51 protein-coding genes (2 of these 51 running past the window's edge) are annotated in these 57,227 nt (G+C 73.6%); 31 read left to right on the forward strand and 20 right to left on the reverse strand.

The annotated features are described in order from the left end of the window. Positions 1-1,292: the 3' portion of an allantoinase AllB gene (allB, locus tag V2S66_RS11985; protein ID WP_330794606.1), read on the forward strand. It extends 121 nt beyond the left edge of the window; 1,292 of the gene's 1,413 nt are visible here — the last part of the coding sequence; its start codon lies off the left edge, out of view; its stop codon occupies positions 1,290-1,292. 19 nt (positions 1,293-1,311) lie between these two features. Here the strand turns inward: allB and V2S66_RS11990 are convergent, their stop codons facing one another. The 4 genes from V2S66_RS11990 to V2S66_RS12005 are packed head-to-tail and all read right to left on the reverse strand — an operon-like array spanning position 1,312 to position 5,914. Beyond that, positions 1,312-2,667: a GH1 family beta-glucosidase gene (locus V2S66_RS11990; protein ID WP_330794607.1), complete on the reverse strand. Its 1,356-nt coding sequence runs from the start codon at positions 2,665-2,667 to the stop codon at positions 1,312-1,314. A gap of 20 nt (positions 2,668-2,687) precedes the next feature. Next, the gene (locus V2S66_RS11995; RefSeq protein ID WP_330794687.1) at positions 2,688-3,527 is read right to left on the reverse strand and encodes a carbohydrate ABC transporter permease; all 840 of its coding nucleotides are present in this window, start codon (positions 3,525-3,527) and stop codon (positions 2,688-2,690) included. A gap of 22 nt (positions 3,528-3,549) precedes the next feature. Beyond that, a complete protein-coding gene (locus tag V2S66_RS12000; protein WP_330794608.1) occupies positions 3,550-4,554 on the reverse strand; it encodes a carbohydrate ABC transporter permease in 1,005 nt (334 codons plus the stop codon). Between the two features lie 16 nt (positions 4,555-4,570). Next, positions 4,571-5,914, reverse strand: a complete 1,344-nt coding sequence (locus V2S66_RS12005; protein WP_330794609.1) for an ABC transporter substrate-binding protein — start codon at positions 5,912-5,914, stop codon at positions 4,571-4,573. A 148-nt stretch (positions 5,915-6,062) separates the two neighbouring features. Here V2S66_RS12005 and V2S66_RS12010 point away from each other — a divergent pair, with 148 nt between their 5' ends. The 4 genes from V2S66_RS12010 to aroA all read left to right on the forward strand — a co-directional run bounded on the left by V2S66_RS12010 (position 6,063) and on the right by aroA (position 10,601). Further along, positions 6,063-7,373: an ROK family transcriptional regulator gene (locus V2S66_RS12010; protein WP_330794610.1), complete on the forward strand. Its 1,311-nt coding sequence runs from the start codon at positions 6,063-6,065 to the stop codon at positions 7,371-7,373. Positions 7,374-7,430: 57 nt separating this feature from the next. Continuing rightward, positions 7,431-8,249, forward strand: coding sequence for an AIM24 family protein (locus V2S66_RS12015; RefSeq protein ID WP_330794611.1), 819 nt, complete (start codon positions 7,431-7,433; stop codon positions 8,247-8,249). A gap of 207 nt (positions 8,250-8,456) precedes the next feature. After that, on the forward strand, positions 8,457-9,080 hold the full coding sequence (locus V2S66_RS12020; RefSeq protein WP_330794612.1) for a bifunctional 4-hydroxy-2-oxoglutarate aldolase/2-dehydro-3-deoxy-phosphogluconate aldolase: 624 nt from the start codon (positions 8,457-8,459) through the stop codon (positions 9,078-9,080). Between the two features lie 285 nt (positions 9,081-9,365). Further along, a complete protein-coding gene (gene aroA, locus V2S66_RS12025; protein WP_330794613.1) occupies positions 9,366-10,601 on the forward strand; it encodes a 3-phosphoshikimate 1-carboxyvinyltransferase in 1,236 nt (411 codons plus the stop codon). Between the two features lie 27 nt (positions 10,602-10,628). Here the strand turns inward: aroA and V2S66_RS12030 are convergent, their stop codons facing one another. Beyond that, a complete protein-coding gene (locus tag V2S66_RS12030) occupies positions 10,629-11,438 on the reverse strand; it encodes an arylamine N-acetyltransferase family protein (protein WP_413966372.1) in 810 nt (269 codons plus the stop codon). A gap of 201 nt (positions 11,439-11,639) precedes the next feature. Between V2S66_RS12030 and V2S66_RS12035 the strand changes: the two genes are divergently transcribed. Then, a complete protein-coding gene (locus tag V2S66_RS12035) occupies positions 11,640-12,101 on the forward strand; it encodes a hypothetical protein (RefSeq protein ID WP_330794615.1) in 462 nt (153 codons plus the stop codon). Positions 12,102-12,128: 27 nt separating this feature from the next. Here the strand turns inward: V2S66_RS12035 and V2S66_RS12040 are convergent, their stop codons facing one another. Then, positions 12,129-13,829, reverse strand: a complete 1,701-nt coding sequence (locus tag V2S66_RS12040) for a hypothetical protein (protein WP_330794616.1) — start codon at positions 13,827-13,829, stop codon at positions 12,129-12,131. 467 nt (positions 13,830-14,296) lie between these two features. On the opposite strand from V2S66_RS12040, the gene V2S66_RS12045 reads away from it, so the two are divergent. The 11 genes from V2S66_RS12045 (at position 14,297) to V2S66_RS12095 (ending at position 24,826) form a co-directional block, all read left to right on the forward strand. Continuing rightward, on the forward strand, positions 14,297-15,283 hold the full coding sequence (locus V2S66_RS12045) for a sugar ABC transporter substrate-binding protein (RefSeq protein WP_413966373.1): 987 nt from the start codon (positions 14,297-14,299) through the stop codon (positions 15,281-15,283). Continuing rightward, positions 15,280-16,323, forward strand: a complete 1,044-nt coding sequence (locus V2S66_RS12050; protein ID WP_330794617.1) for an ABC transporter permease — start codon at positions 15,280-15,282, stop codon at positions 16,321-16,323. Before V2S66_RS12045 ends, V2S66_RS12050 begins: the two co-directional genes overlap by 4 nt. Then, complete coding sequence (locus V2S66_RS12055; RefSeq protein WP_330794618.1) at positions 16,320-17,123, forward strand: ATP-binding cassette domain-containing protein; 804 nt, start codon at positions 16,320-16,322, stop codon at positions 17,121-17,123. The genes V2S66_RS12050 and V2S66_RS12055 overlap by 4 nt, the downstream gene beginning before the upstream one ends. Positions 17,124-17,141: 18 nt before the next feature. Further along, positions 17,142-18,281 carry an ROK family glucokinase gene (locus V2S66_RS12060; RefSeq protein WP_330794619.1) on the forward strand — a complete coding sequence of 380 codons (1,140 nt, stop codon included), beginning with the start codon at positions 17,142-17,144 and terminating at the stop codon, positions 18,279-18,281. Beyond that, complete coding sequence (locus V2S66_RS12065) at positions 18,278-19,021, forward strand: hypothetical protein (protein WP_330794620.1); 744 nt, start codon at positions 18,278-18,280, stop codon at positions 19,019-19,021. The genes V2S66_RS12060 and V2S66_RS12065 overlap by 4 nt, the downstream gene beginning before the upstream one ends. 36 nt (positions 19,022-19,057) lie before the next feature. Further along, entirely contained in the window at positions 19,058-20,389 is a 1,332-nt protein-coding gene (gene pcaDC, locus V2S66_RS12070; protein ID WP_330794621.1) for a bifunctional 3-oxoadipate enol-lactonase/4-carboxymuconolactone decarboxylase PcaDC, read from the forward strand. Positions 20,390-20,441: 52 nt separating this feature from the next. Then, a complete protein-coding gene (locus V2S66_RS12075) occupies positions 20,442-21,068 on the forward strand; it encodes an MBL fold metallo-hydrolase (protein WP_330794689.1) in 627 nt (208 codons plus the stop codon). Positions 21,069-21,104: 36 nt separating this feature from the next. Beyond that, positions 21,105-21,884 carry an exodeoxyribonuclease III gene (locus tag V2S66_RS12080; RefSeq protein ID WP_330794622.1) on the forward strand — a complete coding sequence of 260 codons (780 nt, stop codon included), beginning with the start codon at positions 21,105-21,107 and terminating at the stop codon, positions 21,882-21,884. A 68-nt stretch (positions 21,885-21,952) separates the two neighbouring features. Further along, complete coding sequence (locus V2S66_RS12085; RefSeq protein WP_330794623.1) at positions 21,953-22,396, forward strand: DUF6278 family protein; 444 nt, start codon at positions 21,953-21,955, stop codon at positions 22,394-22,396. A gap of 157 nt (positions 22,397-22,553) precedes the next feature. Then, a complete protein-coding gene (locus V2S66_RS12090; RefSeq protein ID WP_330794624.1) occupies positions 22,554-22,805 on the forward strand; it encodes a TfoX/Sxy family DNA transformation protein in 252 nt (83 codons plus the stop codon). 152 nt (positions 22,806-22,957) lie between these two features. Continuing rightward, on the forward strand, positions 22,958-24,826 hold the full coding sequence (locus tag V2S66_RS12095; RefSeq protein WP_330794625.1) for a transketolase: 1,869 nt from the start codon (positions 22,958-22,960) through the stop codon (positions 24,824-24,826). A 169-nt stretch (positions 24,827-24,995) separates the two neighbouring features. On the opposite strand, the gene V2S66_RS12100 is transcribed toward V2S66_RS12095, so the two are convergent. Continuing rightward, the gene (locus V2S66_RS12100) at positions 24,996-25,394 is read right to left on the reverse strand and encodes a DUF6479 family protein (protein WP_330794626.1); all 399 of its coding nucleotides are present in this window, start codon (positions 25,392-25,394) and stop codon (positions 24,996-24,998) included. A 307-nt stretch (positions 25,395-25,701) separates the two neighbouring features. Between V2S66_RS12100 and V2S66_RS12105 the strand changes: the two genes are divergently transcribed. Both V2S66_RS12105 and V2S66_RS12110 read left to right on the forward strand, forming a co-directional pair. Beyond that, positions 25,702-26,679 carry an SGNH/GDSL hydrolase family protein gene (locus tag V2S66_RS12105; RefSeq protein ID WP_330794627.1) on the forward strand — a complete coding sequence of 326 codons (978 nt, stop codon included), beginning with the start codon at positions 25,702-25,704 and terminating at the stop codon, positions 26,677-26,679. Between the two features lie 61 nt (positions 26,680-26,740). Next, positions 26,741-27,496, forward strand: coding sequence for a ZIP family metal transporter (locus V2S66_RS12110; protein ID WP_330794628.1), 756 nt, complete (start codon positions 26,741-26,743; stop codon positions 27,494-27,496). Here the strand turns inward: V2S66_RS12110 and V2S66_RS12115 are convergent. Next, positions 27,462-28,223 (reverse strand): hypothetical protein, encoded by a 762-nt coding sequence (locus V2S66_RS12115; RefSeq protein WP_330794629.1) that lies wholly within the window; start codon positions 28,221-28,223, stop codon positions 27,462-27,464. The two genes, V2S66_RS12110 and V2S66_RS12115, sit on opposite strands and share 35 nt — an antisense overlap. A 110-nt stretch (positions 28,224-28,333) precedes the next feature. On the opposite strand from V2S66_RS12115, the gene ggt reads away from it, so the two are divergent. Beyond that, entirely contained in the window at positions 28,334-30,169 is a 1,836-nt protein-coding gene (gene ggt, locus V2S66_RS12120) for a gamma-glutamyltransferase (protein ID WP_330794630.1), read from the forward strand. A gap of 39 nt (positions 30,170-30,208) precedes the next feature. Here the strand turns inward: ggt and V2S66_RS12125 are convergent, their stop codons facing one another. Both V2S66_RS12125 and V2S66_RS12130 read right to left on the reverse strand, forming a co-directional pair. After that, a complete protein-coding gene (locus tag V2S66_RS12125) occupies positions 30,209-30,781 on the reverse strand; it encodes an isochorismatase family protein (protein WP_330794631.1) in 573 nt (190 codons plus the stop codon). A gap of 175 nt (positions 30,782-30,956) precedes the next feature. Continuing rightward, on the reverse strand, positions 30,957-31,388 hold the full coding sequence (locus V2S66_RS12130; RefSeq protein WP_330794632.1) for a MarR family winged helix-turn-helix transcriptional regulator: 432 nt from the start codon (positions 31,386-31,388) through the stop codon (positions 30,957-30,959). A 126-nt stretch (positions 31,389-31,514) separates the two neighbouring features. Here V2S66_RS12130 and V2S66_RS12135 point away from each other — a divergent pair, with 126 nt between their 5' ends. The 8 genes from V2S66_RS12135 to V2S66_RS12170 all read left to right on the forward strand — a co-directional run bounded on the left by V2S66_RS12135 (position 31,515) and on the right by V2S66_RS12170 (position 42,679). Next, complete coding sequence (locus tag V2S66_RS12135) at positions 31,515-33,803, forward strand: hypothetical protein (RefSeq protein ID WP_330794633.1); 2,289 nt, start codon at positions 31,515-31,517, stop codon at positions 33,801-33,803. Between the two features lie 172 nt (positions 33,804-33,975). Continuing rightward, the gene (locus tag V2S66_RS12140; protein WP_330794634.1) at positions 33,976-34,818 is read left to right on the forward strand and encodes a nitrilase-related carbon-nitrogen hydrolase; all 843 of its coding nucleotides are present in this window, start codon (positions 33,976-33,978) and stop codon (positions 34,816-34,818) included. Between the two features lie 4 nt (positions 34,819-34,822). Then, a complete protein-coding gene (locus V2S66_RS12145; protein ID WP_330794635.1) occupies positions 34,823-36,178 on the forward strand; it encodes an aspartate aminotransferase family protein in 1,356 nt (451 codons plus the stop codon). Next, on the forward strand, positions 36,175-37,596 hold the full coding sequence (hydA, locus tag V2S66_RS12150) for a dihydropyrimidinase (protein ID WP_330794636.1): 1,422 nt from the start codon (positions 36,175-36,177) through the stop codon (positions 37,594-37,596). The genes V2S66_RS12145 and hydA overlap by 4 nt, the downstream gene beginning before the upstream one ends. A 46-nt stretch (positions 37,597-37,642) precedes the next feature. After that, entirely contained in the window at positions 37,643-38,656 is a 1,014-nt protein-coding gene (locus V2S66_RS12155; protein WP_330794637.1) for a TIGR03842 family LLM class F420-dependent oxidoreductase, read from the forward strand. Between the two features lie 19 nt (positions 38,657-38,675). Then, a complete protein-coding gene (locus V2S66_RS12160) occupies positions 38,676-40,232 on the forward strand; it encodes an NCS1 family nucleobase:cation symporter-1 (RefSeq protein WP_330794638.1) in 1,557 nt (518 codons plus the stop codon). A 12-nt stretch (positions 40,233-40,244) separates the two neighbouring features. Further along, positions 40,245-41,246 (forward strand): inositol monophosphatase family protein, encoded by a 1,002-nt coding sequence (locus V2S66_RS12165; protein ID WP_330794639.1) that lies wholly within the window; start codon positions 40,245-40,247, stop codon positions 41,244-41,246. Positions 41,247-41,257: 11 nt separating this feature from the next. Then, positions 41,258-42,679: a phytoene desaturase family protein gene (locus V2S66_RS12170; protein ID WP_330794690.1), complete on the forward strand. Its 1,422-nt coding sequence runs from the start codon at positions 41,258-41,260 to the stop codon at positions 42,677-42,679. A 136-nt stretch (positions 42,680-42,815) separates the two neighbouring features. On the opposite strand, the gene V2S66_RS12175 is transcribed toward V2S66_RS12170, so the two are convergent. Continuing rightward, on the reverse strand, positions 42,816-43,643 hold the full coding sequence (locus tag V2S66_RS12175; RefSeq protein ID WP_330794691.1) for a nucleotidyltransferase domain-containing protein: 828 nt from the start codon (positions 43,641-43,643) through the stop codon (positions 42,816-42,818). 113 nt (positions 43,644-43,756) lie between these two features. Here V2S66_RS12175 and V2S66_RS12180 point away from each other — a divergent pair, with 113 nt between their 5' ends. From V2S66_RS12180 to V2S66_RS12190, 3 genes are all read left to right on the forward strand, one after another. Next, complete coding sequence (locus tag V2S66_RS12180) at positions 43,757-44,224, forward strand: SCP2 sterol-binding domain-containing protein (RefSeq protein WP_330794640.1); 468 nt, start codon at positions 43,757-43,759, stop codon at positions 44,222-44,224. 10 nt (positions 44,225-44,234) lie between these two features. Continuing rightward, positions 44,235-44,726 carry an NUDIX hydrolase gene (locus V2S66_RS12185; protein ID WP_330794641.1) on the forward strand — a complete coding sequence of 164 codons (492 nt, stop codon included), beginning with the start codon at positions 44,235-44,237 and terminating at the stop codon, positions 44,724-44,726. A gap of 92 nt (positions 44,727-44,818) precedes the next feature. Beyond that, a complete protein-coding gene (locus V2S66_RS12190) occupies positions 44,819-45,964 on the forward strand; it encodes a glycerate kinase (RefSeq protein WP_413966364.1) in 1,146 nt (381 codons plus the stop codon). A gap of 112 nt (positions 45,965-46,076) precedes the next feature. Here V2S66_RS12190 and pssA read toward each other — a convergent pair whose 3' ends face one another. From pssA to V2S66_RS12235, 9 genes are all read right to left on the reverse strand, one after another. Then, entirely contained in the window at positions 46,077-46,961 is an 885-nt protein-coding gene (gene pssA, locus V2S66_RS12195) for a CDP-diacylglycerol--serine O-phosphatidyltransferase (protein ID WP_413966365.1), read from the reverse strand. Next, entirely contained in the window at positions 46,948-47,604 is a 657-nt protein-coding gene (locus V2S66_RS12200; RefSeq protein ID WP_330794642.1) for a phosphatidylserine decarboxylase, read from the reverse strand. The genes pssA and V2S66_RS12200 overlap by 14 nt, the downstream gene beginning before the upstream one ends. Before the next feature lie 195 nt (positions 47,605-47,799). Further along, the gene (locus V2S66_RS12205) at positions 47,800-49,014 is read right to left on the reverse strand and encodes an acyl-CoA dehydrogenase family protein (protein WP_330794643.1); all 1,215 of its coding nucleotides are present in this window, start codon (positions 49,012-49,014) and stop codon (positions 47,800-47,802) included. Position 49,015: 1 nt separating this feature from the next. Beyond that, complete coding sequence (locus tag V2S66_RS12210) at positions 49,016-49,537, reverse strand: MaoC family dehydratase (RefSeq protein ID WP_330794644.1); 522 nt, start codon at positions 49,535-49,537, stop codon at positions 49,016-49,018. A 1-nt stretch (position 49,538) separates the two neighbouring features. Continuing rightward, complete coding sequence (locus V2S66_RS12215; RefSeq protein ID WP_330794645.1) at positions 49,539-51,557, reverse strand: protein meaA; 2,019 nt, start codon at positions 51,555-51,557, stop codon at positions 49,539-49,541. Continuing rightward, the gene (gene ccrA / locus V2S66_RS12220) at positions 51,557-52,894 is read right to left on the reverse strand and encodes a crotonyl-CoA carboxylase/reductase (protein WP_330794646.1); all 1,338 of its coding nucleotides are present in this window, start codon (positions 52,892-52,894) and stop codon (positions 51,557-51,559) included. Before ccrA ends, V2S66_RS12215 begins: the two co-directional genes overlap by 1 nt. A gap of 460 nt (positions 52,895-53,354) precedes the next feature. Next, positions 53,355-54,143 (reverse strand): TetR family transcriptional regulator, encoded by a 789-nt coding sequence (locus tag V2S66_RS12225; protein ID WP_330794647.1) that lies wholly within the window; start codon positions 54,141-54,143, stop codon positions 53,355-53,357. Positions 54,144-54,237: 94 nt separating this feature from the next. Then, positions 54,238-56,112, reverse strand: a complete 1,875-nt coding sequence (locus tag V2S66_RS12230; protein WP_330794648.1) for a 3-hydroxyacyl-CoA dehydrogenase family protein — start codon at positions 56,110-56,112, stop codon at positions 54,238-54,240. A 268-nt stretch (positions 56,113-56,380) separates the two neighbouring features. Next, positions 56,381-57,227: the 3' portion of a phosphotransferase gene (locus V2S66_RS12235; RefSeq protein ID WP_330794649.1), read on the reverse strand. 257 nt of this gene lie beyond the right edge of the window; the window shows 847 of its 1,104 coding nt (coding positions 258-1,104); its start codon lies beyond the right edge, outside the window; its stop codon occupies positions 56,381-56,383.

The raw sequence follows: 57,227 nt of genomic DNA on the forward strand, positions 1-57,227 counted from the left end.
CCATCACCGCCGTGCTGCCGTACGACGCGCCCGTCCCGGACGGCGCCCTGCTGACCGACCTGGGCGACGACGTGCTGCTGCCGGGCCTGGTCGACACGCACGTGCACGTCAACGACCCCGGGCGCACCGAGTGGGAGGGCTTCGCCACCGCCACCGCCGCGGCGGTCGCCGGCGGCATCACCACCCTGGTCGACATGCCGCTGAACAGCATCCCGCCGACCACCAGCGCCGCGCACCTGGAGGTGAAGCGCGCCGCCGCGCGCGGCCGGGTGCACACCGACACCGGGTTCTGGGGCGGCGCCGTCCCCGGCAACGCCGGGGACCTGCGGCCGCTGCACGACGCCGGCGTCTTCGGCTTCAAGTGCTTCCTGCTGCCCTCGGGGGTGGACGAGTTCCCGCAGCTGGACGCCGAGGAACTCGCCGCGGCGCTCGCCGAGCTGACCCGCTTCGACGGCCTGCTCATCGTGCACGCGGAGGACCCGGGGCTGATCGGGGACGCCCCGCAGCAGGCTGGACCGAAGTACGCCGACTTCCTGGCGTCGCGGCCGGCCGCGGCCGAGGACGCCGCCGTCGCCGGACTGATCGCACTGGCCAGGCGGTTCGGCGCACGCGTGCACATCCTGCACCTGTCCTCCGCGAGCGCGCTGCCGATGATCGCCGCTGCCCGCGCCGAGGGGGTGCGGCTGACCGTCGAGACCTGCCCGCACTTCCTGACCCTGACCGCCGAGGAAGTCCCCGACGGCGCCACCGAGTTCAAGTGCTGCCCGCCGATCCGCGAGGCCGCCAACCAGGACGCGCTGTGGCAGGCGCTGGCCGACGGGGTCGTCGACTGCGTGGTCTCCGACCACTCGCCCTCCACGATCGCGCTGAAGGCGAAGGACACCGGGGACTTCGCGGCCGCCTGGGGCGGCATCTCCTCGCTGCAGCTGGGCCTGTCCGCGGTGTGGACCGAGGCCCGCAGGCGTGGCCACGGCCTCGCCGACGTGGCCCGCTGGATGTCCGCGGGCCCGGCGCGGCTGGCCGGGCTCGACGGCGTCAAGGGCGCCATCGCCGCCGGCCACGACGCCGACTTCGCGGTGCTGGCGCCCGAGCGGACCTTCACCGTCGACCCGGCCAGGCTGCACCACCGCAACCCGGTCACCGCCTACGCGGGGCGCACCCTGCACGGCGTCGTCCGGGCCGCGTACCTGCGCGGCGCGCTCGTCGCGCGGGACGGCGAACTCACCGCGCAGGCCGCGAAGAAACCCGCCGGCAGGCTCATCGAACGGCCGGCCGGCGGGAGTTCCCGGTGACATCGCGCGCCGCGGTCGGTCAGGCCGCCCGGCGCACCCGGCGGCGGTGCGCGCCCACGATGTCCGCGTAGCGGCGGCCGCTGCCCTTGATGGTGCGCTTCTGGGTGGCGTAGTCGACGTGCACCAGGCCGAAGCGCTTGTCGTAGCCGTACGCCCACTCGAAGTTGTCCAGCAGCGACCAGGCGTAGTAACCGGCCAGCGGCACACCGCGCTTGACGGCGCGGGCGCAGGCGGCCAGGTGCTCCTCCAGGTACTGGGAGCGCTCCGGGTCGTCCACCTCGCCGTCGTTGCCGACGGTGTCGCGGTACGCGGAGCCGTTCTCGGTGACGAAGATGCGGCTCGCGCCGTACTCCTCGGAGAGCCGGACCAGCAGCTGCTCCAGGCCGTCCGCGTTGACCTCCCAGTCCATCGCGGTGCGCCGCACGCCCGGCAGGTACACCGACTTGGCGTAGGGCGCCGGCCCGGTCGGGTCGTCCGTGATGACCTGGCGGAAGTAGTAGTTCAGGCCCAGCCAGTCCAGCGGCGCGGAGATCAGCTCCATGTCGCCGTCCCTGACCGGCAGGTCGACGCCGTACAGCTCCACCATGTCCTGCGGGTAGCCGCGCCCGTGGATCGGGTCCAGCCACCAGCGGTTGGTGTGGCCGTCGGCGCGCCGGGCGGCCGCGATGTCCGCGTCGCGGTCGGTGGCCGGCTCGCACGGGCTGAGGTTGTTGACGATGCCGACCCGGGCGTCGGCGTGTGCGGCCCGCAGCGCCTGCACCGCCAGGCCGTGGCCGAGGTGCAGGTGGTACGAGGCGCGGACGGCCGCGTTCAGGTCCGTCCAGCCGGGCGCCATGGTGCCTTCGAGGTGGCCGATCCAGGCGGAGCACAGCGGCTCGTTGAGGGTCGCCCAGTCCTTGACCCGGTCGCCCAGCGCGTTCGCCACCACGGAGGCGTACTCGCCGAACCGCTCGGCGGTCTCCCGCTCGGGCCAGCCGCCGCGGTCCTGCTGGGCCTGCGGCAGGTCCCAGTGGTACAGCGTGGCGTTGGGGGTGATGCCCGCCTCGAGCAGCGAGTCCACCAGCCGGTCGTAGAAGGCCAGACCGGCCGCGTTGACCTCGCCCGAGCCCTGCGGGAGGACCCGGGGCCACGCGATGGAGAAGCGGTAGGAGTCCAGGTCCAGAGCCTTCATCAGCTCCAGGTCCTCGGGCACGCGGTGGTAGTGGTCGCAGGCGACGTCGCCGGTGTCGCCGTCCGCAACCTTGCCGGGGGTGTGGGAGAAGGTGTCCCAGATGGACGGGGCCCGGCCGTCCTCGTCCACCGCGCCCTCGATCTGGTAGGCGGCGGTGGCCGCACCCCAGACGAAATCCGCGGGAAGAGCGCTCAGGTCGTTCACGAGTTACCTTTCGGTGGGGGTCACTTGACGGCGCCGGCGGTCAGCCCGGCCACCAAGTAACGCTGCAGGAGCAGGAATCCGGCGACCACAGGCACGCTCACCACGAGCGAGGCGGCCATGACCTGGTTCCAGTAGACGTCGTTCTGGGTTGCGTACTCGCGTAGGCCGACGGCGAGCGTGCGGGTGTCGGAGTTGGTCATGACGGAGGCGAAGAGGACTTCGCCCCACGCCGTCATGAACGCGTACACGCACACCGCGACGATGCCGGGGATGGCGGCCGGCACGACGACCCGGAAGAGCGCGCCGAACGGGCCGCAGCCGTCCACCTTCGCGGCCTCGTCCAGGTCCCTCGGGATCGAGTCGAAGTAGCCGACCAGCATCCAGATGGAGAAGGGCAGCGAGAAGGTGAGATAGGTGATGATCAGTCCGAGCCGGCTGCCGTTGAGCGTGACGCCGGTGCTGTTGCCGATGTTGACGAAGATCAGGTACAGCGGCAGCAGGAAGAGGATGCCGGGGAACATCTGGGTCGACAGCACCGTCACGGTGAAGACCTTGCGGCCCGCGAAGCGGTAGCGGCTGACGGCATAGGCGGCGAAGATGGCCACCGCGACCGAGAAGAGCGTCGCGCTCACCGACACGATCAGCGAGTTCATGAAGTAGTGCGCGAGCGGGACGGTCTTCCAGATGTCGAGGTACGGCCGGAAGGTCAGGCCGTGCGGGATCCACTGGAACGAGCCCTGCACGTCCTGGAGGTTCTTCAGGGACGAACTGAGCATCACGTAGACCGGCGTGAGCACGAACAGCAGCAGCAGGGTGAGGACGACCCGCCGGGTCCACGTGAAGGACTTCGGCTGCGCCATCGGGGACGGCTGCGAGGGGATCCTAGGCATCGGCGTCGCCTCGCTTCCGTGACGTGAGCGCCAGGTAGATCGCCGTCACCAGCAGCAGGAACAGCAGCAGCAGCACGGACATCGCCGAGCCCGAGCCGAAGTTCCAGGTGATGAAGGACGACTGGTAGATGTGGATGGAGATCAGGTCCGCCTGATGGGGCGCGGACTGGCCGAACATCACGTACGGCGTGTTGAAGTCGTTGAACGTCCACAGGAACAGGACGAGCACGAGCACCTGGTTCACCGGCCGCAGCGACGGCATGGTGATCTTCCTGATCTGCTGCCAGACGCCGGCGCCGTCCATCGCCGCGGCCTCGTACAGCTCGCGCGGGATGTTCTGCAGACCGGCCATCAGGGCCAGGAACGCGAACGGCCAGGACTTCCAGACCGAGACGATGACCATGGCCCAGAAGCTGTTGTCGCCGATCAGCCAGAAGGGCTTGTTCGACGTCACGTGCAACTGGTCGTGCAGCACGTGGTTCACCAGGCCGGTGTCCTGCTGGAACATGAACGTCCAGGTGATCAGCGCCGCGTAGGCAGGCAGCGCGTAGGGCACCAGGAAGATCGCGCGCATGATCGCGCGGCCGCGGAAGGTGTCCTGCATGAGGATCGCCGCGGCCGTGCCGAGCAGCCAGGAGAAGCCGACCGACAGGAGGGTGTAGGCCAGCGTCACCCAGAACGAGTGCAGCAGGGCCTCGCCGATCGGCTGGTGGATCTTGACCGCGGCCTTGTAGTTGTCGAACGCCGACCAGGGCGCGCTCTTCCAGTTGTGGATGTAGAAGAGCGTCAGATTCTTGAAGCTGATGACGATGCCGAAGAACATCGGCACGATGTGGATCAGCAGCTCGGCCAGCAGGGCGGGGAGCAGGAGAAGATACGGCAGGCCGATCCGGCGCAGCCGTTCCACGGCACGCGGCCGGAGCCGGCGCCCGGCAGCGGACTTGCCGCTGTCGGGGCCGGCTTCGGGTGCACGCCTGGGAGGGGCGGTGGCAGTCATGGAGGAGAGCCGATCCTTACGATGCGGGCATCTGCTGCTGCGCCTTGGTCAGCGCGGCCTTGACGGAGTCGTCCGTGACGGGCTTGCCGGCCGCGGCGTCCGCGAACAGGTCCTTGACCGCGGTGCCGACCAGCGTCTCGAACTGGCTCTCGTTGGGCACCTGCGGGAGCGGGGCGGCGGAGCTGCCGAGCACGCCGGCCAGCGTCTTCAGGTCGGGCGTCTGGAAGGCCGCGTCGCTCTGCGCCTCCTTGACCGGCGGCAGCGAGCCGTAGGTCCCGTTGAGGACCTTCTGCTCGGGCGTGCTGGTCATGAACTTCACCAGCGCCTCGGCGGCGGCCTTGTGCTTGGTGTTCTGGAACACCGCCAGGTTGATGCCGGCCACCATCGAGGTGATGCCGGCGTCACCGGTCGCACCCGCGGTCTGGGTGGGCACGGGCACCACGCCGTACTGGTCGGCCGTCATGCCGTGCGCCTTGATCGAGGTCGCGGCGGACTGCCACATCATCATCGCGGCCTTGCCGGTGGCGAAGTCGGTGATGGTCTGGTTCTGCGAGTACTCCGCGTCGCCCTTGGCGGCGATCTTGTCGCTGGCTATGAAGTCGACGTACTGCTTGACCGCCGCGACGTTCGCCGGGGTGTCGAAGGTCGCCTTGCCCGAGTCGTCGAACCAGCTGGAGCCGCGCTGCTTGGCGAGCACGAACGCGTGGTGGATGTTCTCGGAGCCGTTGCTGCCCTCGACGGCCAGGCCGTAGTGGCCGTCCTTGGTCAGCTTCTTGCCGTCGGTGACGAGCTCGTCCCACGTCTTCGGCGGCGTCAGGCCCGCGTCGGAGAACATCTTCTTGTTGTAGTACAGGCCGTACGCCATCGAGTACAGCGGCACCGCGGCGGGGTCCTTGCCGGCCGCGCCGGCCGAGGCGATCGCGGCGGAGGCGAACCGGTCCTTGCCGCCGATGGCGGTGAACGCGGTGGCGTCCCACGGCATCAGCGCGCCCGTCGCCTGCAGCGAGGCCGACCAGGTGTTGCCGATGTTCAGGACGTCCGGGCCCTGGCCCGAGGTGGTCGCCGCCAAGATGCGGTTGAGCAGGTCGGCCCAGCCGATGACCTCCAGCTTGACCTTGATCCCGGTCTGCTGGGTGAACTTGTTCAGCTCGGGGGTCAGCACCTGCTTGTCGTTGTCCAGGCTGGTGCCCTGGTTGCTCGCCCAGTAGGTGATGGTCTGGCCCTTGAGGCTGGCGGGGTCGTTCTTGTCGCCGCCGCTGCCGTTGTCCGAACTGCCGCCGCACGCGGTGACGGTGAGACCGAGCGCGGCCACGAGGGCGGTGGCCGCGAGGAGTCTGCTGGAGGTGCTGGAGGTGCGCATACCGGTTCCCTCTCAGGGGTGGGATCGCTTCAGGAAGTGAACAGCGCCTGTGCCTTAATTCAGGCCGTGATTTAACTTGTGAGAAAAGGTGGCGTCAAGACCTTGTGCAGCGATAGATTCACGCCGGACGGGCTGAGAGGGAGAACCGATGGCTGAGCGGGGCAGGCGGACCGTGCGTGACCTGCGGCGCGGCAACCGTGCATCGCTTCTGCGTCATTTGTATTTCGAAGGCCCCCTCAGCCGGCAGGAGCTGGGCCGCGACACCGGCCTGAGCGCGGGGTCGATCAGCAACGTCGTCGGCGAGCTGATCGCCGACGGGATGGTCGAGGAGGCGGGCGCCGTCGAGTCCGACGGCGGACGGCCGCGCATCCTGCTCCAAGTGGCCGCGGGCTACGGCCACGTGGTCGGCGTGGACGTCGGCGAGACCCGGGTGCGGGTCGAGCTGTTCGACCTCGCGCTGACCGAACGCGCCTCCGCCGACCTGCCGCTGTCCGACAGCGGCCACGACGTCGACCACGTGGTGCGGCTCGCCCTGGAGGGCATCGCCTCGGTGGTCCGCGAGGCCGGCATCGACGACAGCGAGGTGCTCGGCGTCGGCATCGGCGTGCCCGGCATCGTCGAGCAGGGCGACCCCAAGGTGAGCCCGCCCGGCGCCGGCGACGGCATCGTGGTGCACGGCCAGACCATCGGCTGGGACGCGGTGCCGCTCGGCCGGCTGCTGCGCGCCGGCACCGGCCTGCCCCTCTACATCGACAACGGCGCCAAGACCCTCGGCCAGGCCGAGATGTGGTTCGGCGGCGGCCGCGGCTCGGGCAACGTGGTGATCGCGCTGATCGGCTCCGGCGTCGGCGCCTGCGTGGTGGCCGACGGCACGCCCTACCACGGCGCGTCCAGCAGCGCGGGGGAGTGGGGCCACACCACCCTGCGGGTCGGCGGACGCACCTGCCGCTGCGGATCGCGCGGCTGCCTGGAGGCGTACGTCGGCGCCGAGGCGCTGCTCGGCCGCTGGTCCTCCGCACCCGAGGACGTCAGCGAGGAGACCGGGCTCGCCGCGCTGATCGCCGCCGCCGACCACGACCCCGAGGCCGGGGCGCTGCTCGCGGAGGCCGCCGAGTACCTGGGCGCCGGCATCGCCGACCTGATCAACCTCTTCAACCCGCAGCGGATCGTCATCGGCGGCTGGGCCGGACTGCTGCTCGGCCCCCGGCTGCTGCCCACCGTCCGCGAGGTCGCCGCCGCCTACGCGCTGCACCACCCGTGCGCGCAGACCTCCATCGAGCTGGGCAGGCTCGGCGCCGACGCGGTCACCGTGGGCGCCGCCACCCTCCCGCTCGCCCGCTTCCTCGACACCGGCGGGGAGCGCACCGTACGGCTGCCCGCCCAGCCGGCGGACGGGACGGCGGCGGACCAGGGCCCCGCCGAGGGGTTGCGGAACCGAATCGCCCGGGCGGTACGTTGACCGGGCGGTGCGCACCGCCCGCGCCCCGTACCGCCAGCTCGTCCTGAGGAGCCCGCTGTGACCCTGCAGCAGCAGATCGTCGGCAACGCCATGCAGATGGCCGTCTGCACCCTGAACCCCGGCCAGACGGTGTACTGCGAGGCGGGCAAGTTCCTGTTCAAGACCGCGAACGTGTCCATGGAGACCCGGCTCGGCGGCCCCGGCACCCGGAACGCGGGCGGCGCGGGCGGCCAGCAGGGCGGCGGCATGGGCGGCCTGCTGCGGCAGGCCATGGGCACCGCCATGCAGGTCGGCCAGCGGGCGCTGGCCGGCGAGTCGCTGGCGTTCCAGTACTTCACCGCGTCCGGCGGCGAGGGCACCGTCGGCTTCGCCGGAGTGCTGCCCGGCGAGATGCGCGCCCTGGAGCTGGACGGCTCGCGCGCCTGGTTCGCCGAGAAGGACGCCTTCGTCGCGGCCGAGGAGACCGTGCAGTTCGGCATCGCCTTCGCCGGCGGCCGGCAGGGCATGAGCGGCGGCGAGGGCTTCATCCTGGAGAAGTTCACCGGCCACGGCACCGTGGTCATCGCCGGTGCGGGCAACTTCATCGACCTCAACCCAGCCGACTTCGGCGGCCGCATCGAGGTCGACACCGGCTGCATCGTCGCCTTCGAGGAGGGCATCCAGTACGGCGTGCAGCGCATCGGCGGCCTCAACCGCCAGGGCATCATGAACGCCGTCTTCGGCGGCGAGGGCCTCTCGCTCGCCACCCTGGAGGGCAACGGCCGGGTCATCCTGCAGTCCATGACCATCGAGGGCCTGGCCAACGCGCTGAAGAAGGCCCAGGGCGGCGACAAGCAGGGCCCGACCGGCGGCCTCTTCTCCCCGCACGTCGGCTGAGCGCACCGGCTGACGGGCGTCTTTGCCGCCCGTCCCGGCTCGTACGTCCACAGCCGCCGCACAGTCCTCTGAGGGCACATGCTCCACCCAGGTCACGGTACGGACACGGGTGCGGCGGACCGGGGCATGGCGGCCCCCGCCGTGCAGGTAGCGTGCTGATCTCGTGCACCACCCGCGCAGGATGCACCAGGAAGGGGGCCGACCGCCGTGTACCGCTGGGAGATCACCCGGGCCGCGCTGGCCCAGCGGGTCTTCGCCACCATCCGCGGTGAGAGCTACGACCAGGCCGCCGCCACCGCCGACACCCTGCTCTCGGCCGGGCTCACCACCCTGGAGATCTCCCTCACCACGCCGTTCGCCCTCGAAGCGGTCACCACGCTGGTCCGCGAGGTCGGCGACGACGCGGTCATCGGCGCCGGCACGGTGCTCGACCAGGTCTCCGCCCGGATGGCGATCGACGCCGGCGCCCGCTTCCTGCTCTCCCCCAACCTCGACGAGCAGGTGCTGCGCACCGGCCACCGCTACGGCGTCCCGGTCTTCCCCGGCATCGCCACCCCCTCCGAGGCGGTCCGCGCGATGGAGCTGGGCGCCGACGCGCTCACCCTCTACCCGGCGATCGCCTACAGCCCGGACTGGATCACCGACGTCCGCGCGATCATCCCGCAGGCCGCGGTCCTGCCCATCGGCGGCATCACCGTCAGCGCCGCCCCCGACTGGGTCGCCGCGGGCGCCGTCGCGGTCGGCATGGGCTCCGCGCTCACCGACGGCGACCGGGAGACGGTCACCAAGCGCCTCACCGACCTGCTCGACCGGCTCGCCGACTCACCGTGACGCGGCCGCCGCGCAGCCGCGAGCGCGACGCGAGCCGCAGGCGGAACCGCAACCGTGGGCGCGGCTGAGAACGATCCCCCGCGGAGGCGGCCGCCGGCGCAGACGGCACCGAGCTGACACAGAACCGGGCGGCCGTGCCGGGGGTCCGGCCCCGGCCCCTAGACTCGGCGCGGGGGAGCGGCCACCCGGCGCCGGCGGCGGGACGGGCCGTACCGCCCCCGTACCGCCGGCCGCCGCGCGCAGCACCCGCACGCGTGCGGCGAACACCCTGCCAGGAGGCATTCCGTGACCGTCGTCGCCGTACCCGGTTCCAAGTCGGTGACCGCGCGGGCCCTGTTCCTCGCGGCGGCCGCCGAGGGAGAGACCGTACTGCGCCGCCCGCTGCTCTCGGACGACACCGACGGGTTCGCCGAGGGCCTGGTCCGCCTCGGCTACGCCGTCGAACGGTCCGCCGACGCGTGGCGGATCACCGGCCGCCCGGAGGGTCCCGCCGTCGACCGGGCCGAGGTGTACTGCCGCGACGCCGCGACCGCCGCCCGTTTCCTGCCCGCGCTGGCCGCCGCGGGCCACGGCTCCTTCCGCTTCGACGCCTCCGCGCAGATGCGCCGCCGCCCGGTCGCGCCGCTCACCGACGCGCTGCGCTCGCTCGGCGTGGACCTGCGGCACGAGGAGGCGGAGGGCCGGCTGCCGCTCACCGTCCTCGCCGACGGCATCAAGGGCGGCGCGATCGAACTCGACGCCAGCCTCTCCTCGCAGTTCCTCACCGCGCTGCTGCTGACCGGCCCGCTGACCGCCGAAGGCCTGCGCATCCACGTCACCGGCATCGTCTCGGTGCCGTACGTGGAGATCACCCTCGCGATGATGCGGCGCTTCGGGGCGCGGGTGACCCGTGAGGGCGACGTCTTCACGGTGGCTCCCGGCGGCTACCGCGCCACCGACTACGCCATCGAGCCGGACGCCTCCACGGCGAGCTACTTCTTCGCCGCCGCCGCGCTCACCGGGCGCAGCGCGACCGTCCCCGGCCTGGGCGCCGACGCGCTCCAGGGCGACCTGCGGTTCGTGGAGGTGCTGCGCACGATGGGCGCGCGGGTCGAGATCGGCCACGACGCGACCACCGTGACCGGCACCGGGCGGCTCGGCGGGCTCACCGTCGCGATGCGGGACATCTCGGACACGATGCCCACGCTCGCCGCGATCGCGCCGTTCGCGGACGGCCCGGTCCGCATCGAGGACGTCTACAACACCCGCGTCAAGGAGTGCGACCGGCTGGAGGCGTGCGCGCGGAACCTGCGCTCCCAGGGCGTCCGGGTCGAGACGGGCCGCGACTGGATCGAGATCCACCCCGGGACGCCGGCCCCGGTCGAGATCGCCTGCCACGGCGACCACCGCATCGCGATGAGCTTCGCCGTCGCCGGCCTGCGCACCCCCGGCACGACCTTCGACGACCCGGGGTGCGTGAAGAAGACCTTCCCCGGCTTCCACGAGTTCTTCGCCGGCGTACGGCAGGAGTGGGGCGTCTAGCACGCCCGCTCCGCGGCGCCGCGGCGCTCACCGGCTCGCGGCGCCCACCGCCACCGGTTCGCGGTCCAGGGCGATCCCGAAGTGCTCGCGGTAGGCGGCCAGTACCTCGTCGCGGCCGGCCAACTCGCGTTCCGCACGCGCCTCCCGGCCGTCCTCGCCGGTGCGGCCGGTGACCACCAGCGTGCGGCCGGCGAGCGTCACCCGGCCGTCCCCGGTGAACCGTGAGCACACCGGGGACTGCCGGAAGTGCGAGCCGGGCCAGGTCCGCTGCCACCAGCAGGTCGACTCGAAGTCGCCCAGCCCGCGCGGGCGCTGCTCCAGCCGGTACTGCGCCGCGCCGTCGCGCAGCACGTCCAGGTCGCCGCTGCCGTCCGGCGCCGCCGCGATCCGGAACACCCCGCCGGGGTCGTCCTGCTCGTCGCGCGAGCGCCAGTCCAGCGGGTACCGGCTGTGCCGGCCGAACCCGACGTCCGCCAGGGCCTCTTCGCCCGTCGCGGTCCGCACCCGCAGCGCCATGTGGTCGTACGGCGGCCCGAGCCGCCCGTCGTCCCCGAACACCCGCGCCGCGAGCATCTCCGCCTCGAAGCCGATCTCGCGCAGCAACGCGCAGAAGGCGCCGTTGAGTTCGTAGCAGAAGCCGCCGCGCCCGCGCAGCAGCTTCGCGACGAGGGCGGACTCCTCCAGCACGATGTCCTCGCCGAGGTGGATCGACAGGTTCTCGAACGGCACCGTGAGCAGGTGGCGCAGGTGCAGTTCGCGCAGGGCGTCCGCATCCGCGACGGCGGGGCGCGCGGCGCCGATCCGCGCGAGGTAGGCGTCGGCGGTGAACCGGTCCATCACAGCGTCGGCCTCGGCCTTCCGGTCCTGGCTACCCATGGCCGCACCCTAACCCGCGGGGCGGTGACGCAGCGGAGGCGGCGTAATTGCGCCGCCCGGTCTTCCTTGAAGCCGTCCTCCGGGCCGCCCTAGCGTGAGGGCGTCCGTCCGGCCGGAGCAGGCCGGACCTTCACCGCATCGCGGGCAGAACCGGGGAGAACCATGAAGAAGAAGATCGCGGCCGTCGTGACGGCCGCCGCTGCGGTCGTGGCCGGCAGCATCCTCGTCGCGCCGGGGGCCGACGCGTCCGGATACGGCTGCAGCGGCACCGAGATCGGCACGTACGCGGTGCGCGTGAGCGGCGGCACCACCTCGTACGGCACCGCTCACCTCTACTACGACTCCGCGACCGGCGACAACTGCGCGGTCAACGTCGCGACCGCGGCGGGCGGTTACGGCTCGCCGCACGAGATCAGCGTCTACCTCTCCGCCTGCAAGGAGACCTCGCCCAACCCCACCACGTGCACCCCGACCGGCACGGCCGGGAGCGACGACAAGACCTACGACTACTACGCGGGCCCGGTGAGGGTGCACGCCCCCGGCAAGTGCATCTACCTCTACGCGACGGACACCTTCGACTGGAACTTCGCCGACTACTTCAGCGGCGCCTTCCACTGCGGCTGACGCCCGGCGCAGGACCCCGGCCGCCGCTCAGCGGCGGGGGCAGACGACGAGATGCAGCCGCGGGTACGCGGCCACCGGCGTGCCGCAGGCGAAGCGCGCGCGAACGGCGGCCGCGACCTGCGGCGCGACCGCCGGCAGCGGGAACCAGGAGGTGTCGAGCACCGCGAAGCGCGCGGCCGGGTCTGCCACGCAGGCGAGGTTCTCGCGGTAGCTGGCCTGCCGGGTGATCGACCGGTCGTAGCGGGTGCGCTGCAGGAAGTCCGGCGTGGGGTAGCGGCAGTGCGTCGGATTGCCGAGCAGGTAGCCGACGTCGCCGAAGGCGAGGTAGGTGACGGGCGTGTCCGGGCCGATCCGGGCGCGCACGCCGTCGAGCCACCGGCCGAGCTGCTGCCGGGTGTGCGCGCGCTCCAGCGCGGTGAACCCCGAGTGCCGGGTGTCGTACGAGTACGGGGTGGTCGGCCAGGCCGGTACCGCCAGTGCCAGCACGGTGGCGAGCGCGGCCGCGTACCGCACCGGCGGCCGCCCGGCGCGACGCCAGGACCAGGCGAACGCGGCGGCCGCCACCACGCCCCACAGCGCGTGGACGGCCGTCTCGTGGGCCGTGCGCCACGGCAGCGAACGCCCGGCGGCGAGCGGCACCGCCACGCCGAGGAGCAGCGCGGCGGCCACCGGGCCGCGGCGCGGGGCGCGGGCCAGGGCGAGCCCCCACAGCGCGGCGGCCAGCACCGGCAGCGCCGCCAGGTGGTACTGGAACCACTGCCCCTGGACCACCAGCGCGACGAGCACACCGGCCACGCCCGCGCCGGTCAGCAGCGGCCAGGCCCAGCGCGCCCGGCGGTCGGCGGCGCTCCGCGCGAGCAGCACCACGGCGACGGGCAGCAGCCCGACGAGCGGGTTCATCAGCGCCTCGGTGCCGACGGTCTGGACCAGCAGCCGCAGATCCGCCAGGTGCAGGCCGTTCTGCAGCGGGGTGTCCGGATTCAGCGCGGACAGCTCGTTGAACCAGCGCCACTCGCGCGGCTGCACCGCGACCGCCAGCGCGAAGCCGGCCGGGGTCGCCACCGCGGCCACCGCCGCGGTCCAGCCGCCGCGCCGGCGGTCCAGCACCCACAGCGCGCCGAGCGGCAGCAGCGCCGTCGGCAACGTCGTGTACTTGACCAGCACCACCAGTGACGTCAGCGCCCCGGCGACCGGCGCCGCCACGAGCAGCCGGCGCGGCGCGAGACCGGCGGCGAGCGCCGCCACCGCGAGCCACACCGCGACCCACTCCGGCTGCAGGAAGTCCCATGCCGGCGCGAAGAGCAGCGCCAGGCCGACCGCCGCGGCGACCGCGTCCGCCTCGCGCCGCGGCAGGAAGCGGGCCAGCCCGGACCGCAGCCACCAGACCACGCCCGCGGTGAGCGCCACGACCAGCAGCCGTGTCCACGCCTCGCGCCAGGCCACCGGGCCCGCGGTCAGATGGTCGAGGGAGGAGAGCAGCCAGCGGTAGGCCAGCGGCCGGTGCACGAAGGTCCCGGAGGCGGAGAAGCCGCCGCGGCCGGCCACCCGCATCCCGCCGAGCACGTACCGCACGTCGTGGTTGAGGCCGCTCCAGCACATCGCCGCGACCCCGGCGAGCCCGGCGAGCACCGCGGCCGCGCGTGCGGCGGACGCGGCGCGGGCGCCGGGGGCCGGGGCGGCGGGCCCGGCCGTCGTTCGGTGGCCGGGGACGGCGTCGGTGGAGGTCACAGCGCTGACGCTAGCCGCGGGCAGGGCGCGTCCCCCGCCCCTTGGACGAGGCGTGACCGTCGTGTACGGCAGAGTTCACCGCCCGTTGGCCATCGGGTCGCCGGGCGCCCCGCGACCTCCGGGGGAGGGCCCGGGGGGTGGGGGTCGGGGCGGCGCGACCCCTTGACGGATACTTGGCCCGCCGGGAAGGTCGCACGCAGCGCAAGCGCACGCCCCACCCCAGCAGTGCCAGAAGAAGTGCGCCAAAAGCACCGAAACGCAACAAATGTTCCGCATCGCAGGGAAGGCAGGGCCTCGTGCCGAAGGCAAGGTCGCACACGCCGGGAGGGACGGCCGCGGACAGCGGCGCGACCCGCACCCCGGCCACCCCCGCCGCTCCGGGCGCCCCCGCGGCTCCGGGAGTCCTGGGCGCCTCGCGGGCGGCCGGCTCCCGTGGTGCCCGCGGCTCCCGGCGCGGCGCCGGACGCGTGCTGGTCGCGCTGCTCGCGGCGGCCCTCGCCGCCACCGCCCTCGCCGGCTGCAGCAGCACCGGCGGCAAGCGCGCCGAGGACCGGGCGAAGCGGCTCGCCGCCAACGGCTCGGCCGTCAACACCCCGCACTGGACCTTCGCGATGGTCACCCACTCCGGGGCGGGCGACACCTTCTGGGACATCGTGCAGAGCGGCGCCAAGCAGGCCGCCGCCAAGGACAACATCAAGTTCCTGTACTCCAACAGCGACCAGGGCGACCAGCAGGCGCAGCTGGTGCAGGCGGCGATCGACCAGCACGTGGACGGGCTGATCGTCACCCTCGCCAAGCCCGACGCGATGAAGTCCGCGGTGGCCCGCGCCGAGAAGGCCGGCATCCCGGTGATCACCGTCAACTCCGGCGCGGAGCAGTCCCAGCAGTTCGGCGCGCTGACGCACATCGGGCAGGACGAGAAGGTCGCGGGCAACGCGGTCGGCGACGAGCTGAACCGGCGCGGCCGCAAGCACGCCCTGTGCATCCTGCACGAGCAGGGCAACGTCGGGCTCGAAGCCCGCTGCGACGGCGCCAAGGAGACCTTCCACGGCCGCCTCGACAAGCTCTACGTGGACGGCACCAACATGCCGGACGTGCAGTCCGCGGTCGAGGCCAAGCTGCAGTCCGACCACTCCGTCGACTCCGTGGTGACGCTCGGCGCGCCCTTCGCCGCCACCGCCGCCAAGGCGAAGCAGCAGGCCGGCTCCGGCGCCGAGATCGACACCTTCGACCTCAACGCCCAGGTCGCCGCCTCACTGAAGGACGGCACCATCGGCTTCGCGGTGGACCAGCAGCCGTACCTGCAGGGCTACGAGGCGATCGACCTGCTGTGGCTCTACCGCTACAACAACGACACCCTCGGCGGCGGCCAGCCGGTGCTCACCGGCCCGCAGATCGTCACCAAGGACGACGCCGACAAGCTCCTCGCCTACGCCAAGCGGGGCACCCGGTGACCGGGACGGACGTCCTGGCCGCCGGGGACGAGCGGCTTGCGCCCCGGTCGGTGCTGCGCCGGCTGCTCGGACGGCCGGAGCTGGGCTCGGTGGTCGGCGCGGCGGCCGTGTTCGTCTTCTTCTCCTTCGTCGCCGGCTCCTTCCTGCACGCCTCCAGCATGGGCACCGTGCTGTACGCGTCCTCGACGATCGGCATCATGGCGGTGCCGGTCGCGCTGCTCATGATCGGCGGCGAGTTCGACCTGTCGGCGGGTGTGATGGTGACCAGCTCCGCGCTGGTCTCCTCGATGTTCAGCTACCAGATGACCGCGAACACCTGGGTCGGGGTGGGCGTCTCGCTGCTGGTCACCCTGGGCATCGGGGCGTTGAACGGGGTCATGCTGGTGCGCACGAAGCTGCCGAGCTTCATCATCACGCTCGGCACCTTCCTGATGCTGACCGGCCTGAACCTGGGCCTGACCAAGCTGATCAGCGGCACGGTGGCGACCAAGTCGATCAGCGACATGGAGGGCTTCACGACCTGCCGCGACCTGTTCGCCTCGCACTGGACGATCGGCTCGGTCGACCTGCAGGTCACCATCCTGTGGTGGCTCGGCCTGGTCGCGGTGGCGACCTGGGTGCTGCTGCGCACCCGGGCCGGCAACTGGATCTTCGCCGCCGGCGGCAACGCGGACGCCGCCCGCGCGGTCGGCGTGCCGGTGGCCCGTACCAAGGTCGGCCTCTACATGGCGGTGGCGTTCGCCGCCTGGATCTCGGGGCAGCACCTGCTCTTCTCGTTCGACGTGGTGCAGTCCGGCGAGGGCGTCGGCAACGAGTTCCTGTACATCATCGCGGCCGTCATCGGCGGCTGCCTGATGACCGGCGGCTACGGCTCCGCGATCGGCTCGGCGGTCGGCGCGTTCATCTTCGGCATGACCAGCAAGGGCATCGTCTACGCCCAGTGGAACCCGGACTGGTTCAAGTTCTTCCTCGGGGCGATGCTGCTGCTCGCCACCCTGCTCAACGCCTGGGTCCGCAGGCGGGCGGAGGCCACCGCATGACCACCGACGACCTCACCCCCGGCGGCCCGCTGGTCGCCCTCGACGGCGTCTCGAAGTCGTACGGCAGCGTCCTGGCGCTGCGCGACGTCTCGCTCGAGGTGCACGCCGGCGAGATCACCTGCGTCCTCGGCGACAACGGCGCGGGCAAGTCCACCCTGATCAAGATCATCGCCGGGCTGCACCCGCACGACGCAGGCCGGTACACCGTCGCCGGCGAGGAGGTCCGGCACACCTCGCCGCGGCAGGCGCTGGACCGCGGCATCGCCACCGTCTACCAGGACCTCGCGGTGGTCCCGCTGATGCCGGTGTGGCGGAACTTCTTCCTCGGCTCCGAGCCGACCAGGGGACGCGGGCCGCTGCGCCGGCTCGACACGGCCGCCATGCGCGCCACCACCCACCAGGCGCTGCTCGGCATGGGCATCGACCTGCGGGACGTCGACCAGCCCATCGGCACGCTGTCGGGCGGCGAACGCCAGTGCGTCGCCATCGCCCGTGCGGTGCACTTCGGCGCCAAAGTGCTGGTGCTCGACGAGCCGACCGCCGCGCTGGGCGTCAAACAGTCGGGTGTCGTGCTGAAATACGTGGCCGCGGCCCGTGACGCGGGCCTCGGAGTGGTGCTCATCACGCACAATCCGCACCACGCCTACCTGGTGGGAGACCGCTTCGTCCTGCTCAAGCGCGGCGCGATGTCGGGCAGCCACCTCCGGAAGGACATTACGCTGGACGAGCTGACCCGCGAGATGGCCGGCGGCAGCGAGCTGGACGAGCTGACCCACGAACTGAGTCGACGCACCCCCTGATCCTTCGGAGAGCACCGCTTGAGCGCCAATCGTGAACGCGTCCACCGGGGCAGCGCAGCCCGCGCCACGGTGTGGCAGAACGTCGGACGGCGCGAGCGGCGCTCGCACCTGTCCGCGCCCCGCGTGCCCACCGTCGGCATCGACATCGGCGGCACCAAGGTGATGGCCGGGGTGGTGGACGCCGACGGCGCCATCCTGGAGCAGCTGCGCACCGAGACGCCGGACAAGTCCAAGAGCCCCAAGGTCGTGGAGGACACCATCGTCGAGCTGGTGCTCGACCTGTCGGAGCGGCACGACGTGCACGCGGTGGGCATCGGGGCGGCCGGCTGGGTCGACGCCGACCGCTCCCGGGTGCTCTTCGCCCCGCACCTGGCGTGGCGCGACGAGCCGCTGCGCGACCGGCTCGCCGAGCGCCTGCTGGTGCCGGTGATGGTCGACAACGACGCGAACACCGCGGCCTGGGCCGAGTGGCGGTTCGGCGCCGGACGCGGCGAGTCCGACCTGGTGATGATCACCCTCGGCACCGGCATCGGCGGCGCCATTTTGGAGGACGGCCGGGTCAAGCGCGGCCGCTTCGGGGTGGCGGGCGAGTTCGGCCATATGCAGGTGGTGCCGGGCGGGCACCGCTGCCCGTGCGGCAACCGCGGCTGCTGGGAGCAGTACAGCTCGGGGAACGCCCTGGTCAGGGAGGCGCGCGAGATGGCGGCCGCGGACTCCCCGGTCGCCTACGGGATCATCGACCGGGTCGGCGGCAACGTCCGCGACATCACCGGGCCGCTGATCACCGAGCTGGCCCGCGAGGGCGACGCCATGTGCGTCGAGCTGTTCCAGGACATCGGGCAGTGGCTCGGCGTCGGCATCGCCAACCTGGCCGCCGCCCTCGACCCGTCCTGCTTCGTCATCGGCGGCGGCGTCAGCGCCGCCGACGACCTGCTGATCGGCCCCGCCAGGGACGCCTTCCGGCGCACCCTGACCGGCCGCGGCTACCGGCCGGAGGCGCGGATCGCCAAGGCCGAACTGGGGCCGGAGGCGGGCATGGTCGGCGCCGCCGACCTGGCCCGGCTGGTCGCCCGGCGCTTCCGCCGCGCCAACCGCCGCCGGGTCGAGCGCTACGAGCGCTACGGCCGGGTCTACGGACAGCAGGGCGCCGAATCGTGACCACCACCCCCGACCGGCACGCCCCCGGTGAACGCACCGGCGACCACGGAGACACCGACGTGCGCCTGCCCCAGCAGCACACCGCCGACCACGCCGAAGGCGGCCCCGCCCCGGGCGAGCCCGCCCAGCAGGACGCCGCCGCCGCCGACGCCGCCGGCGAGCCGTCCGGCGGCAGCGCGCCGGTCGCCGCGCCCGCCGGGCCGCGGATGCGCGACGCCCCGCGCTGGGTGCGATGGACGGTGCTGCCGCTGCTGGTCCTGGTGCCGCTCGGCTACGTGATCATCTCCGCCGAGCAGAGCCGCGACGGCGGCGCGATCAAGGAGCAGGAGGCCGCCGCCCGGCACATGACGCCCGAGCTGCCCAGCTCGCTCCAGCAGCGCATCTACCAGGTGCCCTTCCCGGTCGGCGCCACCGCCGCCGGCTACCTGGAGACCAACTCCTGGGACATCAGCGTCCTATACGCCCAGTTCACCACCACCGCGGGCGGCCTCGACACCTTCCTGGCCAAGATCGGCACCAGCCGCGACGCGCTGCACGACGGCCACGCGGCGCTCGCCCCCGCCGAGGTCGGGGCGACCGGCTGGGACCTGTCGGACGCCGGTCCCTGGGCCGGCGTCAGCCTGCACCAGCTCGGCGACAAACCGGACCACGACATCGCCGTCGACCTCTCCGACGCGGAGGCGCCGGTCGTCTATGTCGTGTCCACCGTCAACTTCCAGCACGGCTTCGGGGGCGGGTGACCCGCGGAGTGCCGCGAGTCGGTAGCGTGTGGGGCGATGAGCGAGACGACCGACCAGACCGCCGACGCGCTCGGCTCCTACGCGGCCGCGTTCGAGGACGGTTACGACGCGTACGACGACCGTGACGATCAGCTGCAACCGCCGCTGCAGTACCGGTTCGACGGCCCGGACGACGCGCCCGTGGTGGTCCTCGGGCCGGCCCTCGGCGCCACCTGGCACATGTGGGACCGCCAGCTGCCGGTGCTGACCGGGCACTGGCGGGTGCTGCGCTTCGAGCTGCCGGGACACGGCGGCGCGCCCGCGGAACCCGCGTCCTCCGTCGACGACCTGGCCAGGCGGCTGCTCGCGGTCCTCGACGACGAGGGCATCGACTCCTTCGGCTACGCGGGCTGCTCGCTCGGCGCCGCCGTCGGCGCCCGCCTCGCGCTGCTGCGCCCCGACCGGGTCGCCGCGCTCGCGCTGGTCTCGGCAGCCGCCCGCTTCGCCACCGCGGACGCCTGGCGGCAGCGCGGCGTCGTGGTCAGGGCCAACGGCCTGGACCGCACCGCCCAGGCCACCCCGGAGCGCTGGTTCACCGGCGCGTTCCTGGCCACCCAGCCGGCCATCACCGAATGGGCGGTGAAGATGGTCGCCACCACCGACCCGGCCTGCTACATCGCCGCCTGCGAGGCGCTCGCGGCCTTCGACGTCCGCGACGCGCTCGGCAGCATCACGGTGCCCACCCTGGTGGTCGCGGGCGCCGACGACAGCGAGACGCCGCCCGCCGACGCACGGCTGCTGGTGGCCGGCATCCCCGACGCCCGGCTCGCCGTGGTGCCCGCCACCGGGCACCTCGCACCGGTCGAGGAGCCCGGCGCGGTCGGCGACCTGCTGGCCCGGCACTTCGAGGGCGCCTGGGCCGACCGCACCCCGCCGCCCACGCCCTTCGCGCCGGCGCCGCCGCCGGTCGTGCCGCGCCCGCCCGCCCAGCCCGCCGCGGCGTCCGCGACGCCCGACCGGTACGCGGACGGCCTGCGGATCCGCCGCGAACTCGTCGGCGACGCCCAGGTCGACGCCGAGGAGGGCCGCGCCGAGGGCTTCGGCAGCGCGTTCGACGCGTTCGCCACCCGCTACGGCTGGGGCGAGCCGTGGACCCGCCCCGGGCTGGACCGGCGCACCCGCAGCTTCCTGACCCTCACCGCGCTCACCGCGCTCGGCCAGCTCGGCGAACTCGCCGACCACACCCGCGCCGCGCTGCGCAACGGTCTGACCCCGGCCGAGATAGAGGAGACGCTGCTGCACACCGCGGTGTACGCGGGGCTGCCGGCGGCCCGCGCCGCCCTGGAGGCCGCACGCGACGTCATCGAGCAGGAGACCGGCAGCGGCTGACACGCCGGGCGGCCCGCGCCGGCGCGGGCCGTAGCAAGATGGGGGCATGACCTTGAAGCTGACGAAGCAACTGCACGCCTGCGTGAGGCTGGAGAAGGACGGCCGCACCCTGGTCGTGGACCCCGGCGCCTTCAGCGAGCAGGACGCGGCGGCCGGGGCCGACGCGATCCTCGTCACCCACGAGCACCCCGACCACTTCGACGAGGGCCGGCTGCGGGCGGCCCTGGAGGCGAACCCGGCGGCCGGGCTGTGGACCCTGGCGAGCGTCGCCGAGCGGCTGTCGGCGGCCTTCCCCGGCCGGGTGCACACCGTCGGCCACGGCGACGCCTTCACCGCCGCAGGCTTCGACGTCCAGGTGCACGGCGAACTCCACGCCGTCATCCACCCGGACATCCCGCGGATCACCAACGTCGGCTTCCTGCTGGACGGATCGGTCTTCCACCCCGGCGACGCGCTGACCGTGCCCGGCGTCCCGGTGGACACGCTGATGCTGCCGGTGCACGCCCCCTGGAACAAGCTCTCCGAGGTCATCGACTACATCCGCGAGGTCGCCCCGCGCCGCTCGATCGACGTGCACGACGCCCTGCTCAGCGACCTGGCGCGGCCCGTCTACGACCGGCAGATCGGCGCCCTGGGCGGCGCCGAGCACCTGCGGCTGGCCCCCGGCGAGCAGGCGTGACCCCCGCTGTCGGCCCCAGCCGCTAGGTTGAGGGACATGCGCATCGCGACCTGGAACATCAACTCCGTCACCGCCCGGCTGCCGCGGCTGCTCGCCTGGCTGGAGAGCAGCGGCACGGACGTCCTGTGCGTCCAGGAGCTCAAGTGCACCCCGGCGCAGTTCCCGCACGAGGAACTGCGCGCACTGGGCTACGAGGCCGCCGTGAACGCCGTCGGCCGGTGGAACGGCGTGGCGGTGATCTCCCGCGCCGGCCTGGACGACGTCGTCACCGGCCTGCCCGGCGGCCCGGTGTACGAGGACGCCGAGGAGCCCCGCGCGGTCGCCGCCACCTGCGGCCCGGTCCGCGTCTGGTCGGTGTACGTGCCCAACGGCCGCGAGGTGGACCACCCGCACTTCGCGTACAAGCTCCGGTGGCTGGAGGCGCTGCGGGCCGCGGTGGCCGAGGACGCCGCGGGCGGCCGCCCGTTCGCGGTCCTCGGCGACTACAACGTGGCGCCCACCGACGACGACGTCTGGGACCGGTCGGCCTTCGAGGGCGCCACCCACGTCACGCCCGCGGAGCGCGCCGCGCTCGCCGACCTGCGCGAGGCCGGCCTGAGCGACGTGGTGCCGCGGCCGCTGAAGTACGACCACCCCTTCACGTACTGGGACTACCGCCAGCTGGGCTTCCCGAAGAACCGCGGGATGCGCATCGACCTCGTCTACGGCAACGCGCCGTTCGCCAAGGCGGCGTCCGACGCGTACGTGGACCGCGAGGAGCGCAAGGGCAAGGGCGCCTCCGACCACGCGCCGGTCGTCGTCGACCTCGACGTCTGACCGGCCCGCCCCGGGCGGATCGTGCGCGCCTGTGGTCGCGGCCCCACCCGGGGTGCCAGGCTGACGGCATGGACATCCCCTTCCTCGCCAAGTGGCGGGCGCGGCACGGGCCCTCACCGGGCATCGGCGTAGGGCAGGCGCCCGGCGAAGCCGATCCCGCCTCGGTCGAGGAACTCCTCGGCGAGTGCGAGCTGCTGCGGCAGCGCGCCGAGCGCCACGACGTGCGGCTCGACAACTCCGCCGACTCGCTGAGCGCGCTGGACCAGCTGGTGCCGAACTGGCGCGACGACCCCGACGTGATGGGCTGGCTCGGCAACGACGCCGGCCTCTACCTCGGCACCGTCATCCTGCACACCGTCCCCGGCACCGCCTGGCAGGTCTGGCCGAACGGCCACCCGGTGATCCGGCTCGCCTCCGGCCGCGAACTCGACACCGTCGCCCTCGGCCACGCCTGGGCGGAGAGCGGCAGCCCGGAGCTGTCCCAGGTGCGGGCGGAGGCCGCGGAGGACTGAGCGGGGGGCCAGGCAGCCCCCTTCCGGCGACCGTCCGTCACCGTGGCGGGGGACTGCCACGGGCGTGTCAGCCCCCGAATCGCCCGGCGAAGGCCCGCGACCCGTGCATGATGGCCGCCAGACCAAGGCACCACCAGCGTGAACACGGAGGCTCGACGTGGACTCCCTTCAGCAGCTGCCGAACATCGGGGCGGTGCTCGCCGACCGCCTGCGCCGCGCGGGCGTCGGTGACGCGGGCGAACTGCGCCGCCTGGGCTCGGGCCGGGCCTTCGAGAAGATCAGACCCGAACTGCCCGAGGACGCCCGCACCCACACCCTGCTGGCCCTTGAGGGCGCCCTGCGCGGCATGCGCTGGACGGCCATCCCGCAGACCGAGCGCGACACCCTCGTCAACCGTGTCCTGGGCTGACCTGCGCACGCCGGTCCCCGACCGCACCGACCCGCCCGCCGCCACCGCGCCGACGCACGGTCCGTCCCGTTTGCCCCGCTCCTGCCAGGGCAGCCGCTGAGCTGAGGAGTCCATTCAGCCCCAATGCCCCCAGGGAACGGAGAGCGGTCCTCATGAAAAGCACGGCCACCCAGGACACGGTCCTCACCGACGACCAGATCGCCGAGGTCGCCCAGCAGCTGAGGGTCGACTCGGTGCGCGCGGCGGCGGCGGCCGGCTCGGGACACCCGACCTCCTCGATGTCCGCGGCCGAACTCACCGCCGTCCTGCTCGCCCGCCACCTGCGCTACGACTTCGACGATCCGGGGCATCCCGGCAACGACCACCTGATCCTCTCCAAGGGCCACGCCTCACCGCTGCTCTACGCGGCGTACCGGGCCGTCGGCGCCATCACCGAGGACGAGCTGCTCACCGGCTACCGCCGCCTCGGCAGCCGGCTGGAGGGCCACCCCACCCCGAAGCTCCCGTGGGTCGACGTGGCCACCGGGTCGCTCGGCCAGGGGCTGCCCATCGGCGTCGGCGTGGCGCTGGCCGCCAAGCGCCTCGACGACCTGCCCTACCGCACCTGGGTGCTGTGCGGCGACAGCGAGCTGGCCGAGGGCTCGTTCTGGGAGGCGTTCGAGCAGGCCGGGATCGAGGGGCTCGACAACCTGACGGCGATCCTCGACATCAACCGGCTCGGCCAGCGCGGCCCCACCCGGCACGGCTGGGACCTGGACGCGTACGGCCGCAGGATCCGCGCCTTCGGCTGGCACACGGTGGAGATCGACGGCCACGACGTCGACGCGGTCGACCGGGCGATGACCGAGGCGCGCACCCACCGGGGCGAGCCGACTGCGATCATCGCCAGGACCCGCAAGGGCAAGGGCGTCGCCGCGGTGGAGAACCGCGAGGGCCACCACGGCAAGCCGCTGGCCGACCCCGAGGCGGCGATCCGCGAGCTGGGCGGCGTACGCGATCTGCACGTCGACGTGAGCCGCCCGCCGGCCGCGGAACGCCGCGAACTGTCCGGCGCGGACCCGCACGCCGCGCTGCCCCAGTACGACCGCGGCGCCCAGGTCGCCACCCGTACCGCCTTCGGCGAGGCGCTCGCGGTGCTCGGCACCAGGCGCGAGGACGTGGTGGTCCTGGACGGCGAGGTGGGCGACTCCACCAAGGCCGGGCTCTTCGGCGAGCAGCACCCCGATCGCTACATCGAGTGCTACATCGCGGAGCAGCAGCTGATCGCCACCGCCGTCGGCCTCGGCGTGTGCGGCCGCACCCCCTACGCCTCCACCTTCGCCGCCTTCCTCACCCGCGCGCACGACTTCCTGCGGATGGCCGCGATCAGCCGCAGCGACCTCAACGTCGTCGGCTCCCACGCGGGCGTCTCCATCGGCCAGGACGGACCGTCCCAGATGGCCCTGGAGGACCTGGCGATGCTCCGCGCGATCCACGGCAGCACCGTGCTCTACCCGTGCGACGCCAACCAGACCGCCCGGCTCACCGTCGCGCTCGCCGACCGCCCCGGCATCGGCTACCTGCGCACCACCCGCGGTGACACCCCGGTGGTCTACGGCCCCGACGAGGAGTTCCCGATCGGCGGCTCCAAGGTGCTGCGCTCGCACGCCGACGACCAGGTCACGCTGATCGGCGCGGGCGTCACCCTGCACCAGGCGCTCGCGGCGCACGACCGGCTCGTCGCCGACGGCATCAGGACCCGGGTCATCGACCTCTACTCGGTCAAGCCGGTCGACACCCAGACGCTGCGGGAGGCGTTCGAGGTCACCGGGCGGTTCGTGGTCGTCGAGGACCACCACCCGGAGGGCGGCCTCGCCGACGCGGTCCTGGAGTCCTTCGGCAACGGCCACCCGATGCCGCTGCTCACCCGGCTCGCCGTGCACTCCATGCCCGGGTCGGCCACGCCCGAGGAGCAGCTCCACGCCGCGGGCATCGACGCCGACGCGATCGTGGCGGCCGCCCGCAAGCTCGCCGCCGCCTAGCTTCTCCGGCGGGCCGAGCGAGCCGGAGGCACCGGGCCGAGCGCCCGGTGCCTCCGGTTCTGGCTGCCCGCCCGGCGTGGCCGTCCGCGCGCCGAGCGAGCACCCGCGCGTTCGCCGCGCACTCCCAGGAGTGCGCGGCGAACTCGGGGAAGGAGCGGCCGCAGGCCGCTCAGTCGACGTTCGGGCCGCTGTGGCGCCGCGGCCGGGAGCGTTCCTTGCCGCCGCGGACGCCCGCGTCACGGACCTCGTACGGCATCCGCCGGCGCCCGTCCTGCGGCATCTCGTCGGGCTCGGGCTCGCGCGACTCGTGGGTGCGCGGGCCGCTGTCGTCCTGGTGGCCGGGGCCGTGGTCGTCGGGGGCGCCGTCGTCGTGTTCCTGACGTGTCGACCACGCTCCCGAGCGGGGCCGCCGGCCCTTGGGGAGAGGCGGCTCACGGCCGACCCGCCGCATGCCCACCCACACGGCAGCGATGAGCACGATCACGACGACGATGCCCAGGATCAGCGGTCCGATGCTGCCCGAGCCGCCGACAGCGAGGTCCGCGGCCCGAAGTTCGTAGTGAGACATTCTCGGCACCTCCTTCGATGGGCGGATGCCCGAGATCACGCGGCCGACACGGAACACCGCCCGCGAACACCCGCGCACCACCATCACCTCACGCACCGTGACACCCGGCCACCGCAGGGAGGCCGAACGGGGGACGACCGGGGACGGGCGGGGGAGCCGGGGCACGCCACGTGTACGGCGGTGGTCCGGTGCGTGAACGCAGGGCGGTCGCACCCATTGACACCCGAACACCCCGCGCCCGAGCCTTGGTCCCGCGTCAACGCCGACGCCGATGTCGGCGCGCACGGGGAACACAGGGGAGGGCCCGATGGCCGCAGGCAGGGGCACAGGCACGCGCGGGGACGGCACGGCGCGCGGCGCCGTACGGACGGCAGGCCGCCGGACGGCGCTGCGGGGGGCCGCCGCCCTCGGCGGGGCCCTCGCGCTCACCGCGGCGGCGGTCGCCCCCGCCACCGCCTCGGCCGGCCACGGCGCGCGGCCCGCCCACCACGGGCCGGCGGTGCGGTACGCCGCGCTCGGCGACTCGTACACCTCGGGCCCGTACATCCCGACCCAGGTCGACGCGAACTGCGCCCGCTCCGACCAGGACTACCCGTCGCTGACCGCCGCCGCGGAGCACGTCGCCGGCTTCACCGACGTCAGCTGCAGCGGCGCCACCACCGCTCAGATGTGGCAGCCGCAGGGCGCCAACGGCCCGCAGCTGGACGCGGTGGACCGCGGCACGACGCTGGTCACCGTGCAGATCGGCGGGAACGACATCGGCTTCAGCTCGATCATCGCCACCTGCGCCGGCCTGACCGCCTCCGACCCGGCCGGCAGCCCCTGCAAGCAGCACTACGGCGCCGGCGGCGTCGACCAGCTGACCCTGAACGTGCTGCGGACCGCGCCCGAGGTCGACCAGGTGCTGCGAGCGGTGCACAGTCGCGCCCCGCACGCCAGGGTCGTCGTGGTGGGCTACCCCGACCTGCTGCCGGACGACGCGGTGCCCTGCACCTCGCCGATCGTGCCGTTCGCCGCCGGAGACTTCGCCTACCTGCGCGACACCGAGAAGAAGCTCAACGCGATGCTGCGGATCGAGGCGCTGATCCACGGCGACGAGTATGCCGACACCTACACGCCCACCATCGGCCACGACATGTGCAAGCCCGCCGCCGACCGCTGGGTCGAACCGCTCGCGCCGGCCTCGCCGGCCGCGCCCGCGCACCCCAACGCCAAGGGCGAGCAGGCCATGGCGGCGGCGCTGCTGGCCCGCCTCGACGCACCGGGCCGCGGTCACCGCTGGTGAGCGCGCTGCGGTAAGGCGACCCTGAGTAGCGAGCGCACGCGGCGTCCGGGATCATGACCTCATGCCGGTCCTGATAGCCGCGTGCGCGTTCGCGATGACCCTCGTCGGCGGTTTCGTCGCCCAGCACATCGGGGACCGCCGTCACCTCGTGCTCGGTCTCGCCGCCGGACTGATGCTCGGCGTGGTCGGCTTCGACCTGCTCCCCGAGGCGCTGGAGACCCAGCCGCGACACGTCTTCGGGGTGCCCGCGGCGCTGCTCATGTTCGTCGCGGGGTTCCTCGCCCTGCACATCGTGGAGCGCGCGGTCGCCATCCACCGGGCCCACGAGGGCGAGTACGCCTCGCACACGCACGGCCACGGCCACGCGCACGACCCGGTCAAGGGCCTCGGGGTGGCCGCCGCGGCGGCGCTCGTCGGGCACAGCGTGATGGACGGCTTCGCGATCGGCGCCGCCTTCCAGGCGGGGAACACCGTCGGGATCGTCGTCGCCATCGCGGTCGTCTCGCACGACTTCGCCGACGGCTTCAACACCTACACGATCACCCGGCTCTACGGGAACGGCCGGCGCCGCGCCCAGGTGCTGCTCGGCGCCGACGCGCTGGCCCCGGTGGTGGGCGCCGCGGTCACCCTGGCCTTCACCATCCCGTCCGGCGTGCTCGGCCTCTACCTGGGCTTCTTCGCCGGTTTCCTGCTCTACCTGGCCACCTCTGACATCCTCCCCGAGGCGCACAGCCCGCACCCGTCGAAGACGACGCTGGTGTGCACGGTGGCCGGGGTGGCGATCATGTGGCTGGTGATCGGTCTGGCTGACTCCTGACCTTCGGCGCGGTGACGGCCGCCTTGGTGACGTCCGCGACCAGCTCCACCACGTCGGAGCCGTACGCCTGCGAGTTCACCACCCGCAGCAGCAGGCAGAAGGTGCCGTCGACGCCGTGCTTGCGGGCCAGCCGGGTGTGGTGCCGGGCCAGGTAGCGGACCGCCGCCTGGTTGGCGATGCCGCGCTGGCCCGAGGAGAGGAACACCGGGCGGTCGTTGCCCGACTCGCGGGCCGAGGCGAGCCGCGCCAGCAGCACGTACTCCACCGAGCCCTTCTCCATCCGGTACGTCTCGCCGCCCACGGAGATCGCACCCTGGTCCGGGCCGGGCGCGGCCTCGGTGTCGACCTCGATGCCCGGCAGCATCGAGCGCAGGTGCGCGGCCAGCCGCAGGTTCGCCACCGGGCCGCCGATGCAGAACTCGGTGCGGGCGCCGAACCCCTGCCAGGCCGTGTCGTGCGCCAGCACCTCCGCGTGCGCCCCGCACTCCTTGATCACCGCGGCCAGCTCCAGCAGCGCGAAGGCGTCGTGCCGGGCCAGGCTCCAGCCGCGGGAGCCGGGATCGCGCGGCACCACCAGCAGGCACTCGGACTCCTTCGGCAGCCCGAAGAACTTCTGCTTGCGGTCGAGCCGCCGCCGCCACACGTAGGTGCGGAGGAACCAGCCGCCGACCAGTCCGACGACCAGGGCGGCGAGCCCCAGGACGAGGTTGCGTGCGTCGTCGCTCATGGCGCGGCATCGTAGCGGTGTTCGAGCCGGACCGCCTCCATGCGTTCCTGACGTGACACGAGCGGTGAAGCTACCCTGCCGGGACGGTCGTTGATGTGGAGGCTCCATAAATGGGACGCAACCGTCACACGCAACCAGTCCGCCGCCGTGCCGTGCGGACGGTCGCCGCGCTCGCCGTGGCAGCCGCCGTCGGCGCGCTCACCGCCGCCGCGCCGGCACACGGCGGACCACCACCTCCCGCCGGCACACCCGCCAAGAGCCCGCTCGCCGTCGGATACGGCGGAGCGGTCGCCAGCGTCGACGCGGACGCCACCGCCGCGGGCATCGACGTGCTGCGGCGCGGCGGCAACGCGGTGGACGCCGCGGTGGCCACCGCCGCCGCGCTCGGCGTCACCGAGCCGTACTCCTCGGGCATCGGCGGCGGCGGCTACTTCGTCTACTACGACGCCAGGCAGCACAAGGTGTTCACCATCGACGGCCGGGAGACGGCGCCGCACAGCGCCACCGACCAGCTGTTCGTGGAGAACGGGCGGCCGCTGGCCTTCGCCGACGCGGTCACCAGCGGACGCGGCGTCGGCGTGCCCGGCACCGCCGCCACCTGGCAGACCGCCCTGGACTCCTGGGGGAGCCGGTCGCTGAAGGACGTGCTCAGGCCCGCCGAGCGGATCGCCCGCGACGGCTTCACCGTCGACGCGACCTTCAACGCGCAGACCGCGTCCAACCAGGACCGATTCAAGGACTTCCCCGACACCGCCCGGCTGTTCCTGCCCGGCGGTGTGCCGCCGGCCGTCGGCTCCACCTTCCGCAACCCCCAACTCCTGCGCACCTACCAGGAGCTGGGCGCCCGGGGGATCGGCGCGATCTACCACGGCGACATCGGCGCGGACATCGTCAGGACGGTCCGCAAGCCGCCCGTCGACCCGGCCGCGACCCGCGTGGTGCGCACCGGCGACATGACCGCGGCGGACCTGGCGGCCTACCGCACCAAGAAGCAGGCGCCCACCCACACCACCTACCGCGGCCTGGACGTCTACGGTCCCGCGCCGTCGTCGTCCGGCGGCACCACCGTCGCCGAGGCGCTGAACATCCTGGAGCACACCGACCTCGCCGCGGCGCCGCAGACGCAGTACCTGCACCACTTCATCGAGGCGAGCAGGATCGCCTTCGCGGACCGCGGCCGCTGGGTCGGCGACCCGGCGTTCGAGGACGTGCCCACCGCGGGGCTCACCTCGAAGTCCTTCGCGGCCTCCCGGGCCTGCCTGATCAAGGACGACGCGGTGCTCACCAGCCCGCTGGCGCCGGGCGACCCGGCCCACCCCGCCGCCTGCGGCGCCGCGGGGAAGGCGGCGCCGACCACGTACGAGGGCGACAACACCACGCACCTGACGGTCGCCGACCAGTGGGGCGACGTCGTCGCCTACACCCTCACCATCGAGCAGACCGGCGGCAGCGCGATCACCGTGCCCGGCCGCGGGTTCCTGCTCAACAACGAGCTGACGGACTTCTCCTTCGTGCCGGCCAGTGCCTCCGTGCCCGACCCGAACCTGCCGGGGCCCGGCAAGCGGCCGCGCTCGTCGATCTCGCCGACCATCGTGCTCAGGGACGGCCGGCCCGACTTCGCCATCGGCTCACCCGGCGGCGCGTCCATCATCACCACCGTGCTGCAGGTGCTGACCGAGCACGTCGACCGCGGGCTGCCGCTGGTCGACGCGATCGCCGCGCCACGCGCCAGCCAGCGCAACGCGGCCACCACCGAACTCGAACCCGCCCTGTGGGACAGCCCGTCGAAGGCCGCGCTGGAGTCGATCGGCCACCACTTCACGCTCAACCCGGAGATCGGCGCGGCCACCGGCGTCCAGCGGCTGCCGGACGGCCGCTGGGTGGCCGCCGCCGAGACCGTGCGCCGCGGCGGCGGTTCCGCGGCGGTGGTGCACCCCGCCGGCTGAGGCGGGGCCGTCCCGCCGGGCCCGCTGATTCCGGGCCGGTCAGACGGCCGCGGCGGGGGCGGGCAGCAGGGCGAGGATCTCCGCCGTGCTGCCCGTCTCGCCGAGCCGCGGGAAGATCGTGCCGACCGCGCGGGCGTGCGCGTCCGCGTCCGTGTCGGTCACCGCGTCGGTCGCGACGGTGACGTGGTAGCCGTGCTCGTAGGCGTCGCGCGCGGTGGACTCCACCCCGATGCTCGTCGAGATGCCGGCCAGCACGATCTGCGTCACCCCGAGGCGGCGCAGCTCCAGGTCGAGCGAGGTGCCGTAGAAGGCGCCCCACTGCTGCTTGGAGACGGTGATGTCGCCCGGCTGCCGGTCCAGCTCCGCCACCAGGTCGGTCCAGCCGTCGGGGAAGGACGCGCCGCCGCCGGGGCCGCCGTCGGTGCGGCCCGGGGCCACGCCGGTGACGTTCACCAGCACGACGGGCAGCCCGCGCTCCCGGAAGGCCGCGGCCAGTTCGGCGCCGCGGCCGACGATCTCGGCCGCCGGGTGGACGGTCGGCAGGGTGACGATGCCCTGCTGCAGGTCTATGACGACCAGGGCGGTGCGCGGGTCGAGGGTGGTGGCAGTCATGCGGGTCGCTCTTCTCTCTCGGGTTTCCTTGTCGGGTTTCCTTCTCGGGTCCCGGCCGGGGCGGCCGGACGTCAGCGGTCGGCCGGACCGCCGCCGACGGGACCGGCGGCCGCGGCGCGGGCGGCGGAGGGCCGCCCGGGGCGCGGACCTGACAGGCCCGGCCGGATATCACCGGTCACGACCGCACCAGCCGCCTCAGCAGCGGGATCACGTCGGCCAGCGCCTGCGCCTCGGCGGCGGTCAGTTCGTGCTCCATCGCGCGGGTGAGCCAGCCCCGCCGGGCCCGGCGGGCGGAGCCGCGCACGGCCGCGCCCTGCTCGGTCAGCGAGAAGACCACCTGGCGGCCGTCGGTGGAGTGCGGGGCCCGGGAGACCAGGCCGCGCTCCTCCAGCGCGGACAGCGTCATCCGCATCGACTGCGGCCGCACCAGCTCGTCGCGGGCCAGGTCCGCGGTGGTCGCGGGGCCCGAGGTGGCGAGCCGGGACATCACCGAGACCTGCGAGGGGGTCAGCGAGTCCTCGGCGGACGCGGCCCGCATCCGCCGCGACAGCAGGGCGACGGCGGTGGCCAGCTCGTCCGCGGTGTGCTCGCGGTCCTGGGATGCCATGCCCCGACCGTAGGACGTCGGCAGGCAGACTTGCAAGTTTGACTGTCGATATCACCGGGTGTCGCCGGTCCGCTGCGGTAAACTCCCTGTAGCAGCGCCGTAACACTCCGGGTGTGCAATGCCGTGGTGACGACGACGGAGTTCACCCGCTACTTTCGGTCACTGGTCGCCGCGCTGGGAGCGCACCCGGGCTGGTACGGGGTGTTCGCCGCGCGGGAACCGGGCGCCGTCAGGGCGTTCGAGGACGGCGCCGAGATACCGCCGTGGGACGTCGTCCGGGCCGTGCTGCACGATCTGGCCGCGGCGCGCGGAGTGCCGCCGGACCCCGCCCAGGAGAGCCGCGCCGCCGCGCTCCACGCCGCGGCGGTCGCCGCGTGGGACGCCGTGCCCGGCGCGGAGCACGCGCTGCGGCGCAGCCTGGAGGCGACCGTGCGCGCCCACGACCAGGCGCTGTCGCGCGAGCGCGCCGCCGTCCGCGCCCTCGACGAGGCGGCCGCCGCGCCGCAGTCCGCGGACTCCGCGCGGCTGGTCGCCGTCCACGCCTGGGCGCGCGACGACCGCGAGCGCGCCGCCGCCCGCCGCGCCGCCCTCCAGTCCCGCCTCGCGGCCCTCTCGCCGCGCCCCCGCGACACCCCCTCCTGGGCCCTCCCCCCGCACCCCGCCGCGGCCTCGGCGTCCCGGCTGCCCCCGGACGACTGGTTCACCACCCCGCCCGCCTCCGGCGGGGAAGGGACGCCCGACGCCGCCCCCGGCCCGGCCGTCAGCCCCGCCACCCGCTGGGAGCGGCCGGACGTCCGCCGCGGGAGCGCCCCGGGCCCCGGCTGGTCCGGTCGGACCGACGCCGGACCCGAGCGGATCCCCGGCCCCCGCCGGGAGGAGCCGCCCGACTCCGGGCGCGCGCGCGACAGCGCCGCCGGCCCCGGCCGGCACGCCGGCTCCCACCAGAACGACCCGGGTCCCGGCTGGGACGGCCCGCCCGACGCCGTCCCCGGCTGGGACGCACGGCCGGACGTCCGGCGGGGGAGCGCTCCGCGTCCCGGGTGGGACGGGCGGCCCGACGCCGGGCGTGAGCCGGACGCAGGCCCCCGGTGGGACGGGCAGCCCGCCCCCGGGCGTGAACTGGACGCCGCCGCAGGGTCGGCAGGCAGCCCTGCCCTGGGGCGTGACCGAGGTGCCGCCCCCGGTCCGGGCGGCACCACCGCCCCCGGCTGGGAGCGGCCGGACGTCCGGCGGGGGAGCGCTCCGCGTCCCGGGTGGGACGGGCGGCCCGACGCCGGGCGTGCGCAGGCCCCCGACCCCGGGTGGGACGGGCGGCCCGACGCCGGAACGGACGCCGCCCCCGGCTGGGACGCACGGCCGGACGTCCGGCGGGGGAGCGCTCCGCGTCCCGGGTGGGACGGTCGGCCCGACGCCGGGCGTGCGCAGGCCCCTGACCCCGGGTGGGACGGGCGGCCCGACGCCGGGCGTGAGGCGGACGCCGGTCCCGGATGGGGACACCGCCCCGGTGATCGCGGACAGGGCGGCTCCGGATCCGGGTGGGCTCGGGACCCTGACCCCGTTCCCGGACCGGACGGGCGCCCCGACGCCGGGCATGAGCCGGACACGGGGTGGGGCGGGCAGCCCGAGGCGTCGGAGGCGCCCGCGGCGGCTCCGCGCGGCGCCCGGTTCGCGGGGGCTCAGGTGCAGCGTTCGCGCGCCGCCCGGGCGGACGGCGAGGCCGGGGCGCGGGTGCGGGCGCCGCGGGGCGCGCGGTTCGCCGGGGCGCCGCAGTCGGCGGCCACCCCGGCGCCCTCCGCCACGCCGGCCGCGGGGCCGGCGCCGCGCGGCGCCCGGTTCGCCGGTGCGCCGGTGGCGGCCGCGCCGCAGGCGCCGCGGCCCACCGACCCGCGGTGGACCGAGGAGGCCCGCGCCGCCGCCGCCCGGCTGGGCGAGCTGCGCGCCGCGGGCCACACCGGGGCCGCGTACGTGCTGCTGTGCGAGGCCGCGACCGGTCCGGCCGACCGTCTGCCGTACCTGGTGCGGGAGCTGGAGAGGGCGGGTCTCAGCGCGGACGTGGCGACGATGCTGTGGGAGGCCGCGGCGCTGCCCCCTGCCGCGCTCGCCGCCGCGGCGGCGGCCCTGAGCGCCCAGGACCGCGCCGCGGAGTGCCGCACGCTGCTGCACCAGGCCGCGGCCCGGCCGGCCGCCGAACTCGCCGCGACGGCGGGCCTGCTCAGCGAGGCCGGCCGGCCCGCCGAGGCGGCCGACCTGCTGGAGACGCTCGCCCGCACCCGGCCGCTGGAGGAGGCCGTCGCGGTGGCCCGCGCCCGCCCCGCGCTGACCGCGCCGCTGCTCGACGCGGCAGGCCGGATCTCGCAGTCCCGGCGCCTCGACGTCGCCGCCGCGCTGCGCCGGGGCGGCCTGCCGGCCTCGTGACGGCGCGCGCGCCGCCGAACGGGTCTGCGGCGGGTGAAACCGAAACGTCTTCGGCCGGTAACGGCCGCACTCTTGCCACAGTGGTGACTGCGCTTCTACGTTCGTCCCACGGCGGGGATCTACGTGCGTAGAACCAGACCGACGTGTCGTTGCCACGTCAGAGGAGCTGCTCATGAGCAATGTCGTGCGTGCTGCGCTGGTCCAGGCCACCTGGACCGGCGACACCGAGTCGATGATCGCCAAGCACGAGGAGCACGCCCGCGCCGCCGCGGCGCAGGGCGCGAAGGTGATCGGCTTCCAGGAGGTGTTCAACGCCCCCTACTTCTGCCAGGTCCAGGAGGCCGAGCACTACAGGTGGGCCGAGCCGGTGCCGGACGGGCCGACCGTCCGCCGCATGCAGGCCCTCGCCCAGGAGACCGGCATGGTCGTGGTGGTGCCGGTGTTCGAGATCGAGCAGTCCGGTTTCTACTACAACACCGCCGCCGTGATCGACGCCGACGGCTCCTACCTCGGCAAGTACCGCAAGCACCACATCCCGCAGGTCAAGGGGTTCTGGGAGAAGTACTACTTCAAGCCCGGCAACCTCGGCTGGCCGGTCTTCGACACCGCGGTGGGCCGGATCGGCGTCTACATCTGCTACGACCGGCACTTCCCCGAGGGCTGGCGCGCCCTCGGCCTGGCCGGCGCGCAGCTGGTCTTCAACCCCTCCGCCACCAGCCGCGGCCTGTCCGCCCACCTGTGGCAGCTGGAGCAGCCCGCGGCCGCCGTCGCCAACGAGTACTTCGTCGCCGCCATCAACCGCGTCGGCCAGGAGCCGTACGGCGACAACGACTTCTACGGCACGAGCTACTTCGTCGACCCGCGCGGCCAGTTCGTCGACGGCACCGCCTCCGACAGCAAGGAGGAACTGCTGGTGCGGGACCTCGACTTCGGGCTGATCGAGGAGGTCCGGCAGACCTGGGCCTTCTACCGCGACCGCAGGCCGGACGCGTACGGCGACCTGACGGAGGCGTGAGCCGATGACCGACACCGACGCCGCCACGGCCACCGCGACCGAGACCGCGCACGCCGCCCTGCACGCCCGCCACCGCGCGGTGCTGCCCGACTGGCTCGCCACCTACTACGCCCGGCCGATCGAGCTGACGCACGGCGCGGGCCGGCACGTCTGGGACGCCGAGGGCCGCCGCTACCTGGACTTCTTCGGCGGCATCCTCACCACCATGACCGCGCACGCGCTGCCCGAGGTGACCGCCGCGATCACCGAGCAGGCCGGGAAGATCCTGCACAGCTCGACGCTCTACCTCAGCAGCCAGGCCGTCGAACTGGCCGAGCGGATCGCCCGGCTGTCCGGCATCCCCGACGCCCGGGTCTTCTTCACCACCTCCGGCACCGAGGCCAACGACACCGCCCTGCTGCTGGCCACCGTCCACCGCGGCTCCAACCAGGTGCTGGCGCTGCGCAACAGCTACCACGGGCGGTCCTTCACCTCGGTCGGCATCACCGGCAACAGCTCCTGGTCGCCGACCAGCCTGTCCCCGCTGCAGACCCTCTACGTGCACGGCGGGGTGCGCACCCGCGGGCCCTTCGCGCACCTGAGCGACGCGGAGTTCACCGCGGCCTGCGTGGCCGACCTGGAGGACGTGCTCGGGCAGGCCAACGGCACGGTCGCCGCGCTGATCGCCGAACCGATCCAGGGCGTCGGCGGTTTCACCTCGGGACCTGACGGCCTGCTCGCCGCGTTCAAGGAGGTGCTGGACCGGCACGGCATCCTGTGGATCACCGACGAGGTGCAGACCGGCTGGGGCCGCACCGGCGAGCACTTCTGGGGCTGGCAGGCGCACGGCCAGGCCGGCCCGCCGGACATCCTCACCTTCGCCAAGGGCGTCGGCAACGGCATGTCCATGGGCGGCGTGGTGGCCCGCGCCGACGTGATGAACTGCCTGACCGCCAACTCCATCTCCACCTTCGGCGGCAGCCCGATCACCACCGCGGGCGCGCTCGCCAACCTCGGCTACCTCGTCGACCACGACCTGCAGGGCAACGCCCGCCGGGTCGGCGGCCTGCTCAGGGCCCGGCTCGACGCCGTCGCGGCCGGCTCCGGCATCGTGCGCGAGGTCCGCGGCCGCGGCCTGATGCTCGGCGTCGAACTCGTCGAGCCCGGCGGCGACGTCCCCTCCGCGACCGCCGCGAGCCTGGTCCTGGAGGCCGCCCGCGAGCACGGCCTGCTGATCGGCAAGGGCGGCAGGGCGGGCAACGCGCTGCGCATCGCGCCGCCGCTGTCGCTGACCGTCGCCGAGGCCGAGGAAGGCGCCGACGCCCTCGCCTCCGCCCTCAAGCAGGCCGAGGCCACCATGGAAGGAGCGACCACCGCATGACCGCACCGTCCCACGCCGCCGCCCGCACCGTCGTCCGCGGCGGGCTCGTCGTCACCGCGTCCGACGAGATCCACGCCGACGTGCTGATCGAGGGCGGCCGGATCGCGGCGCTCGCCGCGCACGACAGCGACGCGGCGGCCGCCTGGACCGCCGGCACCGTTATCGACGCCACCGGCAAGTACGTCATCCCGGGCGGCGTGGACGCGCACACCCACATGCAGATGCCGTTCGGCGGCACCACCGCGGCCGACACCTTCGAGACCGGCACCCGGGCCGCCGCCTGGGGCGGCACCACCACCATCGTCGACTTCGCCATCCAGAGCGTCGGCCAGTCGCTGCGCGCGGGACTCGACACCTGGCACGCGAAGGCCGACGCGCAGTGCGCCATCGACTACGGCTTCCACATGATCGTCTCCGACGTCACCGAGCACACGCTCAAGGAGATGGACGTGCTGGTCGAGGAGGGCGTCACCAGCTTCAAGATGTTCATGGCCTACCCCGGCGTCTTCTACAGCGACGACGGCAAGATCCTGCGGGCCATGCAGCGCGCCGCCGGCAACGGCGGGCTGGTGATGATGCACGCGGAGAACGGCATCGCCATCGACGTCCTGGTGCAGCAGGCGCTCGCCGCGGGAAGGACCGACCCCCGCTACCACGGCGAGGTGCGGCACGCGCTGCTGGAGGCCGAGGCCACCCACCGCGCCATCCAGCTGGCCCGGGTGGCCGGCGCCCCGCTGTACGTCGTGCACGTCTCCGCGCAGCAGGCCGTCGCCGAACTGGCCGCGGCCCGCGACCTGGGCCTGCCGGTCTTCGGTGAGACCTGCCCGCAGTACCTCTTCCTGTCCACCGACAACCTGGCGGAGCCCGACTTCGAGGGCGCCAAGTACGTGTGCAGCACCCCGCTGCGGCCGCGCGAGCACCAGGCCGCCCTCTGGCAGGGCCTGCGCACCAACGACCTCCAGGTGGTCTCCACCGACCACTGCCCGTTCTGCTTCAACGGGCAGAAGGAGATGGGCCGCGGCGACTTCTCCAAGATCCCCAACGGCCTGCCCGGCGTGGAGAACCGGATGGACCTGCTGCACCAGGCGGTGGTGGACGGGCACATCAGCCGGCGCCGCTGGATCGAGATCGCCTGCGCCACGCCCGCCCGGATGTTCGGCCTCTACCCGCGCAAGGGCACCCTCGCCCCGGGCGCCGACGCGGACGTGGTGATCTACGACCCGCACGCGGAGTACACCGTCACCGCGCGGGACCACCACATGAACGTCGACTACAGCGCCTACGAGGGCAAGCGGCTGACCGGCCGGGTCGAGACGGTGCTCTCCCGCGGCGTCCCGGTGATCGACCACCGCCAGTACGTCGGCCGCGCCGGGCACGGCCGCTACACCCCCCGCGGCACCTGCAGCTACCTCGACTGAGCGGCGCCTGCCCGGCGTTCCGCACCCGTACCGAAGGAGTCGCGCCATGGACTTCGGCCTCGTCCTGCAGACCGACCCGCCCGCCTCGGAGGTGGTGAGCCTGATGCGCCGCGCCGAGCGCAACGGCTTCACCCACGGCTGGACCTTCGACTCCACCGTGCTGTGGCAGGAGCCCTTCGTCATCCACAGCAGGATCCTCGACCACACCGACCGCCTGGTGGTCGGCCCGATGGTCACCAACCCCGGCACCCGCAGCTGGGAGGTGATCGCCTCCACCTTCGCCACCCTCAACTCGATGTACGGCAACCGCACGGTGTGCGGCATCGGCCGCGGCGACTCCGCGATGCGGGTGGCGGGCCGGCCGCCGAACACCCTGGCCAGGCTCGGCGAGGCGATCACCGCCATCCGCGACCTGGCCGAGGGCCGGGAGAGCGAGGTGGACGGCGCCGCGCTGCGGCTGCCCTGGGTGGCGGACGGCAGCCTGCCGGTGTGGATGGCCGCCTACGGGCCGAAGGCGCTGGCGATGGCCGGCCGGCAGGCCGACGGCTTCATCCTGCAACTGGCCGACGTCTACCTCACCGAGCGGATGGTCAAGGCGGTGCGCACCGCCGCGGAGGAGGCAGGCCGCGACCCCGCGTCGGTCACCGTCTGCGTCGCCGCGCCCGCCTACGTCACCGAGGACGACTCGCCGCAGGCGCTGGCGCACGCCCGCGAGCAGTGCCGCTGGTTCGGCGGCATGGTCGGCAACCACGTCGCGGACCTGGTGGAGCGCTACGGCGAGCACTCCGCGCTGGTCCCCGAGGAGCTGACCGCGTACATCAAGCAGCGGCAGGGCTACGACTACGCCCACCACGGCCGCGCGGGCAACCCCGACACCGCGTTCGTCCCCGACGAGATCGTCGACCGCTTCTGCCTGATCGGCCCGCCGGCCGCGCACGTCGCCAAGCTCAAGGCGCTGCGCGACCTGGGCGTCGACCAGTTCGCCGTGTACGACATGCACGACGCCAAGGCGGCGGTCGTCGACGCCTACGGCGAGCACGTCATCCCCGCTCTGCGCTGACAGGAAACGAGGTGTGCCCATGGCCATAGCCGCGAGCGCGGGTGACCGCGTCGAACTCCCCACCGACGCGGGCCCGCCCACCGGCCCCTACGCCAACCCTGACCTGCTCCCGGTGCCGGTCGCCGACCGCACCTGGGGCACCTACGACTTCACCGCGCTGTGGGTGGGGATGGCGCACAACATCCCCTCCTGGACGCTGGCCTCCGGCCTGGTCGCCCTCGGCATGGACTGGAAGCAGGCCGTGCTCACCATCGCGCTGGCCAACGTCATCGTGCTGGTCCCGATGCTGCTCACCGGCCACGCGGGGCCCCGCTACGGCATCCCCTTCCCGGTGCTCGCCCGCGCCTCCTTCGGGCTGCGCGGCGCCAACCTGCCCGCCATGGTGCGCGCGCTGGTCGCCTGCTGCTGGTTCGGCATCCAGACGTGGATCGGCGGCCAGGGCATCTTCGTGCTGCTGGACCGCATCCTGCCCGGCACCTGGTCGGACGCGCACCGCGTCGGCGGCTACCCGTGGCCGCTGTGGCTGTGCTTCGTGCTGTTCTGGGCGCTGGAACTGGCGATCATCGCCCGCGGCATGGCCACCCTGCGCCGCTTCGAGAACTGGGCCGCGCCCTTCGTCCTGGTCGGCGCGGTGGTGCTGCTGATCTGGATATCGGTGAAGGCCGGCGGCCTCGGCCCGCTGCTCGACCAGCCGTCCCGGCTCGGCTGGGGCCACCACTTCTGGAAGGTCTTCTTCCCGTCCCTGATGGGCATGATCGGCTTCTGGTCCACGCTCGCCCTCAACATCCCCGACTTCACCCGCTTCGGCGCGGGACAGCGCGCCCAGGCGTGGGGCCAGTCCCTCGGACTGCCCACCACCATGACCGTCTTCGCCCTGCTGTCGGTGCTGGTCACCTCGGGCGCCCAGGCCGTCTACGGCACCCAGGACACCACCTTGTGGGACCCGGTCGCGCTCACCGCCAAGAGCGGCAGCACCATCGGCCTGCTCTACGCCCTGCTGACCGTGCTGATCGCCACGATCTCGGTCAACATCGCGGCCAACGTCGTCTCCCCCGCGTACGACCTGTCGCACCTCGCGCCGAAGCTGGTGAACTTCCGCACCGGCGCGCTGGTCACCGGCGTCCTCGGCGTGGTGATGGTCCCCTGGAAGCTGATCTCCACCCCGCAGATCTACATCTTCACCTGGCTCGGCGTGGTCGGCGGCGTCCTCGGCACCGTCGCCGGGGTGCTCATCGCCGACTACTGGATCGTCCGCCGCACCCGGCTGCACCTGGGGGAGCTGTACGACCCGGCGGGCCGCTACTGGTACCGCGGCGGATGGAACTGGCGGGCGGTGGCCGCCTTCGCCGTCGGCGGGCTGCTCGCGGTCGGCGGCTCGTACTCCGCGCCCGGCGCCGGCCCCTTCCCGCGGCGCGGCCTGATCCCGTTCCTCCAACCGCTCGCCGACTACGGCTGGGCGGTGGGCCTGGGCTCCGCGCTGGTGCTGTACGTGCTGCTGATGCGCACCGCGGGGCGGCAGGACGCGCAGCCGGACGCGGTACGCGAAACCCGGGATTCGCCGGCCGGGAAAAGCTGATTGGATGGCGGCATGGGCAACGAGGTCGATGCGGGGACGAGTTCGGCCGCGGAGCCGGCGCGGCCGGGCGCCGCGTCCGGCACGGACGGCGGGACCGGCGGCGGTGACGGGAGCGGCCGGACCGGCGCCCAGTTCGTCGACGACGACCTGCTCGCGGCCGTCGAGCAGGCGGTCCGCGAGGTCGCGGCCGCCGAGGTGCTGCCGCGCTGGCGCCGCTTGTCCGACAGCGACATCGCCGTCAAGACCGGCCCGTACGACCTGGTGACCACCGCCGACCGGCTCGCCGAGGAACGCCTCACGCAGCGGCTGACCGCCCTCCTCCCCGGCTCCGTCGTGGTCGGCGAGGAGGCGGTCAGCGCCGACCCCGGCGTGCTCGGCAGGCTGCAGGGCGACGCCCCGGTCTGGGTGATCGACCCGGTCGACGGCACCGCCGCGTTCGTCCGCGGCGAGGACGGCTTCGCGATGATGGTCGCGCTGGTCAGCGACGGCGAACCAGTCGCGTCCTGGACCTACGCGCCGCGCCGCGGCCTGTTCGCGACCGCCCGGCGCGGCGGCGGCGCGCACCTCGACGGGCGGCCGCTGCACACCGCGACCGGGCCGGGCCCGGTGCGGCTGTGGACCTCCAGCCCGGTCTACCGCACCGGCACCGAACGCGCCCGTCTGGCGCAGCTGGAAGCGGCCGGCGCGGTGTGCACGCCGTGCGGCTGCGCCGGGCTCGCCTACCTGGACGTGGCGCGCGGCGCGAGCGACGGCGTCGCGTTCTTCTGGGAGCTGCCCTGGGACCACGCGGCCGGACTGCTGCTGGTCACCGAGGCGGGCGGCGCCAGCCTGACCGCGGGCGGCGAGCCGTTCCGCGTCGCGGGCGGCAACGAACTGCCCTTCACGGCGGCCAGGAACGCCGCCACCGCCGCGCGCGTCGCGGCGGTCCTCACCGGGGAGCCCGGCGCAGGCCCCGCGCCCGCGCTCCTCGCGGACGCCCACGGCGCCGGGGCCGGCGGAGGTGAGGAGCGGTGAGCCGGGCGGTGGTGGCCGACGCGGTGGTCGTCGGCGCGGGACCCAACGGGCTGACGGCCGCGGCCGAACTCGCCCGCGCGGGACTGTCGGTGCAGGTCTACGAGGCCGCGGAGACGATCGGCGGCGGAGCCCGCACCGAGGAGCTGACGCTGCCCGGCTTCCGGCACGACCCGTGCGCGGCCGTGCACCCCTTCGGCATCGGCTCGCCCGCCTTCCGCGCGCTGCCGCTGGCCCGGCACGGCCTGGAGTGGCTGCAGCCGGAGATCCCGATGGCGCACCCCTTCCCCGACGGCACCGCGGCGGTGCTCGGCCGCACCGTCGGACAGACCGCCGCCTCGCTCGGCCCACGCGACGCGGGCACCTACCGCAAGCTGTTCGCGCCCTACACCGGCCACTGGAACGCGATCGCCGCGGACTTCTTCCGGCCGCCGTGGTCCGGGCTGCCGCGCGACCCCTACCGCTTCGTGCGGTTCGGGATCACCGGCACGCCGCCGGTCGCGCTGCTCGCCCGGCGCTTCCAGGACCCCAAGGGGCGGGCGCTGTTCGCGGGCCTCGCCGGGCACGCGATCTCCCGGCTGACCGAGCCGTTCACCGGGGCGATGGCGATGATGTTCGCGCTGGCCGCGCACGAACGCGGCTGGCCGGTCGCCAGGGGCGGCTCCCAGGCGATCTCCGACGCCCTCGCCGGCTACCTGCGCGAACTGGGCGGCACCATCGCCACCGGCGTCACCGTGCGCAAGCTCGACGAGCTGCCGCCGGCCAGGGCCTACGTCTTCGACACCTCGCCCACCGCGCTGGCGCGGATCGCCTCCCTCGGCGACGCGTACCGCGGCTACCGCTACGGCGCCTCGGTGTTCAAGATCGACTACGCGCTCGACGGGCCCGTCCCGTGGACCTCGCCGGACGCCCGGCGGGCCGGCACGGTGCACGTCGGACCGACGTACGCCGAGATCGGCGACGCGCTGAACCGCGCGGTGACCGGGCGGCCGCCGCAGACCCCGTTCCTGATCACCACCCAGCCCAGCCTGGTCGACCCCTCCCGGGCGCCCGAGGGCAAGCACGTGTTCTGGGCGTACGGGCATGTGCCGCACGGCTGGCACGGCAACGCGACGGACGCGGTGGAGCGGCAGATCGAGCGGTTCGCGCCGGGGTTCCGCGACCGGGTGCTCGCCCGCGCGGTGACCGGCCCCGCGGAACTCGCCTCCCGCAACGCCAACTACGTCGGCGGCGACATCGCCTGCGGGGCGTTCTCCGGCCTCCAGAGCGTGCTGAGGCCGCGGCTCGCGGCCATCCCCTACGCGACCCGCCGCCCGGGGGTCTTCCTCTGCTCCTCCGCCACCCCGCCGGGCCCCGGCGTGCACGGCATGAGCGGCCACAATGCGGCTCGCGCCGTCCTCCGCCATCTCCGCCGCGCGGCGTCCACCCGAGCCTGAACCCCCCCCGCGGCTCGCCCCGGCCCGCAGGGGCCTGTTGCGGTCGTTCCCGGACCACCGTCCGGTGGGTGGCTGCTCGCGCCGTTCCCCGCGCCCCTGGCGGGGCGCGGCCCGGGGTCCGGGCGGAGCCCGGGGGTCAGGTGGGGGGTGCGGACGGACGGGGGGTGCTCGCGGCAGCGAGCAGGGTGCGGGTCTCGGCGACCAGCACACCGGCGGCGTCCACCGCGGAGACGAGCGCGGCGCCCTGCGCGCCGAGGCGGCCGAGAACCGCCGCGACACGGGCGGCGAAATCGGGCGGCGCGCACGGCAGGGCCGCGGCCGCGGCCACCGCCCCCTTCTCGTTGAGACACCAGACGCCCGCCTCGGCGTGCACGCTCTGCGCGAGGACGCCGAAGGCCCGCGCGAGGCAGAGCGCGACGTGGGTGACGTCCCCCCTCTTCGCCGACTTGCGGGCGATCGTGACGCAGAACTCCGCCTCCCACGCCGCCTCGACGAGGGCCGCGCGCAGCGCGTCCGGGTAGCCGGCGGTCTCGGCGCGCAGGGCGCGCAGCTCCCCGCCGGGGTCGGCGAGGACCTGGCCGAGCGCGACCTCGCCGGGGTAGCAGGGCGACCAGAAGCCGAGCGGGTGGCCGGGCTGGACCCCGATCTCGTAGTGGCCGGCGCGGCACTGCTCCCAGATCCGCCTGACCCGGTCCAGGTCGCGCAGGATCCAGTCGACCGCGGCGCCGTCCACGGTGAGCCACGCCCCGCCGTCGACCCAGGGCCCCCACCCGCCGGGTCCCGCGACGTCGACCGGGGCGCCGGTGAACCGGGCGGCCAGCGCGGCCAGTTCCGCGGTGTCGACCGCTCCCCGGTAGTAGACGCCGAGGTCCCAGTCCGACTCCGGTGTGTGCGCGCCGCGCGCCCTGCTGCCGCCGAGCAGCACTCCGGCCACACCGTCCACCGCGGTCAGCGCCGCGGCCATCTCCCGTATCAAGCTGTCCTCGTCCACGATCGGAAGGTACAGGTTGTCAGCGCGGGAGCGCCCACCTAGGCTTACCCATCAGTAAACTTACTTGAAAGTAAGGATGGTCCGGCATGGCGTCGCTCGACGATCTCGACCTGGAAACACTCGACTTCGGCACCGTGGAGCCGAACGAGTTCGCACGGATCGTCAAGGGGCTGAGCGCCCGGCGCATCGCCGAGCTGATGAGCGGGCCGCAGCGCCGCCGGGTGCTGGACGAGGTGTTCGGCCGGATGCGGACGCTCTTCAAGCCCGAGGCGGCCGGCAGCCGCGACGCGCTGATCCGCTGGCGGATCGCCGAGGGCGAGGAGGGCGGCGACGTCTACGAGACGCACATCGCCGGCGGCGCCTGCACGGTGACCCCCGAGCGCACCGACCGCACGCCGCAGCTCAGCCTCACCATGGCCGCGCCCGACTTCCTCAAGCTGGTGTCGGGCAACGCCTCGGGCCCCACCCTCTTCTTCACCCGCAAGCTGAAGGTCAAGGGCGACATCCGGCTGGCGGGCGGCCTGACCTACTTCTTCGACATCCCCAAGGCGTGAGGGAGGCCCCGTGACGGTACGACTGCCGCGCCGGGCCGCCCGGGTCGCCGTCCTGGACCCGGCCGGCGCCGTCCTGCTGCTGCGCTACGACAACCCGGAGGTGGGCGTGCACTGGGCGATGCCCGGCGGCGGCCTCGAACCCGGCGAGACGCCCCGCGCCGGCGCGCTGCGCGAGGTCCGCGAGGAGACGGGCTGGAGCGACATCGAGCCGGGGCCGCTGCTGTGCACCTGGGAGCACGACTTCACCCGCGGCACCGTGCCGGTGCGCCAGCGCGAGCACATCTACGTCGCGCACGCCCCGCGCCGCCCGCTCGCCGGCGACCTGTCCGCCGCGCACGCCGGCGACGGCATCCTTTCCGCGCGCTGGTGGACGCCGCCGGAGCTGGCCGCCGCCGACGAGGCGATGTGGCCGCCGAGCCTGGCGGCGCTCCTCGCCGACCTGCGCGCCCACGGTCCCCGCGACCCCGCCCCCGACCTCGGGTACGTCCCCCACCACCGCTGACCGCGCCCGACCCCCGACGAGGAGGCGGCGGCCCGCACCGGGATAGGGTCGCGAGCGGCGCGACGTTCCGTTTTCGGCTGGGGAGTATTCACGTGTCCGACGCTGCAACCGAATCGACGGCCCGGGTGCCCCGGGTGCTGATCGCCGCCGACAAGTTCAAGGGCTCGCTGACCGCGGTCCAGGTCGCCGAGCATGTCACGGCGGGGCTGCGCACGGTCGTGCCCGACCTGTCGGTCGAGGCGCTGCCCGTCGCCGACGGCGGCGACGGCACCGTCGACGCGGCGGTCGCCGCGGGCTTCGAGCGCCGCACCGTCACCGTCACCGGGCCGCTCGGCGAGCCCGTCGAGGCCGCCTTCGCGCTGCGTGAGGACACCGCGGTGGTCGAGATGGCCGAGGCGTCCGGGCTGCGGCACCTGCCGCCCGGGGTCTTCGCGCCGCTGACCGCCACCACGTACGGCACCGGCGAGCTGCTGCGGGCCGCGCTGGAGGCCGGCGCCCGCACGATCGTGCTGGGCGTCGGCGGCAGCGCCACCAACGACGGCGGCGCGGGGATGCTCTCCGCCCTCGGGGCGCGGCTGCTGGACGCCGACGGCGTCCCGGTGGCGCCCGGCGGCGGCGCGCTCGCCGGCCTGGCCGCCGCCGACCTGTCCGGGCTCGACGCGCGGCTGGCGGGCGCGCGGATCGTGCTCGCCAGCGATGTGGACAACCCGCTGGTCGGGCCGAAGGGCGCGGCGGCGGTCTACGGGCCGCAGAAGGGCGCGACCGCGCAGGACGTGGCCGCGCTCGACGCGGCGCTGACCCGCTACGCGCAGGTGCTGGGCGACGTGGACGCCGCCCAGGCGCCCGGAGCGGGCGCGGCGGGCGGTATCGGCTACGGCGCCCTGGTCGGCCTCGGAGCGGCCTTCAGGCCCGGCATCGAGGTGCTGCTGGAGGTCCTCGGCTTCGCCGCCGCGCTGGAGCACGCCGATCTGGTCATCACCGGCGAGGGCTCGCTCGACGCGCAGACCCTGCACGGCAAGGCGCCGGTCGGGGTGGCCTCGGCGGCCCGCGCCCGCGGCGTCCCCGTGCTCGCGGTGTGCGGCCGCCTGGCGCTGTCCGCCGCCGAGCTGGCCGCCGCCGGCATCGGCGGCGCCTACGCGCTGGCCGACCTCGAAGCCGACCCCGCCCGCTCCATGGCGAACGCCGGCCCGCTGCTACGCCGGGCCGCGGCGGCGCTGGCCCACGACCACCTGAGCTGAACCGGCCCCCGGCCCTGCCTGGTCTGGCGAGGCCGGGCACGGCACGGAAACGGCCCGGCCCCCGGCCGCCTGGTGGCGGAACGGGGGCCGGGCCGTACGGGCAGGGCGGGGGTCAGCGCGGGCTGGAGTCCGCGAGGACCTCGGCGCGGGACTCGCGGCGGGCCGCCCGGAAGGTGTTGACCCGGCGGGTGGTCGCGAAGCAGGGGATGACCGCGGCGGCCGTGCACTGGAGGGCGCAGCCCGCCTGGAGCAGCTGGTGGCCGCCCGGGACCCCGAGGGACCACGCGGCCAGGCATCCCATGCTGACCAGCGTCCAGCAGAAGGTCGCCAGCGCGAGGCGGCCACGCGGCTTGGGGTACTCCACCCGGCTCACCATGAGCCAGGCCACGCCGACGATCGCGATCACGGTCGGCACGAAGGGCAGCTCGAGCAGGACCAGCGAGACCACGGTCATCGCCCCGAAGGGGCTGGGCATGCCCTGGAAGACCCCGTCACGCAGCGTGGTGCAGGAGAAGCGGGCCAGCCGGAGCACCACCGCGAGCACCACGAGCACCGCGGCCAGCGCCGCGATCTTGCCGTGCGCGTCGTCGGTGACCAGTCCCCACACGACCACGAAGTACGCCGGCGCGAGGCCGAAGCTGATCAGGTCGGAGAGGTTGTCCAGCTCGGCGCCCATCGCGGAGCTGCGCAGCTTGCGGGCCACGAGACCGTCGAAGAGGTCGAAGACCGAGGCCATCAGCATCAGCGTGACCGCGCTGGCCGCGCTGTGCCGGGACATCCCGCCGTCGCCGGTGCCCATCAGGTGCGGCACCAGCACGCCGGTGGTGGTGAAGTACACGGCCATGAAGCCGCAGATCGCGTTGCCCAGGGTCAGCGCGTCGGCGATGGAGAGCCGGGTGGACAGCGGGAGGTCGGCGACCTCCTCCTCCAGCTCGCTCACCCAGTTCGACTGTCCGGCGTGGCCGGTGTGGGACCTGTCGGGCTCAAGCACGGTCAAGGCGAGTCACCCCAGCCGTGGTGTTCTGCCCGACCTCGACGCCGGGCTCGATGCCCTCCGGCAGGTACACGTCGACCCGGGAGCCGAAGCGGATCAGCCCGATCCGGTCGCCCTGCTCGACCTTGCAGCCCCTTGGCACGTACGGCACGATCCGGCGCGCCACCGCGCCGGCGATCTGGATCACCTCGACGTCGCCGATCTCGGTGTCGAAGTGCCAGACCACCCGCTCGTTGTTCTCGCTCTCCTTGTTGAACGCCGGGACGTAGCCGCCGGGGATGTGCTCGACGGAGCTGATCGTGCCCGCCAGCGGGGCACGGTTCACGTGGACGTTCAGCGGGCTCATGAAGATCGCGACGCGGGTGCGTCCGTCCTTCCACGGCATGATGCTCTGCACCACGCCGTCGGCCGGGGAGATCACCCGGCCCTCCGAGATCTCCCGCTCGGGGTCGCGGAAGAACCACAGCATGCCGGCCGCGAGGGCGGTGGCGGGAACGGCCACCGCGGCCCAGCGTCCGGAGCGGCGCGCTCTGGCGAGGCTGACCGCGGCGGTGGCCACGGTCGGCAGGAGCCACGGCGACGCTCCGCGCGCGAGCCGTACGCCGGCAAGGCTGTCGCGAGGTGCAGAGGAATTGCTGTGGGGCATGGAAGACCTTCGTAGCGGGGAGGATGCCGCGAGATGCTTCAGGGGACGGCGGCTTTGGTTCGATGGTATCGGCTGACACCGGCAACTCGGCAAGCTCGGGGGCGAGTCGATGGCTGGTTCCGGTGCCTCCATCGATGACGGAGTGTGACGTTCGCCTCGAAAAATTCAGTGACAATCAGGGAGGAATCCGGACATTCATCCCTGGATGCGATATTCCTCCAGCAGCCTTCTACCGATGATCATTTTCTGGATCTCGGCGGTCCCCTCGCCGATCAGCAGCATCGGCGCCTCACGGTAGAGGCGCTCGATCTCGTACTCCTTGGAGAAACCGTAGCCCCCGTGGATGCGAAAGGCGTCCTCCACGACCTCCTTGCAGAACTCGGCGGCCAGATACTTCGCCATGCCGGCCTCCAGGTCGTTGCGCTGACCCGAGTCCTTCCTGCGGGCCGCGTTCACCATCATCAGGTGCGCGGCCTCCACCTTCGTGGCCATCTCGGCCAGCTTGAACTGGATCGCCTGGTGCTCCGCGATCGGCTTGCCGAAGGTGTGCCGCTGCTGCGCGTAGGAGACGCCCAGCTCGAAGGCGCGCCGCGCGACGCCGCAGCCGCGGGCGGCCACGTTCACCCGGCCCACCTCGACGCCGTCCATCATCTGGTAGAAACCGCGGCCGCCGGCCCCGCCCAGCACCCGGTCCGCGGGAACCCGGACGTCCTCCAGGATCAGCTCGGTGGTGTCGACGCCCTTGTACCCCATCTTGTCGATCTTGCCGGGCACGGTCAGCCCGGAGACCTTGGGATTCGCGCCGAAGCCGGGCTCCTTCTCGATCAGGAAGGTGGTCATCGAGCGGTGCGGCGGCGCGTCCTGCGGCTGCCCCTCGTCGGTCCTGCACAGCACCGCGACGAGGTTCGAGGAACCGCCGTTGGTCAGCCACATCTTCTGGCCGTTGACCACGTACGCGTCGCCCTCGCGCACGCCCTTGGTGCGGATCGCCGAGACGTCGGAGCCCAGGCCCGGCTCGGACATCGAGAAGGCGCCGCGCACCTCGCCGGTGGCCATCCGCGGCAGGAAGTAGTCCTTCTGCTCCCGGGTGCCGTGCTGCTTGATCATGTACGCCACGATGAAATGCGTGTTGATGATCCCCGACACGCTCATCCAGCCGCGGGCGATCTCCTCCACGGTCAGCGCATAGGTCAGCAGCGACTCGCCGAGACCGCCGTACTCCTCCGGGATCATCAGGCCGAAGATGCCGAGTTCCTTCAGCCCCTCGACGATCTCCGTGGGGTATTCGTCGCGGTGCTCGAGTTCGGTGGCGACCGGCAGGATCTCCTTGTCCACGAAGGAGCGGACGGTGGCCAGGATCTCCTGCTGGATCTCGGTCAGCCCGTCGGTCTGCGCGAGGCGGTTGGCCATGTCAGTTCCCTCCCCGGGAGTCGGTGGCCGGCTGCGGGCGGCCGGGCTGCTCCCCGCCCCGCTCGTCGATGTACGCGGCGGTCGGGACCATCACCTTGCGGCGGAAGACGCAGACCAGGGTGCCGTCCTGCTTGTAGCCGCGGGTCTCCACCTGGACGATGCCGCGGTCGTTCCTGGACTTCGAGGGGCGCTTGTCCAGCACCGTCGTCTCGCCGTAGACGGTGTCGCCGTGGAAGGTCGGCGCGACGTGCCGCAGCGACTCGATCTCCAGATTCGCGATCGCCTTGCCGGAGACGTCCGGCACCGACATGCCGAGCAGCAGCGAGTACACGTAGTTGCCGACCACCACGTTCCGGCCGAAGTCGGTGGTGTGCTCCGCGTAGTGGGCGTCGAGGTGGAGCGGGTGGTGGTTCATGGTGAGGAGGCAGAAAAGATGGTCGTCGTATTCCGTGACGGTCTTTCCCGGCCAGTGCTTGTAGATCGCACCGATCTCGAACTCCTCATAGGTGCGCCCGAACTGCACGTCATACCTCCAGCTTGTTCGCGAGCCGGATCTCGTCCACGATCCGGCCGATGATCTCGGTGATACCGAAGTCCTTCGGGGTGAACACGGCCGCCACGCCCGCCTCCCGCAGGTCCTTGGCGTCCGCCGCCGGAATGATCCCGCCGACCACCACCGGCACCTCGTCCACCCCGGCCCTGCGCATCCGCGCCAGCACGTCGGGCACCAGGGCCGCATGCGACCCGGAGAGGATCGACAGACCCACGCAGTGCACGTCCTCGGCGACCGCCGCCGAGACGATCTGCTCGGGTGTCAGCCTGATCCCCTGGTAGACCACCTCGAAACCGGCGTCGCGGGCGCGCACCGCGATCTGCTCGGCGCCGTTGGAGTGCCCGTCCAGGCCCGGCTTGCCGACCAGCAGCCGCAGCCGGCCGCCGCCCAGCTCGGCGGCGGTCCGCGCGACCCTGCCGCGCACCTCCGCCATCGGGCTGCCCTCCGCGGCGGCCACCGCCACCGGCGCGCTGCTCACGCCGGTCGGCGCGCGGAACTCGCCGAAGACGTCACGCAGCGCCCACGACCACTCGCCGGTCGTCACCCCGGCCCGCGCGCACTCCAGGGTGGCGCCCATCAGGTTCTCGTCACCCGCCGCGTCCGAGCGCAGCCGGGACAGCGCCTTCTGCGCCCGCTGCTCGTCCCTGGCCACCCGCCAGTCGTGCAGAGACGCCACCACCCGCGCCTCGTTCGCCGGGTCCACCGTCATGATCGCGGTGTCCAGGTCGGCGGTCAGCGGATTGGGCTCGGTGGTCTCGTAGACGTTGACGCCGACGATCTTCTCCTCGCCCGACTCGATCCTGGCCCGCCGCTCGGCGTGCGAGGACACCAGCTGCGACTTCAGGTAGCCGGACTCCACGGCCGCCATCGCGCCGCCCAGCTCCTGGATGTGCGCCATCTCGGCGGTGGCCTGCGCCACCAGCTCGGCGACCTTCGCCTCGACGACGTGCGAGCCGGCGAAGAGGTCCTCGTACTCCAGCAGGTCGCTCTCGTGCGCCAGCACCTGCTGGATGCGCAGGCTCCACTGCTGGTCCCAGGGCCGGGGCAGGCCCAGCGCCTCGTTCCAGGCGGGCAGCTGCACCGCGCGGGCGCGGGCGTCCTTCGACAGCGTCACGGCCAGCATCTCCAGCACGATCCGCTGGACGTTGTTCTCCGGCTGCGCCTCGGTCAGGCCCAGCGAGTTGACCTGCACGCCGTACCGGAAGCGCCGCTGCCGGGCGTCCTCGACGCCGTACCGCTCCCGGGTCAGGGTGTCCCAGATCCGGCCGAAGGCGCGCATCTTGCACATCTCCTCGACGAACCTGACCCCGGCGTTGACGAAGAAGGAGATCCGCGCCACCACCTCGCCCCTGCGCTCCCGCGGCACCTGCCCGGAGGCGAACACCGCGTCCAGCACGGCGATCGCGGTGGACATCGCGTAGGCGATCTCCTGCACCGGCGTCGCGCCGGCCTCCTGGAGGTGGTAGCTGCAGATGTTGATCGGGTTCCACTTGGGGATGTGGTTGACGGTGTACGTGATCATGTCCGTCGTCAGCCGCAGCGAGGGGCCGGGCGGGAAGACGTGCGTGCCGCGGGACAGGTACTCCTTGACGATGTCGTTCTGCGTCGTCCCCTGCAGCGCGGCGACGGCCTCCTCGTCCATCCCCTGCTCCTCGGCGACCACCTGGTAGAGCGCCAGCAGCCACATCGCGGTGGCGTTGATGGTCATCGAGGTGTTCATCCGCGTCAGCGGAATGTCCTGGAACAGCCGCCGCATGTCGCCGAGATGGGCCACCGGCACGCCGACCCGGCCGACCTCGCCGCGGGCCAGCACGTGGTCCGGGTCGTAGCCGGTCTGCGTCGGCAGGTCGAAGGCCACCGACAGACCGGTCTGCCCCTTCGCCAGATTCCGCCGGTACAGCTCGTTGGACGCCTCCGCGGTCGAGTGCCCCGCATACGTCCGCATGAGCCAGGGGCGGTCCCGCTCCCGGCGGGCGGCTCCAGGAGTCATCACGCGTTCCTGAAGCGGTTGATGGCGGGGAGGTGCCGGGCGCGCAGTTCGGGGTCGGTGACACCCATGCCCTCCTGCGGGGCGAGGGCGAGGACGCCGACCTTGCCCTGGTGGAGGTTGCGGTGGACGTCGTAGGCGGCCTGTCCGGTGTCGGTGAGGGTGTAGGTGCGGGAGAGGGTGGGGTGGATCCTGCCCTTGGCGATGAGGCGGTTGGCTTCCCAGGCTTCCCGGTAGTTGGCGAAGTGGGAGCCGACGATGCGCTTCAGGCTCATCCACAGGTAGCGGTTGTCGTACTCGTGGGTGTAGCCGGAGGTGGAGGCGCAGGTGACGATGGTGCCGCCCTTGCGGGTGACGTAGACGGAGGCGCCGAAGGTCTCGCGGCCGGGGTGTTCGAAGACGATGTCGACGTCCTCGCCTCCGGTCAGGTCGCGGATGCGGGCGCCGAGGCGCTTCCACTCGCGGGGGTCCTGGGTGTGTTCGTCGCGCCAGAAGCGGTAGTCCTCGGCGGTGCGGTCGATGATGGCCTCGGCGCCCATCTTCCGGCAGATCTCGGCCTTCTGGGGGCTGGAGACGACGCAGATGGGGGTGGCGCCGCCGGCCAGCGCGAACTGGGTGGCGTAGGAGCCGAGGCCGCCGCTGGCGCCCCAGATCAGGACGTTGTCGCCCTGCTTCATGGCGGCGCCGTTGCGGGAGACGAGTTGGCGGTACGCGGTGGAGTTGACCAGGCCGGGGGCGGCGGCTTCCTCCCAGCTGAGGTGGGCGGGTTTGGGCATCAGCTGGTTGGACTTGACCAGGGCGATCTCGGCGAGGCCGCCGAAGTTGGTCTCGAAGCCCCAGATGCGCTGCTCGGGGTCGAGCATGGTGTCGTTGTGGCCGTCGGCCGATTCGAGTTCCACGCTGAGGCAGTGGGCGACCACGCGGTCGCCCGGCTGCCACTTGTTCACTCCGGGGCCGGTGCGCAGCACCACGCCGGCCAGGTCCGAGCCGATCACGTGGTAGGGCAGGTCGTGCCGCTTGGCCAGCGGCGACAACCGCCCGTACCGCTCCAGGAAGGCGAAGGTGGAGACGGGCTCGAAGATCGAGGTCCAGACCGAGTTGTAGTTCACCGAGCTGGCCATCACGGCCACCAGGGCCTCGCCGGGGCCGAGTTCGGGCAGCGGCACCTGCTCCACGTGCAGTGACTTGCGCGGGTCCTTGTCGCGGCTGGGGATGCCGGCGAACATCTCGGCCTCGTCCTTGTGCACGGTGACCGCGCGGTAGGACTCCGGCAGCTTCAGGGCAGCGAAGTCGGCTGCGCCGCTGTCCGGCGCGAGGATCGCGTCCAGGATTTCCTTCATGTGACTCGCCTCCGGCGGTGCGTCTGCGGCGTCTCGCGGTGACGCCGTGCATGACGCAGGGGTCGGGTGTGGGTAGGGCGGTTCCGTCGTCGGTTCGGCGAAGACGTGGGGTGGAGCGGTGAAGGAGCCGCGCTGGTGGCGCGGACTGCTGCCTGTGACGCAGGCGTCCGGACGCGGGGCCTGTCGGGCCCCTGGGACACGCGGGGTGCGGGGGATCACCGCACGCCGCCCGTCCGGACTTCGAATACCGTATGGCACCGCGTGCCAGTCGTAAAGACACTGCGTGCCAATAATTTCCCTCAAGTGTCACCCCGGGGCCGCAAACGAGCAACAGCGGCCGCCCGGAGAGCCGGGCGGCCGCTGTCGCGGGGGCGCCGAGGAGACCTCGGCGGGGACTGCCGTCAGGACGTCGTCAGCCGACGGCAGGGGAGGGGGTGGCGGGGGTGTGGAGGGAGCCCGGTCAGGACCGGCGCAGCGCCTCTTCTATGCTGCGCAGGATCTCCGCGGGGGAGGCGTCGGTGCGGGCCACCGCGACCACCACCTCGCCCTGCCGGGAGACCGTCGCCGGCTCCGCCGCGGCCCGTGACGGTATCCGCCCCGGGCCGATGCCGGTGCCGAAGGTCGTCCTGATGACCTCGAAGGCGTGCTCGAGCTGGGTCTCCACGTCGCCCTTGCCGCCGCCGCGCAGCCAGCGCCGCAGCACATGGTTGTGGGCCGCGACCACCGCGGAGGCGGCGACCTCCGCGAGCAGCGGGTCGTCGTCACCGTCGCGATGGGCGCCCTCGTCGAAGTGGCCCAGCAGATAGCGGGTGAACAGCCGCTCGTAGCGGGCCACCGAGGCGATCTCCCGCTCGCGCAGCGTCGGCACCTCACGGGTCAGCCGGTAGCGCTCCACCGACACCTCGGGCAGCTGCGCGTACATCCGCAGCACCTCGGTGATGCCGCGGCAGACGGTGTCCAGCGGGTGCTCGCGCGGGTCGGCGGAGTCCAGCACGGCCTGCACCCGGACCAGGGTGTCGTCGTGGTCGGGGAAGATCGCCTCTTCCTTGGACCGGAAGTGCCGGAAGAAGGTGCGCCGGGCGACACCGGCCTTGGCCGCGATCTCGTCGACGGTGGTGGCCTCGTACCCCTGGCTCGCGAAGAGCTGCATCGCCGCCGCCGCGAGGTCCTGTCGCACACGGTGGCGCTGCGCGGCCGCACGGCGGCCGCTCGCGGTCTCGGGGACGTCGGACTTCACGGACTGGGGCATGTGGGGAACGTAACACGGCGGGGCGGCCCGACCGGCGGCAGGCGGCAAACCGCCCCATCCCGCCGGCCGGACCGGCCGTCCCCGGCCCGCCCGCTCAGCGCCGGGCATACTCGCGGAAGCCCCGCCCGGTCTTGCGGCCCAGGCACCCCGCGGACACCAGGTGCTCGAGCAGCGGCGCGGGCGCCAGGCCCGGATCGCGGAACTCCTCGTGCAGCACCTGCTCGATCGCCAGCGACACGTCCAGGCCCACCACGTCGAGCAGCTCGAACGGGCCCATCGGATAGCCGCCGCCGAGCTTCATCGCGGCGTCGATGTCGTCCACGCTCGCATAGTGGTCCTGCACCATCTTCACCGCGTTGTTCAGGTACGGGAAGAGCAGCGCGTTGACGATGAACCCGGCCCGGTCGCCGCAGTCCACGGCGTGCTTGCGCACCCGGCCGCACACCTCGTGCACGGTGGCCGCCACGTCGTCGCGGGTCAGCACCGTGCGGACCACCTCGACCAGCTTCATCGCGGGCGCCGGGTTGAAGAAGTGCATGCCGACCACGTCCTGCGGGCGCCCGGTGGAGCGGGCGATCGCCACCACCGGCAGCGAGGAGGTCGTGGTGGCCAGCACCGCGCCCGGCCGGCACACCTTGTCCAGCATCCGGAAGAGCTGCTGCTTGACGAAGAGGTCCTCGGCCACCGCCTCCACCACCAGGTCGGCGTCCGCGAAGGCGTCGTACGACCCGGCGGGGGTCACCCGGGCCACCGCCGCGTCGCGCTGCCGCGCGGACAGCCGGCCCTTGGCCACCGACCGGTCGAGGGACCTCGCCAGCCGCGCCACCGCGGCCTCGGCCTTCTCGGGCGTACGCGCCGCCAGCGCCACGTCGAACCCTGCCTTGGCGAAGACCTCGGCGATGCCGGTGGCCATCGTGCCCGACCCCGCCACGCCCACGCGCTGCACGGCCCGGCCCGCCGGTCCGCCGCGGTCCTTCTCCGGCGTCTGCTCGTCCGGCACCACCACGGAGCCGCCCGGCGCGTCGTAGCGGTAGAAGCCGCGGCCCGACTTGCGTCCCAGCAGCCCGGCGGCGGTCAGCTGCCTCAGCACCGGCGCGGGCGCGTGCAGCCGGTCCCTGCTGGCCTCGTACATCGCCTCCAGCACGGTGGTGGCGGTGTCCACGCCGATCAGGTCGAGCAGCGCCAGCGGGCCCATCGGCAGGCCGCAGCCCAGCCGCATCGCCGCGTCGATGTCCTCGCGGCTCGCGTACCGGGACTCGTACATGGCCGCGGCCTGGTTGAGGTAGCCGAAGAGCAGGCCGTCGGCGATGAAACCGGGACGGTCGCCGACCGGCACCGGCTCCTTGCCGAGGCTGCGCACCAGCGCGGTGACCGCCGCGGTGGTCTCCGGTGAGGTCAGCACCGTCGAGACCACCTCGACCAGTTTCATCGCCGGCGCGGGTGCGAAGAAGTGCAGGCCGAGGACGCGGTCGGGGCGGGCGGTCTCCGCCGCGAGCCGGGTGACCGACAGCGCGTTGGTGCCGGTGGCGAGGATCGCCCCCGGCTTCACGATCCGGTCCAGGGCGGTGAAGACGTCGCGCTTGGTCTCGTAGCGCTCGTCGACCACCTCGATGACCAGATCGGCCTGGGCGGCCGCACGCAGCTCGGGGAAGGTCCTGAAGCGGGCCAGCGCGTCGGCGCGGCCGGCCTCGGTGGTGATGCCGCGCTCCACGGCGCGGGCGGTGCTGCGCTCCAGCACGGCCACAGCGCGCCGGGCGGCGGCGTCGCTGACGTCGATGCCGATCACCTCGTGGCCGGCGCGGGTGAGCACCTCGGCGATGCCGGCGCCCATGGTGCCCAGGCCGACCACGGCGACCACCGCGGGGGGAGGGGCCGGCGAGGGCGATACGGGCGTCGAGGGCGTCGTGGATGTCGTGGACGTCGGAGAAGGGGACGCAGGGGACGCTGAGGACGAGGACGGACGGTCCATCGCGAGACTCCAGACACGGCTGGGGAGTGGAGGTGGAGTCGCGGGCCGATCGCACCGGTGGGTGCGCCCGCGGGAACCAGGCGGGCCCTGTCCCGGGGCCGCGCCGCGATGTGCCGAACCGACAGTCGTGCCAGGGGGACGGGGCTGCGTCACCGGCCGCCGTCCACCTGGTTTCGAGGTTAACCAACCGGTAACTTGAGCGCCACCCCTGTGCGCATGTGATTTGCGCCGCCTTCAGATGAGCGGCCGCCGGGGGAGGCGGCGGCCTTCAGGCGTCGTGCGGGAAGTCGGTTTCCAGCGTCCGCGCGAAGGTCGACCAGGCCGTGACGGTCTCCGCGCCGCGGCCGTGCCGCCGCCGGAAATGCGTCGCGTGGAGCGCCACGTCCTCCAGCGCCCGGCGCAGCCGGTAGAAGGCGAGCGCGGCAGGGTCGGCCCGGTGGCCCGAGGCCGCCTCGTACCGGCTCAGGTCCTGCGCGCCCGCGGCGACCAGCCACAGGTCGCGCTCGGGCGGCGCCAGCCCCACCGTGTCCCAGTCGACCAGCAGCCGGCGGCCGCCGGGGCAGCGCAGCATGTTGCCCGGATGCGGTTCGCCGTGGGTCACCACGCGGCCGGCCGACGCCACGTGCCCGGCGAGCCGGTCGAACCTGGCCAGCGCGTCCCACAGCGCCGCCGCGTGCCGGGCCAGCAGCAGCCGGGCGGGCTCGGCGTACGGCCCCGCGCGCCAGCTGCGGTCCAGTGCGCCGAGCGTGTCCGTCAGATGCTCCAGCACGGCCGGCCGCGCACGCGGCACGGGCGTCGCGGCGGGCGGCCGGGCCCCGTGCAGTGCGGCCAGCAGGTCCAGCGCGCGGCCGCGCTCCGCCGCGTCGAGCGTGTCGCCGAAGCTCCCGGAGGCGCCGGCCCGGTGGCGGAAGACGCTGAGCGCGTAGCCGTGCTCCAGCCGCCGCAGCGTGCCCCCGTCGCGGGCGCGCTCGGGCGCCCCGACGAAGGCGAGGCCCGCCTCGCGCAGGGCGCTCGCGGTGTCCAGCGCCCGGCGCAGCGCCTCGTACGCCGTGGTCCGCCCGTCGTCGTGCCGCGCCGCCGCCGCGGCCGGCCGGTCGTCCGGTCGGTCGTCCGGG

It is taken from the genome of Actinacidiphila polyblastidii (assembly GCF_036353415.1).
GTDB lineage: Bacteria > Actinomycetota > Actinomycetes > Streptomycetales > Streptomycetaceae > Actinacidiphila > Actinacidiphila polyblastidii.

Excerpts from the sequence above, each read along its gene's own strand:
- V2S66_RS11995 (WP_330794687.1), bottom strand. The coding sequence starts at position 3,527 with ATGGCGCAGCCGAAGTCCTTCACGTGGACCCGGCGGGTCGTCCTCACC.
- V2S66_RS12000 (WP_330794608.1), bottom strand. The coding sequence starts at position 4,554 with ATGACTGCCACCGCCCCTCCCAGGCGTGCACCCGAAGCCGGCCCCGAC.
- V2S66_RS12005 (WP_330794609.1), bottom strand. The coding sequence starts at position 5,914 with ATGCGCACCTCCAGCACCTCCAGCAGACTCCTCGCGGCCACCGCCCTC.
- V2S66_RS12010 (WP_330794610.1), top strand. The coding sequence starts at position 6,063 with ATGGCTGAGCGGGGCAGGCGGACCGTGCGTGACCTGCGGCGCGGCAAC.
- V2S66_RS12030 (WP_413966372.1), bottom strand. The coding sequence starts at position 11,438 with ATGGACCGGTTCACCGCCGACGCCTACCTCGCGCGGATCGGCGCCGCG.
- V2S66_RS12035 (WP_330794615.1), top strand. The coding sequence starts at position 11,640 with ATGAAGAAGAAGATCGCGGCCGTCGTGACGGCCGCCGCTGCGGTCGTG.
- V2S66_RS12055 (WP_330794618.1), top strand. The coding sequence starts at position 16,320 with ATGACCACCGACGACCTCACCCCCGGCGGCCCGCTGGTCGCCCTCGAC.
- pcaDC (WP_330794621.1), top strand. The coding sequence starts at position 19,058 with ATGAGCGAGACGACCGACCAGACCGCCGACGCGCTCGGCTCCTACGCG.
- V2S66_RS12080 (WP_330794622.1), top strand. The coding sequence starts at position 21,105 with ATGCGCATCGCGACCTGGAACATCAACTCCGTCACCGCCCGGCTGCCG.
- V2S66_RS12085 (WP_330794623.1), top strand. The coding sequence starts at position 21,953 with ATGGACATCCCCTTCCTCGCCAAGTGGCGGGCGCGGCACGGGCCCTCA.
- V2S66_RS12095 (WP_330794625.1), top strand. The coding sequence starts at position 22,958 with ATGAAAAGCACGGCCACCCAGGACACGGTCCTCACCGACGACCAGATC.
- V2S66_RS12100 (WP_330794626.1), bottom strand. The coding sequence starts at position 25,394 with ATGTCTCACTACGAACTTCGGGCCGCGGACCTCGCTGTCGGCGGCTCG.
- V2S66_RS12105 (WP_330794627.1), top strand. The coding sequence starts at position 25,702 with ATGGCCGCAGGCAGGGGCACAGGCACGCGCGGGGACGGCACGGCGCGC.
- V2S66_RS12110 (WP_330794628.1), top strand. The coding sequence starts at position 26,741 with ATGCCGGTCCTGATAGCCGCGTGCGCGTTCGCGATGACCCTCGTCGGC.
- V2S66_RS12115 (WP_330794629.1), bottom strand. The coding sequence starts at position 28,223 with ATGAGCGACGACGCACGCAACCTCGTCCTGGGGCTCGCCGCCCTGGTC.
- ggt (WP_330794630.1), top strand. The coding sequence starts at position 28,334 with ATGGGACGCAACCGTCACACGCAACCAGTCCGCCGCCGTGCCGTGCGG.
- V2S66_RS12125 (WP_330794631.1), bottom strand. The coding sequence starts at position 30,781 with ATGACTGCCACCACCCTCGACCCGCGCACCGCCCTGGTCGTCATAGAC.
- V2S66_RS12130 (WP_330794632.1), bottom strand. The coding sequence starts at position 31,388 with ATGGCATCCCAGGACCGCGAGCACACCGCGGACGAGCTGGCCACCGCC.
- V2S66_RS12140 (WP_330794634.1), top strand. The coding sequence starts at position 33,976 with ATGAGCAATGTCGTGCGTGCTGCGCTGGTCCAGGCCACCTGGACCGGC.
- V2S66_RS12145 (WP_330794635.1), top strand. The coding sequence starts at position 34,823 with ATGACCGACACCGACGCCGCCACGGCCACCGCGACCGAGACCGCGCAC.
- hydA (WP_330794636.1), top strand. The coding sequence starts at position 36,175 with ATGACCGCACCGTCCCACGCCGCCGCCCGCACCGTCGTCCGCGGCGGG.
- V2S66_RS12155 (WP_330794637.1), top strand. The coding sequence starts at position 37,643 with ATGGACTTCGGCCTCGTCCTGCAGACCGACCCGCCCGCCTCGGAGGTG.
- V2S66_RS12160 (WP_330794638.1), top strand. The coding sequence starts at position 38,676 with ATGGCCATAGCCGCGAGCGCGGGTGACCGCGTCGAACTCCCCACCGAC.
- V2S66_RS12165 (WP_330794639.1), top strand. The coding sequence starts at position 40,245 with ATGGGCAACGAGGTCGATGCGGGGACGAGTTCGGCCGCGGAGCCGGCG.
- V2S66_RS12175 (WP_330794691.1), bottom strand. The coding sequence starts at position 43,643 with ATGGCCGCGGCGCTGACCGCGGTGGACGGTGTGGCCGGAGTGCTGCTC.
- V2S66_RS12180 (WP_330794640.1), top strand. The coding sequence starts at position 43,757 with ATGGCGTCGCTCGACGATCTCGACCTGGAAACACTCGACTTCGGCACC.
- V2S66_RS12200 (WP_330794642.1), bottom strand. The coding sequence starts at position 47,604 with ATGCCCCACAGCAATTCCTCTGCACCTCGCGACAGCCTTGCCGGCGTA.
- V2S66_RS12205 (WP_330794643.1), bottom strand. The coding sequence starts at position 49,014 with ATGGCCAACCGCCTCGCGCAGACCGACGGGCTGACCGAGATCCAGCAG.
- V2S66_RS12215 (WP_330794645.1), bottom strand. The coding sequence starts at position 51,557 with ATGACTCCTGGAGCCGCCCGCCGGGAGCGGGACCGCCCCTGGCTCATG.
- ccrA (WP_330794646.1), bottom strand. The coding sequence starts at position 52,894 with ATGAAGGAAATCCTGGACGCGATCCTCGCGCCGGACAGCGGCGCAGCC.
- V2S66_RS12225 (WP_330794647.1), bottom strand. The coding sequence starts at position 54,143 with ATGCCCCAGTCCGTGAAGTCCGACGTCCCCGAGACCGCGAGCGGCCGC.
- V2S66_RS12230 (WP_330794648.1), bottom strand. The coding sequence starts at position 56,112 with ATGGACCGTCCGTCCTCGTCCTCAGCGTCCCCTGCGTCCCCTTCTCCG.